General features: G+C 68.8%; 50 protein-coding genes and 3 pseudogenes (2 of these 53 running past the window's edge). 18 read left to right on the top strand and 35 right to left on the bottom strand.

Annotated elements, in window-relative coordinates; translation table 11 throughout:
- From ybgF to aspS, 15 genes are all read right to left on the bottom strand, one after another.
- Positions 1 to 458 carry the 5' portion of a tol-pal system protein YbgF gene (gene ybgF / locus H5368_RS12310; protein WP_182825017.1) on the bottom strand. 376 nt of this gene lie to the left of the window's left edge, so only the first 458 of its 834 coding nucleotides appear in the window; its start codon is at positions 456 to 458; its stop codon lies off the left edge, out of view.
- A gap of 92 nt (positions 459 to 550) precedes the next feature.
- Complete coding sequence (gene pal, locus H5368_RS12305; RefSeq protein WP_182825015.1) at positions 551 to 1,063, bottom strand: peptidoglycan-associated lipoprotein Pal; 513 nt, start codon at positions 1,061 to 1,063, stop codon at positions 551 to 553.
- A gap of 65 nt (positions 1,064 to 1,128) precedes the next feature.
- Positions 1,129 to 2,466 (bottom strand): Tol-Pal system beta propeller repeat protein TolB, encoded by a 1,338-nt coding sequence (gene tolB / locus H5368_RS12300; RefSeq protein WP_182825013.1) that lies wholly within the window; start codon positions 2,464 to 2,466, stop codon positions 1,129 to 1,131.
- Positions 2,467 to 2,565: 99 nt separating this feature from the next.
- Positions 2,566 to 3,540, bottom strand: a complete 975-nt coding sequence (locus tag H5368_RS12295) for a cell envelope integrity protein TolA (protein ID WP_182825011.1) — start codon at positions 3,538 to 3,540, stop codon at positions 2,566 to 2,568.
- On the bottom strand, positions 3,540 to 3,980 hold the full coding sequence (gene tolR / locus H5368_RS12290) for a protein TolR (protein WP_182825009.1): 441 nt from the start codon (positions 3,978 to 3,980) through the stop codon (positions 3,540 to 3,542). Before tolR ends, H5368_RS12295 begins: the two co-directional genes overlap by 1 nt.
- A gap of 3 nt (positions 3,981 to 3,983) precedes the next feature.
- Positions 3,984 to 4,784 carry a protein TolQ gene (tolQ, locus tag H5368_RS12285; RefSeq protein ID WP_182825007.1) on the bottom strand — a complete coding sequence of 267 codons (801 nt, stop codon included), beginning with the start codon at positions 4,782 to 4,784 and terminating at the stop codon, positions 3,984 to 3,986.
- On the bottom strand, positions 4,781 to 5,230 hold the full coding sequence (ybgC, locus tag H5368_RS12280; RefSeq protein WP_182825309.1) for a tol-pal system-associated acyl-CoA thioesterase: 450 nt from the start codon (positions 5,228 to 5,230) through the stop codon (positions 4,781 to 4,783). Before ybgC ends, tolQ begins: the two co-directional genes overlap by 4 nt.
- A complete protein-coding gene (gene ruvB, locus H5368_RS12275) occupies positions 5,218 to 6,240 on the bottom strand; it encodes a Holliday junction branch migration DNA helicase RuvB (RefSeq protein ID WP_182825005.1) in 1,023 nt (340 codons plus the stop codon). Before ruvB ends, ybgC begins: the two co-directional genes overlap by 13 nt.
- A gap of 55 nt (positions 6,241 to 6,295) precedes the next feature.
- Complete coding sequence (locus tag H5368_RS12270) at positions 6,296 to 8,221, bottom strand: potassium transporter Kup (RefSeq protein ID WP_182825003.1); 1,926 nt, start codon at positions 8,219 to 8,221, stop codon at positions 6,296 to 6,298.
- A gap of 20 nt (positions 8,222 to 8,241) precedes the next feature.
- Positions 8,242 to 8,832, bottom strand: coding sequence for a Holliday junction branch migration protein RuvA (ruvA, locus tag H5368_RS12265; RefSeq protein WP_182825001.1), 591 nt, complete (start codon positions 8,830 to 8,832; stop codon positions 8,242 to 8,244).
- Complete coding sequence (gene ruvC, locus H5368_RS12260; RefSeq protein ID WP_182824999.1) at positions 8,829 to 9,365, bottom strand: crossover junction endodeoxyribonuclease RuvC; 537 nt, start codon at positions 9,363 to 9,365, stop codon at positions 8,829 to 8,831. Before ruvC ends, ruvA begins: the two co-directional genes overlap by 4 nt.
- 10 nt (positions 9,366 to 9,375) lie before the next feature.
- Entirely contained in the window at positions 9,376 to 10,107 is a 732-nt protein-coding gene (locus tag H5368_RS12255) for a YebC/PmpR family DNA-binding transcriptional regulator (RefSeq protein ID WP_182824997.1), read from the bottom strand.
- A 74-nt stretch (positions 10,108 to 10,181) separates the two neighbouring features.
- Entirely contained in the window at positions 10,182 to 10,802 is a 621-nt protein-coding gene (locus tag H5368_RS12250; protein ID WP_182824995.1) for an alpha/beta fold hydrolase, read from the bottom strand.
- A gap of 1 nt (position 10,803) precedes the next feature.
- Positions 10,804 to 11,331, bottom strand: coding sequence for a GNAT family N-acetyltransferase (locus H5368_RS12245; protein WP_182824993.1), 528 nt, complete (start codon positions 11,329 to 11,331; stop codon positions 10,804 to 10,806).
- A gap of 25 nt (positions 11,332 to 11,356) precedes the next feature.
- Complete coding sequence (gene aspS / locus H5368_RS12240; RefSeq protein ID WP_182824991.1) at positions 11,357 to 13,123, bottom strand: aspartate--tRNA ligase; 1,767 nt, start codon at positions 13,121 to 13,123, stop codon at positions 11,357 to 11,359.
- A 126-nt stretch (positions 13,124 to 13,249) separates the two neighbouring features.
- Here aspS and H5368_RS12235 point away from each other — a divergent pair.
- Positions 13,250 to 14,479, top strand: a pseudogene (locus H5368_RS12235) (MFS transporter); the annotation flags it as partial.
- A 48-nt stretch (positions 14,480 to 14,527) separates the two neighbouring features.
- Here the strand turns inward: H5368_RS12235 and H5368_RS12230 are convergent.
- The 3 genes from H5368_RS12230 to H5368_RS12220 all read right to left on the bottom strand — a co-directional run bounded on the left by H5368_RS12230 (position 14,528) and on the right by H5368_RS12220 (position 17,592).
- Complete coding sequence (locus H5368_RS12230; RefSeq protein ID WP_182824987.1) at positions 14,528 to 14,881, bottom strand: zinc ribbon domain-containing protein; 354 nt, start codon at positions 14,879 to 14,881, stop codon at positions 14,528 to 14,530.
- Positions 14,882 to 14,985: 104 nt separating this feature from the next.
- Positions 14,986 to 15,660 (bottom strand): hypothetical protein, encoded by a 675-nt coding sequence (locus H5368_RS12225; protein WP_182824985.1) that lies wholly within the window; start codon positions 15,658 to 15,660, stop codon positions 14,986 to 14,988.
- Between the two features lie 63 nt (positions 15,661 to 15,723).
- Entirely contained in the window at positions 15,724 to 17,592 is a 1,869-nt protein-coding gene (locus H5368_RS12220) for an ABC-F family ATP-binding cassette domain-containing protein (protein WP_182824983.1), read from the bottom strand.
- Between the two features lie 80 nt (positions 17,593 to 17,672).
- Here H5368_RS12220 and H5368_RS12215 point away from each other — a divergent pair, with 80 nt between their 5' ends.
- From H5368_RS12215 to ybaL, 3 genes are all read left to right on the top strand, one after another.
- Positions 17,673 to 18,629, top strand: a complete 957-nt coding sequence (locus H5368_RS12215; protein ID WP_182824981.1) for a 2OG-Fe(II) oxygenase — start codon at positions 17,673 to 17,675, stop codon at positions 18,627 to 18,629.
- Between the two features lie 159 nt (positions 18,630 to 18,788).
- A complete protein-coding gene (locus H5368_RS12210) occupies positions 18,789 to 21,191 on the top strand; it encodes a TonB-dependent receptor (RefSeq protein WP_182824979.1) in 2,403 nt (800 codons plus the stop codon).
- Positions 21,192 to 21,284: 93 nt separating this feature from the next.
- Complete coding sequence (gene ybaL, locus H5368_RS12205; RefSeq protein ID WP_182824977.1) at positions 21,285 to 22,997, top strand: YbaL family putative K(+) efflux transporter; 1,713 nt, start codon at positions 21,285 to 21,287, stop codon at positions 22,995 to 22,997.
- A gap of 42 nt (positions 22,998 to 23,039) precedes the next feature.
- On the opposite strand, the gene clpB is transcribed toward ybaL, so the two are convergent.
- Entirely contained in the window at positions 23,040 to 25,625 is a 2,586-nt protein-coding gene (gene clpB / locus H5368_RS12200) for an ATP-dependent chaperone ClpB (RefSeq protein WP_182825307.1), read from the bottom strand.
- A gap of 155 nt (positions 25,626 to 25,780) precedes the next feature.
- Between clpB and otsB the strand changes: the two genes are divergently transcribed.
- The 3 genes from otsB to otsA are packed head-to-tail and all read left to right on the top strand — an operon-like array spanning position 25,781 to position 29,695.
- Complete coding sequence (gene otsB / locus H5368_RS12195) at positions 25,781 to 26,545, top strand: trehalose-phosphatase (RefSeq protein WP_182824975.1); 765 nt, start codon at positions 25,781 to 25,783, stop codon at positions 26,543 to 26,545.
- Positions 26,542 to 28,326 (top strand): glycoside hydrolase family 15 protein, encoded by a 1,785-nt coding sequence (locus H5368_RS12190; protein WP_255486520.1) that lies wholly within the window; start codon positions 26,542 to 26,544, stop codon positions 28,324 to 28,326. Before otsB ends, H5368_RS12190 begins: the two co-directional genes overlap by 4 nt.
- A 1-nt stretch (position 28,327) precedes the next feature.
- A complete protein-coding gene (gene otsA, locus H5368_RS12185; RefSeq protein ID WP_182824971.1) occupies positions 28,328 to 29,695 on the top strand; it encodes an alpha,alpha-trehalose-phosphate synthase (UDP-forming) in 1,368 nt (455 codons plus the stop codon).
- 7 nt (positions 29,696 to 29,702) lie between these two features.
- On the opposite strand, the gene gloA is transcribed toward otsA, so the two are convergent.
- The 3 genes from gloA to rluD all read right to left on the bottom strand — a co-directional run bounded on the left by gloA (position 29,703) and on the right by rluD (position 32,122).
- A complete protein-coding gene (gene gloA, locus H5368_RS12180; RefSeq protein WP_182824969.1) occupies positions 29,703 to 30,233 on the bottom strand; it encodes a lactoylglutathione lyase in 531 nt (176 codons plus the stop codon).
- Between the two features lie 75 nt (positions 30,234 to 30,308).
- The gene (gene pgeF / locus H5368_RS12175; RefSeq protein WP_182824967.1) at positions 30,309 to 31,106 is read right to left on the bottom strand and encodes a peptidoglycan editing factor PgeF; all 798 of its coding nucleotides are present in this window, start codon (positions 31,104 to 31,106) and stop codon (positions 30,309 to 30,311) included.
- Positions 31,103 to 32,122, bottom strand: coding sequence for a 23S rRNA pseudouridine(1911/1915/1917) synthase RluD (rluD, locus tag H5368_RS12170; protein WP_182824964.1), 1,020 nt, complete (start codon positions 32,120 to 32,122; stop codon positions 31,103 to 31,105). Before rluD ends, pgeF begins: the two co-directional genes overlap by 4 nt.
- Before the next feature lie 91 nt (positions 32,123 to 32,213).
- Here rluD and H5368_RS12165 point away from each other — a divergent pair, with 91 nt between their 5' ends.
- Positions 32,214 to 33,068 carry an outer membrane protein assembly factor BamD gene (locus H5368_RS12165; protein WP_182824962.1) on the top strand — a complete coding sequence of 285 codons (855 nt, stop codon included), beginning with the start codon at positions 32,214 to 32,216 and terminating at the stop codon, positions 33,066 to 33,068.
- Positions 33,069 to 33,098: 30 nt separating this feature from the next.
- Here H5368_RS12165 and H5368_RS12160 read toward each other — a convergent pair whose 3' ends face one another.
- The 5 genes from H5368_RS12160 to sucC form a co-directional block, all read right to left on the bottom strand.
- Positions 33,099 to 34,736, bottom strand: coding sequence for an NAD+ synthase (locus H5368_RS12160; RefSeq protein ID WP_182824960.1), 1,638 nt, complete (start codon positions 34,734 to 34,736; stop codon positions 33,099 to 33,101).
- A gap of 1 nt (position 34,737) precedes the next feature.
- Complete coding sequence (locus tag H5368_RS12155) at positions 34,738 to 35,052, bottom strand: CcdB family protein (protein ID WP_182824958.1); 315 nt, start codon at positions 35,050 to 35,052, stop codon at positions 34,738 to 34,740.
- On the bottom strand, positions 35,049 to 35,315 hold the full coding sequence (locus tag H5368_RS12150) for a type II toxin-antitoxin system CcdA family antitoxin (RefSeq protein WP_182824956.1): 267 nt from the start codon (positions 35,313 to 35,315) through the stop codon (positions 35,049 to 35,051). The genes H5368_RS12155 and H5368_RS12150 overlap by 4 nt, the downstream gene beginning before the upstream one ends.
- Positions 35,316 to 35,553: 238 nt before the next feature.
- A complete protein-coding gene (gene sucD / locus H5368_RS12145) occupies positions 35,554 to 36,432 on the bottom strand; it encodes a succinate--CoA ligase subunit alpha (protein ID WP_182824954.1) in 879 nt (292 codons plus the stop codon).
- 50 nt (positions 36,433 to 36,482) lie between these two features.
- On the bottom strand, positions 36,483 to 37,649 hold the full coding sequence (gene sucC / locus H5368_RS12140) for an ADP-forming succinate--CoA ligase subunit beta (protein ID WP_182824952.1): 1,167 nt from the start codon (positions 37,647 to 37,649) through the stop codon (positions 36,483 to 36,485).
- Positions 37,650 to 37,822: 173 nt separating this feature from the next.
- Between sucC and H5368_RS12135 the strand changes: the two genes are divergently transcribed.
- From H5368_RS12135 to H5368_RS12095, 9 genes and pseudogenes are all read left to right on the top strand, one after another.
- Positions 37,823 to 39,403: an ATP-binding protein gene (locus H5368_RS12135; protein WP_182825305.1), complete on the top strand. Its 1,581-nt coding sequence runs from the start codon at positions 37,823 to 37,825 to the stop codon at positions 39,401 to 39,403.
- 76 nt (positions 39,404 to 39,479) lie between these two features.
- Positions 39,480 to 40,880, top strand: coding sequence for a sigma-54 dependent transcriptional regulator (locus H5368_RS12130; RefSeq protein WP_182825303.1), 1,401 nt, complete (start codon positions 39,480 to 39,482; stop codon positions 40,878 to 40,880).
- A 281-nt stretch (positions 40,881 to 41,161) separates the two neighbouring features.
- Positions 41,162 to 41,254 (top strand): annotated as a pseudogene (locus H5368_RS12125) (prepilin-type N-terminal cleavage/methylation domain-containing protein); the annotation flags it as partial.
- Between the two features lie 501 nt (positions 41,255 to 41,755).
- Positions 41,756 to 41,896, top strand: a pseudogene (locus tag H5368_RS13430) (prepilin-type N-terminal cleavage/methylation domain-containing protein); the annotation flags it as partial.
- A gap of 324 nt (positions 41,897 to 42,220) precedes the next feature.
- Positions 42,221 to 43,945, top strand: a complete 1,725-nt coding sequence (gene pilB, locus H5368_RS12115) for a type IV-A pilus assembly ATPase PilB (protein ID WP_182824948.1) — start codon at positions 42,221 to 42,223, stop codon at positions 43,943 to 43,945.
- Positions 43,946 to 44,045: 100 nt separating this feature from the next.
- Entirely contained in the window at positions 44,046 to 45,320 is a 1,275-nt protein-coding gene (locus tag H5368_RS12110; protein ID WP_182824946.1) for a type II secretion system F family protein, read from the top strand.
- Positions 45,321 to 45,327: 7 nt separating this feature from the next.
- On the top strand, positions 45,328 to 46,188 hold the full coding sequence (locus H5368_RS12105) for an A24 family peptidase (protein ID WP_182824944.1): 861 nt from the start codon (positions 45,328 to 45,330) through the stop codon (positions 46,186 to 46,188).
- 1 nt (position 46,189) lies between these two features.
- On the top strand, positions 46,190 to 46,807 hold the full coding sequence (coaE, locus tag H5368_RS12100) for a dephospho-CoA kinase (RefSeq protein ID WP_182824942.1): 618 nt from the start codon (positions 46,190 to 46,192) through the stop codon (positions 46,805 to 46,807).
- Between the two features lie 5 nt (positions 46,808 to 46,812).
- On the top strand, positions 46,813 to 47,079 hold the full coding sequence (locus tag H5368_RS12095; protein ID WP_182824940.1) for a hypothetical protein: 267 nt from the start codon (positions 46,813 to 46,815) through the stop codon (positions 47,077 to 47,079).
- Between the two features lie 11 nt (positions 47,080 to 47,090).
- Here H5368_RS12095 and H5368_RS12090 read toward each other — a convergent pair whose 3' ends face one another.
- The 6 genes from H5368_RS12090 to H5368_RS12065 form a co-directional block, all read right to left on the bottom strand.
- Positions 47,091 to 47,561: a hypothetical protein gene (locus H5368_RS12090; protein ID WP_182824938.1), complete on the bottom strand. Its 471-nt coding sequence runs from the start codon at positions 47,559 to 47,561 to the stop codon at positions 47,091 to 47,093.
- Positions 47,558 to 49,090, bottom strand: coding sequence for a DUF2235 domain-containing protein (locus H5368_RS12085; protein WP_182824936.1), 1,533 nt, complete (start codon positions 49,088 to 49,090; stop codon positions 47,558 to 47,560). Before H5368_RS12085 ends, H5368_RS12090 begins: the two co-directional genes overlap by 4 nt.
- A 30-nt stretch (positions 49,091 to 49,120) precedes the next feature.
- A complete protein-coding gene (locus H5368_RS12080; RefSeq protein ID WP_182824934.1) occupies positions 49,121 to 49,744 on the bottom strand; it encodes a hypothetical protein in 624 nt (207 codons plus the stop codon).
- Positions 49,745 to 49,827: 83 nt separating this feature from the next.
- Entirely contained in the window at positions 49,828 to 50,793 is a 966-nt protein-coding gene (locus H5368_RS12075) for a Nudix family hydrolase (protein ID WP_182824932.1), read from the bottom strand.
- 78 nt (positions 50,794 to 50,871) lie between these two features.
- On the bottom strand, positions 50,872 to 53,598 hold the full coding sequence (gene secA / locus H5368_RS12070) for a preprotein translocase subunit SecA (RefSeq protein WP_182824930.1): 2,727 nt from the start codon (positions 53,596 to 53,598) through the stop codon (positions 50,872 to 50,874).
- A gap of 153 nt (positions 53,599 to 53,751) precedes the next feature.
- Positions 53,752 to 54,564, bottom strand: coding sequence for a M23 family metallopeptidase (locus tag H5368_RS12065; protein WP_182825301.1), 813 nt, complete (start codon positions 54,562 to 54,564; stop codon positions 53,752 to 53,754).
- A 120-nt stretch (positions 54,565 to 54,684) separates the two neighbouring features.
- On the opposite strand from H5368_RS12065, the gene H5368_RS12060 reads away from it, so the two are divergent.
- Complete coding sequence (locus tag H5368_RS12060; protein WP_182824928.1) at positions 54,685 to 55,110, top strand: DciA family protein; 426 nt, start codon at positions 54,685 to 54,687, stop codon at positions 55,108 to 55,110.
- Between the two features lie 104 nt (positions 55,111 to 55,214).
- Here the strand turns inward: H5368_RS12060 and lpxC are convergent, their stop codons facing one another.
- Entirely contained in the window at positions 55,215 to 56,123 is a 909-nt protein-coding gene (lpxC, locus tag H5368_RS12055; RefSeq protein ID WP_182824926.1) for a UDP-3-O-acyl-N-acetylglucosamine deacetylase, read from the bottom strand.
- A gap of 180 nt (positions 56,124 to 56,303) precedes the next feature.
- A protein-coding gene (gene ftsZ / locus H5368_RS12050) for a cell division protein FtsZ (RefSeq protein ID WP_182824924.1) crosses the window boundary here: on the bottom strand, positions 56,304 to 56,587 show its end. It continues 958 nt past the right edge of the window; the window shows 284 of its 1,242 coding nt (coding positions 959–1,242); its start codon lies beyond the right edge, outside the window — the gene reads right to left on this strand; it ends in the stop codon at positions 56,304 to 56,306.

Genomic DNA, 56,587 nt, shown 5'->3' with positions numbered 1-56,587 from the left:
CTGCGCTCGTCGGCGGCATTGGCCAGCAGGCCGGCATCGCCGAACACGGTGGGCGCGCTGTCCACGGGGCCCGCCGCGGGGCGCGCTGCCGGGCCGGCGACGGGCTTCGGCGCTGCCGCAGGTGCCGCCGCGCCGGGGGACGACGCTGCACCGCTGCCGCCTTCCAGGCGGTTCATGCGGTCATCGAGATCGAGATACTGGTTGCGGGCACTGGTCTGCAGCTGGTCGTTCTGCTGCTGCAGCTCCTCGATCTGGCCACGCAGCGCCTGCACTTCATTGCGCAGCGCGGTGAGCTGGTTGAGCAGGTCGATGTTGCCCTGGTTGTTGGCGGCTTGTGTTTCGAGCGCCGAGACGCGCTCGGCGAGGCTGGCACGTTGCGCCGAAGCAGGCGGGGCGAACAGCGCCGCGGCAAGCGCGCTGGCGAGGACAAGGCTGGACAGGACGTGGCTGCGGGTCATGGCATCGGCTGCTGTTGTTCGGACTCTGGAAAGACAATCGGCAGCTGGCGGGGTTCCCCGACAGCTGCCGACGGTGGTCACGCGTGCGCCGCTCAGCGGGCGGTATAGACGATCTCGGCGCGGCGGTTCTTGGCCCAGCAATCCTCGTTCGAGGCGGTGCAGGTCGGACGCTCTTCACCGTAGCTGGTCACCGAGACCTGGCTGCCGTTGCCGCCGTTGGCCTGCAGCGCCGACGACACCGCATTGCCGCGACGCTCGCCGAGGCCCAGGTTGTAGTCGCGGCTGCCGCGCTCGTCGGCATGGCCTTCGAGGGTCAGGCGCGCGGACGGACGGTCACGCAGGTACTTGGCGTGGCAGGCCATGGCGGCCTGGAACTCCGGGCGCAGCGAATCCTGGTCGAGATCGAAGTACACCACGCGCTGGCGCAGGCATGCATCGGTATCAAGGTCTTCGGGACCGTAGGCACCGGCGGTGGTGGCCGGCTGGGTGGTGGTCGGGGTGGACGGGCCGGTGTCGACCGGCGCCTCTTCCTTGACCTTCTTGGTACATGCAACAGCGGCCATGCAGAGCAGGGCGGTGAGCAGAACGCGGGTTGGGGTCTTCATCTCTCGTCGATCCTCTGCAAAGGGGGTTGTGCATTCAGCTTGCAAGCGGGGTTGTGCAGGCAGCGTCAGCGCTGCCGGAACGGTCCCCATGCGGGTTCGCGGACGTTGCCGTCGGCGAGCACCAGTCTTTGCCGGACGCGGCCATCGGCGGAGACGGCGTACAGGACTCCCCTGGTGCCTTCCCTCGCCGCGTACAGGACCATGCTGGCGTTCGGTGCGAAGCTCGGTGATTCATCGAGCGACCCCGGAGACAGCGTGGACCACCGCGGCGAACCGAGGCTGCGATCCAGCAACGCGATACGGTATACGTTTCCTGAACCTTGTGCCACGGCGATCTTCTTGTCGTCGAACGACACCGTCGGGCTGGCGTTGTAATTGCCCTGGAATGTCACGCGCGTGGCGCTGCCGCCGGACGCCGGCACCTGGTAGACCTGCGGCGGGCCGCCGCGGTCGGACGTGAAGTACACGCTCCTGCCATCGCTGCTCCAGGTGGGCTCGGTATCGATGCCGATCTGGCTGGTCAGCTGGGTCAGCGCCTTGCTGCCGAGGTCCATCACGTAGATCTCGGGGCTGCCGCTGCGCGACAGCGTGAGCGCCAGGCGGTTGCCGTCGGGCGAGAACGCGGGCGAGCTGTTGATGCCGCGGAAGCTGGCCACGCGCTCGCGCGCGCCGGTGCCGAGGTCCTGGATGTAGATTGCCGAGTTGTTGTTGTGCTCGAACGACACATAGGCCAGGCGGCGGCCATCCGGGCTCCAGCTGGGCGACATCAGCGGCTCGGTCGAGCGCACCACCACCTGCGGGGCGTGTCCATCGGCGTCGGCCACCATCAGCGCGTAGCGCGTGTTGGTGCCGGTGCCGGTGGCGGTGACGTAGGCGATGCGCGTCCAGAACGCGCCACGCACGCCGAGGATCTTCTCGTAGATGGCGTCGGCCATCTGGTGGGCGACGTCGCGCATGGCGTTGGCGCGCCCGGTCATCGCCATGCCGAGCAGCCGCTCCTGCTTGGCGACGTCGAACAGTTCGTATTCCACCCGGAACGCGCCGCCGCCGGCATCGACCACGCGGCCGACGACCAGGAAGTCCTGCTTCAGCAGGCGCCAGGTCGGGTAGTTGACCTCGCTGCCACGCGTCGGGCGCTCGGTGACGTCCTGTTCGGGCAGGCCGCGGAACTGGCCCGACCGCGCCAGGTCCTCGCGGACCACGCGGGCGACGTCGGTGTCGGGTGCGCTGCCTGCGCCCTGGTAGGGCATGGGCACCACGGCGATCGGCAGCGCCTGGGCGTTGCCGCCGACGATGTCGATCTCGAGCGCCTGCTGCGCCGCGGCGGCAAACGGCAGCAGCAGGGCGAGGCAGGCGGCAAGCCACGCGCTGGGCGTGGCCAGGCGGCGTTGGGTTCGGGTCATTCCAGGCTCCGGGGGGGCGATGCGGTGAGCGTGACAGGGTGGCGGTGAAAGCATGCTCAAGGATGAACGCGGGCGGACCCGACGGCCAGCGCGGCGCGATCAGCGGTCCGCTGCGGTGAAATTGAGGTTGATCGTACGGTTGAACACAGACTCGAATCCGGCATACGGCAGCGGCTGCGCCTTCAGCACGGCGGCTTCCACCGACCGGCGGCCGAGTTCGTCGAACGGGCACGACGGCGCCACCTCGGCCTTGATGACGGTGCCGCCGCGCACCTGGGTGATGTGGATGACGCACTTCTGCCCCTGCGGCACGTTTTCCGGCCGGGTCCAGTTGCGCAGGATCGCTTCCTGGATCGCCGCGGCATAGCGCGCGCTCAGGCCGGCATCCACGCCGTCGTTGCCCGGCGGCGGCGTACCCGCGGTGGCGGCTTGCGCGGACGCCTGCTGCGCGCGCTGGTCGGCGATCTGCTTGAGCTTCTGCTCGGCGAGCTCGGCTTCGCGGCGCGCCTGCGCCTGCTGCTTGCGCAGCTCGGCGAGCTTCTCCTCGCGCTCGCGCTGCTGCGCGGCCAGGCGGCGCTGCTTCTCGGCCTCCTCCTGGCGCTGGCGCTCGGTGAGGTCGATCTGTTCCTGGCGACGCCGCGCTTCCTGCTCGCGCTCGGCGGTCTCGCGCGAGATCGCATCGCGGCGCGCGGCATCCTGGTCGACCGTGTCCGGCTCCGGCACCTGCTCCTGGGCCTGCGGCTGCGGCGTGACCGGGGAATCTTCCGGGCGCGGCTCGGGCAGCGGCTGTGGTGGCGGCACCGCGGCTTCTTCCACGGGCTCGGGCAGCGGCTCCGGATCGGGTTCGGGCTCCGGTTCCGGCACCGGCTCGGGGCGGTCGCGCAGCGTGCGCTGCATGGCCGGCGACAGGTCGCCGGCGTCCATCATCTCGGCGCTGATCGGCGAGCCGGCGGCCGATTGCGGCGCGGCCGTGCGCGTCCACCACAGGCCGGCGAACATCAGGGCAAACAGGGCGACGTGGAGCAGCAGCGCCAGCCCGAACGCCCGCGCGGTATCGGCACGGCTTTCACGCATCAGCGCGGACCGTCCTGCCTGGGATTGCTCATCAGCCCGACCCGCTCGACGCCGGCGTTCTGCAGCAGCGCCATCGCGTCCATCACGTTCTGGTAGCTGCCGTTGCCGTCGGCGGCGATGAACACCGCGACCTGCGGGTTGCTGGCCACGATGGCGCGCACGCGCGCGTTGAGCGAGGCGGCATCGACCGCTTCATTGCTGCCCGCCTCCACCGCCAGGAAATAGTGGCCGTCGGCGTCCACGCTGACCACCACCGGGTCCTTCTTCTCCTGGATCGACTTCGCGTTGGATTCCGGCAGCTGCACGTCGACGCCGAGGTTCATCAGCGGCGCGGTCACCATGAAGATGATCAGCAGCACCAGCATCACGTCGATGTACGGCACGACGTTGATCTCGTTCTTGAGCTTGCGGCGGCGCGCGCGCCGGCTTCGGACGGACATGGGTCAGGCCTCCCCGGTGGTCGCCTGCCGTTCCAGGATCGAGGAGAACTCGTCGGAGAATGCATCGTAGCGGCCGGCGATGCGCTCGACCCGGGTCGCGAAGCGGTTGTACGCCCACACCGCCGGGATCGCGGCGAACAGGCCCATGGCGGTGGCGATCAGCGCTTCGGAAATGCCCGGTGCAACGCTGGCGATGGTGGCTTCCTTGACGTTGGCCAGGCCCTGGAAGGCGATCATGATCCCCCACACCGTGCCCAGCAGCCCCACGTACGGCGCGATGGAGCCGACGTTGGCGAGGAACTCGAGGTTGTGTTCCAGACCATCCAGTTCGCGCGAGCTGGCCACGCGCATGCCGCGCTGCGCGCCCTCGAGCTGCGCGCGGCCGTCGCCACCCACGCGCTGGCGACCGCGCGAGTATTCACGGAAGCCGGCCTCGAAGATCGACTCCAGGCCTTCCACCTCGCGGTTGCGCTCGCTGGCCGAGCTGTAGAGCTTGCCGAGGTCGACGCCGGACCAGAACTTCTCTTCGAAGCGGTCGGCCTCCTTGGCGGCGCGGTCGAGCATGCGCTTCTTGCGGAAGATGATCACCCACGACGCGATCGACGCGAACAGCAGCACCAGCATCACCAGCTGCACCGGGATGGAGGCATGCAGCACCAGGTGCAGCAGGTCGAGGTTGGCGCCGGCGGCCGGTGCCGCGGCGGCCTGCGCGGCGTCGGCCGCGAGCTCGACGGACTGCGCCGCGGCTTCGTCGGGCAACGGTTCCGCCGTGGTCGCCTGCAGCAGGGTGGCCAGTACTGTCATCTGTGTTGCTCCGCGTTCGATTCGAGGGGTTTGAGTTGCAGGTACAGCTGGTCCGGGATGGCGCGCGGCCGGAAGCCGCCGGCGTCGAGCGCCGCGACCCGCACCCGCGCCGCCACCAGCAGTTCGCCGTCGCGCCGCACGTCCTGTGCGAACACAACGCTGGCGCGGCGCAGGGAAGCGAGCGCCACGGTGACCTGCAGCGCGTCGTCCAGGCGTGCAGGCCGATGGAAGTCGAGCTGCATGTCGCGGACGGCGAACACCAGGTCGTGCTGCTCGCGCAGTACCCGTTGCCCGTGCCCGAGCGCGCGCATCCAGTCGCTGCGTGCGCGTTCGAGGTAGGCGACGTACCGCGCGTGGTACACCACGCCGCCGGCGTCGGTATCTTCCCAATACACCCTTGTCGCCAAGCTGAACGGGTGGCAAACCGTGTGCGTCACGGCAGCAATTCCCTGCCCGTGCCGCGTGGAAGCAGGCCGAGGTGGCGGTAGGCCTTGTCGGTGGCCATGCGCCCGCGCGCGCTGCGCACCAGGAAACCCTGCTGGATCAGGAACGGTTCGATCACGTCCTCCAGCGTTCCGCGCTCCTCGCTGAGCGCCGCGGCCAGCGACTCCACGCCCACCGGGCCGCCATCGAAGCTGCCGATGATCAAGTTGAGCAGGCGCCGGTCGAGGTCGTCGAAGCCTTCCGGGTCGACCTTCAGCAGCAGCATCGCGGCGTTGGCGACCTCGTGGTCGATATGCCCCCCGGCGCGCACCTGCGCGAAGTCGCGCACGCGGCGCAGCAGGCGGTTGGCGATGCGCGGCGTGCCGCGCGCGCGGCGCGCGATCTCGTCGGCACCCTCCGGCGCGCAGTCGATGCCGAGGATCCGCGCCGAGCGGCGCACGATCCGCGTCAGCTCCTCCACGTTGTAGAACTCGAGCCGCTGGACGATGCCGAAGCGGTCACGCAGTGGCGCGGTCAGCAGGCCCGCGCGGGTGGTGGCGCCGATCAGCGTGAACGGCGGCAGGTCGAGCTTGATCGAGCGCGCGGCGGGGCCCTCGCCGATCATGATGTCGATCTGGAAATCCTCCATCGCCGGGTACAGTACTTCCTCGACGACGGGCGACAGGCGATGGATCTCGTCGATGAACAGCACGTCGTGCGGCTGCAGGTTGGTCAGCAGCGCCGCCAGGTCGCCGGCCTTCTCGATCACCGGGCCGGACGTCACCCGCAGGTTCACCCCCAGCTCGTTGGCGATCACGTGGCTGAGGGTGGTCTTGCCCAGCCCGGGCGGGCCGAAGATCAGCACGTGGTCGAGCGCTTCGCTGCGGCCCTTGGCCGCCTCGATGTAGATCGACAGCTGCTCGCGCACGGGCTGCTGGCCGAGGTATTCGTCCAGCCGCTGCGGGCGGATCGACGCCTCGAGGGCGGCGTCCTCGCGCGAGGCGGAGGGGGCAATGATGCGGTCTTCGCTCATGCCGACATGTTCGCATGGGCGCCGCGGCCCTGGCGCACCGACCCCCCTGCCCTGCTCAGATCTCGACCTGCGCGCCCAGCTCCACCAGGCGGTTGCCCGGAATGCGGAAGAAGTTGTTGGCCGGCGCCGCGTTGCGGTGCATGTACGCGAACAGCTTGTCGCGCCACACCGGCATGCCGACGTGGCGGCTGGCGACGATGGTCTCGCGGCTGACGAAGTACGTGGTGTCCATCGGATCGAAGTCCATGCCTTCGACGTCGCAGGAGCGCATCAGCGCCAGCGGCAGGTCGGGCGTCTCCATGAAGCCGAAGCGCGCGGTGACCCGGTAGAAGTCGTCGCCGATTTCCTTCACTTCCAGGCGCCGCTCGCGGGGCGCATGCGGCACCTTCAGCGTCTCCGCGGTCAGGAACACGTTGCGCTCGTGCAGCACCTTGTTGTGCTTGAGGTTGTGCATCAGTGCGTGCGGCACCACGCCCGGATCGCTCGTCAGGAAGATCGCCGTCCCCGGCACGCGCACGGGCGGCGCCAGCATCAGCCCGGGGATGAAGGTGTCCAGGCGGATGCCCTCCTTCTGCACCGCTGAACGCAGCAGCTCGCGGCCATGGCGCCACGTGCGCAGCATGGTGAACAGCACGGTGCCCAGCACCAGCGGGAACCAGGCGCCCTGCAGGACCTTGGCGCCGTTGGCGACCACGAACGCCAGGTCGATCACCACGAAGCCAAGGCAACACGCCAACACCCAGCGCCGCGCCTTCGGCCACAGCGCGCGGGCCACGATCGCCAGCAGCAGCGTGTCGATCAGCATCGTCATCGACACCGAGATGCCGTAGGCCGCGGCCAGCGCGGACGAGGTGCGGAAGCTCAGCACCAGGGCGATCACGATCACTGCCATCGACCAGTTGATCGCCGGGATGTAGATCTGGCCGATGGTCTCGCTGGAGGTGTGCTTGATGCGCATGCGCGGGATGTAGCCCAGCTGCATGGCCTGGCGCGCCACCGAGAATCCGCCGGTGATCACCGCCTGCGAAGCGATCACGGTGGCCGCGGTGGCCAGCACGATCATCGGCCAGCGGCCCCACTCTGGCACGCCGATGTAGAACGGGTTGCGGATCGCCTCCGGGTCCTGGAGCACCAGCGCGCCCTGGCCCAGGTAGTTGAGCATCAAGGCCGGCAGCACGAACCAGTACCAGCCGAAACGGATCGGCCGCGGGCCGAAGTGGCCCATGTCGGTGTAGATCGCCTCGCCGCCGGTCACCGCCAGCACCACCGCGCCGAGGATGAACACCCCGCCCCAGCTGTGCTCCATGAAGAACTTCGCCCCCCACCAGGGATTGATGGCGTGCAGTACTTCTGGTTCGCCGACGATGTTCAACACGCCCAGCGCGGCGAGCGCCAGGAACCACATGATGGTGATCGGGCCGAACACCCGGCCCACCTTGTCCGTGCCGAAGCGCTGGGTGGCGAACAGCCCCGCCAGCACCAGTACCGTGATCGGCACGATCCAGTCGTGCATGCCGGGCGCCACCACCTCCAGGCCCTCGACCGCCGACAGCACCGAGATCGCCGGGGTGATCACGCCGTCGCCAAAGAACAGCGAGGCACCGAACACCCCGAGCAGCCCGACCAGGTAAACCGATTTGGAGCCGGGCTTCAGGCTTCGCTGTGCCAGCGCCATCAGCGCCATGATCCCGCCTTCGCCCTCGTTGTCGGCGCGCATGATGATGGTGACGTACTTCAGCGTCACCACGACAGTCAGCGCCCAGAACACCAGCGACAGGATGCCGAGCACGGTGTCATGGTTGGCGACCAGGCCGTAGTGCGGCGAGAACGCCTCGCGCAGGGTGTACAGCGGACTGGTGCCGATGTCGCCGAACACCACGCCGACGGCGCCGACCACCAGCGCGGGAAGGCCGGTCCTGGGCTTGGCCTTGCCTGGCGCGCCGTGGGTCGCGGCGGCGCGCCGTGGAGTACCTGCGAACATTGGTTTCCGGGTGCCTGCGGTCAACGAAGCGCGGACTGTAGCGCCTTTCGGATGATGGTTTCCGCAGGATCGCCATCCACGTGCGCCTGGCGCGCCATGCGCTGCGCCTCGGCCGGCTTGTAGCCCAGCTGCTGCAGGGCCTCGGTCGCCTCCGACAGCGGGTCGGCCGGCGTGCCCGTCATCGGCATCGCCGTCGCGCCGCCCATGATCGCCTCGGCGCGGTCGCGCAGTTCCACCACGATGCGCTCGGCGGTCTTCTTGCCGATGCCAGGGATGCGCGTCAGCGCGGCCACGTCGCCGCCCGACACCAGGCGTGCGAACTCCTGGACGCTGGCGCCGGACAGGATCGCCAGCGCGATCTTCGCGCCGATGCCGGTGACCCGCTGCACGTCGCGGAACAGGCGCCGCTCCGCCTCGCTGGCAAAGCCGTACAGCGACACCGAGTCTTCCTTCTGCGCGTAGTGCGTGAACAGCGAGACTTCGGTCCCCAGCACCGGCAGGTCGTAGAACGTGCTCATCGGTGCTTCCAGCTCGTAGCCGACGCCGTTGACGTCGATCACCAGCCACGGCGGGGATTTGTGCGCGAGCTTGCCGCGCAGGCGTCCGATCATTTGCGGCTCCAGGCCAGGCGTTCGTCGATGCCCAGGCGCCGCGCGCTGGCGCTGACGTGGGCGTGGGTGATGGCGATGGCCAGGGCATCGGCGGCGTCGGCCTGCAGGCGGCCGGTGAGGCCGAGCATCGCGCCGACCATGTGCTGCACCTGGGCCTTGTCGGCCGCGCCCTTGCCGACCAGGGCCAGCTTGACCTGGCGCGCGCCGTACTCGTGCACCGGCAGGTCGTGCATGACCACCGCGCAGATCGCCGCGCCGCGCGCCTGGCCGAGCTTGAGCGCAGAGTCGGCGTTCTTCGCCATGAACACCTGCTCGATGGCGACCTCGTCCGGGCGGTGCTCCTCGACGATCGCGCGCAGGCCGTCCAGCAGGCGCCGGAGGCGCTGCGGCAGGTCGCCCTTGCACGCGGCCACGCCGGCCATCAGGTTGAGCGGCGCGTGGAACACGTGTTTCACGCGCCCGGTGGCATCGACGTCGATGATGCCGACGCCGGTACGCTGCGAGCCCGGGTCGATGCCGAGGATCCTGGTCACGTCGTGCTTCTTACGCGTACGCGTCGTCGCCGAGTTCGGCGTTGGAATACACGGCCTGGACGTCGTCGATGTCCTCCAGCCAGCGCAGCAGCTTGACCACCTGCTGCGCGGTGTCGCCTTCGACGGCAATGTCGTTGTCGGCGCGCATGGTGATTTCGGCATGGTCGGCGGGGAGCCCCACGGCAGCCATCGCGTCGCGCACAGCGCCGAAATCCTCGGGCGAGGTGACCACGTCGATCGCGCCATCCTCCGGGTACACCACCACGTCGTCGGCGCCGGCCTCGATGGCGGCGTTGGTCACCGCGTCCTCGCTGGCACCCGGCGCGTAACGCAGTACGCCCTGTTTGTGGAACATGAAGGCCACCGAGCCGTCGGTGCCCAGGTTGCCGCCGAACTTGCCGAACGCATGGCGCACGTCGGCCACGGTGCGCACCTTGTTCTCGGTCAGGCAGTCGACGATCACCGCCACGCCGCCGGGGGCGTAGCCCTCGTAGCGGATCTCTTCATAGTCCACGCCCTCGAGCTCGCCGGTCGCCTTCTTGATGGCGCGCTCGATCACGTCCTTGGTCATGTTCGCCGCGAGCGCCTTGTCCACGCCGCTGCGCAGGCGCGGATTGCTGCCGAGGTCTCCCCCGCCGGCGCGTGCGGCGACCGAGATCTCGCGGATCAGCTTGGTGAAGATCTTGCCGCGACGCGCGTCTTCGGCGTTCTTGCGGCCTTCGATGGAGGGGCCTCTGCCCATGCGTATTCCCGTCAACCCTGGTGGCGATAGGGGATGGTAACCGCTCCGGCAAATGCACTCCCGCAAGCGGACGGTCAGCGCGCGAAACGCCCGTCGCGCAGGAACCCGACCGCCAGGCGCGCGGCCTCGGCCGACACCAGCAGCCCGCTGTGCGAGGCGTCGATGACCACGTGGTCGGCCAGGCCCGGCAGGCGGGTCTCGGCGACCGCCACGGTGCCGTCGTGCGGCTCGTCGAAACGCGCCACCAGCGCACCCAGGCCGCGTGGCCGGGAGCCGGCGACCATGCCGACCTCCACGCCTTCCGGCAGGGCGACGCAGCCCTGCCGCAGCAGGGCCGCGCTGCGCCCCAGGTACAGCGCGGTCAGTGCCCGGCGCGACAGCACGCGGGCCGCGCCGCTGCCGCACAGCGGCGTGCCGAGGCAGACCACGCGCGCCACCGGCAGCGCGGGCTCGGCCTGCAGCGCCTGCAGGGCCATCAGCCCCCCGAGGCTGTGGCCGACCAGATGCGTCGGCTCGCCGCCGCGCAGCCGCGCGCGCAGCGCGTCGACTGCGGCATCGGTACTGCCGAAGATGCTCCGGTAGCCGATGATCCCGGTGGTGAAGCCCGCTGTCCGCAGGCGCGCCGCGAAGCGCCGCATCGCCAGCGGCGGCATCCACAGCCCGTGCAGCAGCAGTGCGCGGCGCGCGGCGGCCATGTCAGCCCGCGCCGGGTGCTGGGCGGCGCAGGATGAACTCCAGGTCCTGCACGCGCCCCACCGGGAACAGGTATTCGCCCACCGGCTTGTAACCGCGCCGCGCATAGAAGCGCTGCGCGCCGGCATTGCCCGACCACACGCCGATCCACAGCGTGCGCGGGCCATCGCGCTCCAGCCAGCCCATCGCCGTGTCGAACAGCCGGCCGCCCCAGCCGCCGCGCTGGTGCGACGCCATCAGGTACAGGCGCTTGAGTTCGCCATCGCCGGGGGCGACCTCCGGATGCGGCAGGCCGCAGGGGCCGACCGCGGCGTGGCCGACGGCTTCACCGTCGTCCTCCAGCAGCCAGACCGCGTAGTCGGGATGGGACAGGATCAGGTGTTGCTTTGCGACCGCGTAGGCGTCGGCGAGGAACGCCTCGAGATCTTCGGGCGGATACAGGTGGCCGAAGGTCTCGGTGAACGTGCGCGCCGCGAGCCGCGACAGGGTCGCGGCATCGTCGGGCGTCGCGCGACGGATGGTGACGGTCACGCAGCCGCTCCCAGGCGCGCCGCGATCAGGCCGCAGGCCTCGGCCGCACGGCCACGTGCACCTCGGCCAGCTGCGCGTCCGGGATCGGCGAAGGCGCGCCGGTCATCAGGCACTGCGCGCCGGTGGTCTTGGGGAACGCGATCACGTCGCGGATCGATTCGCTGCCGGCCATCAGCGCGGCGATACGGTCGATGCCGAAGGCGATGCCACCGTGCGGCGGCGCGCCGTACTTCAGTGCGTCCAGCAGGAAGCCGAACTTGGCCTCGGCCTCCTCGGCGCCGATGCCGAGCAGTTCGAACACCGCCGACTGCATGCCCGAGCGGTGGATTCGGATGGAACCACCGCCGATCTCGTTGCCGTTGAGCACCATGTCGTAGCCGCGGCTGGTCGCGCTGCGCGCATTGGCGCGCAGCGCGGCCTCGTCATCGACCGCGGGGGCGGTGAACGGGTGGTGCAGCGCCACGTAGCGCTGCGCCTCGTCGTCGAACTCGAACATCGGGAAGTCGGTGACCCACAGCGGCGCCCAGCCCGCGGCGACCAGGTTGAAATCCTTGCCTGCCTTGAGCCGCACCGCGCCCATGAAGTCGCTGACCGTGTTGTATGCACCCGCGCCGAAGAACACCAGGTCGCCATTGCCGGCGCCCACGTGCTGCAGCAACGCGGCGAACCCCGCTTCATCGAAGAACTTCGCCACAGGCGAGTTGACCGCGCCGTCGTCGGCGATCTTGGCGTAGGCCAGGCCCTTGGCGCCGTACTTGGCGGCGTGCGCCGCGTAGTCGTCGATCTGCTTGCGCGACACCGCCGCGCCGCCCGGAATGCGCAGCGCGCAGACGCGGCCGCCCTCGACACCGGCGAAATCGGTGAACACCTTGAACTGCGAGTCCTTCACCTGCGCGTCCACGTCCACCAGCTCCAGCGCGATGCGCAGGTCGGGCTTGTCGGAGCCGTAGCGGCGCATGGCCTCGGCCCAGGTCATGCGCGGGAATTCGCCCAGCTCCACGCCGATCACCTCACGGAACACGTCGCGCATCATCGCCTCGACCGTGTCCTGCACGATCGCCTCGTCCACCCAGGCGAACTCCATGTCGAGCTGGGTGAATTCCAGCTGGCGGTCGGCGCGCAGCGCCTCGTCACGGAAGCAGCGCGCGATCTGGTAGTAGCGGTCGAAGCCGGCCATCATCAGCAGCTGCTTGAACAGCTGCGGCGACTGCGGCAGCGCGTAGAACTCGCCGGCATGCATGCGCGCCGGCACCAGGAAATCGCGCGCGCCCTCGGGCGTGGCCTTGGTGAGGATCGGCGTCTCGATGTCCTGGAAATCGCGCGCGTCCAGCCAGCGGCGCAGCGCGGCCACAAGCTTCGAGCGCGTGCGCATCTTGCGCTGCATCTCCGGCGTGCGCAGGTCCAGGTAACGGTATTTGAGGCGGATGTCCTCGCCCGGGTTCTCGTGCGCATGGAACGGCAGCGGCTCGGCCTTGTTCAGCACCTCGATCGTGGTCGCGACCACTTCGAGCTCACCAGTGGCGATCTTGGCGTTGACGCTCTCGCGGCGGCGCACGGTGCCGGTGACGCGCAGGCAGTCCTCGTAGCCCACCTTGGCCGCGGTGGCGATGACCTCGGCGTTGCCCGCGGTGGCGGCGTCGGGCTCGGCCACCACCTGCACGATGCCTTCGTGGTCGCGCAAGTCGATGAAGCACAGGCCGCCGAGGTCGCGGGCCACATCGGCCCAGCCGCAGAGGGTGACGGTCTGGCCGACCAGGGAGGCGTCGATCAGGCCGCAGAAATGGGTACGCATGGAAACTCCGGACAGGCCCGCGCAAGCGCGCGGGAAGCCTGGCATTTTAGCGGGTTTGTCCGCGGGGTTTAGAATGACGCCATCGATACGCCGCACGCCCCACCCTCTCCCACCCATCCCCGGAGCATGATCGCCACCGTCCGCCCGCTGGCCGCCCTGCTCGTAGGCGTGGCCCTGTTGCTGGTGGGCAGCGGCCTGCTGGGGACCCTGCTGGCGGTGCGCGGGCGGATCGAAGGCTACGACGACCAGACCCTCGGGCTGGTGATGTCGGCCTACTTCGCCGGTTTCTTTCTCGGCACCTACGCCGCGCCCGGGCTGATCCAGCGGATCGGGCACATCCGCGCGTTCGCCTTCTATGCCGCACTGTGCGCGGCGACCGTGCTCCTGCACCCGATCCTCGTGTCGCCCTGGGCCTGGGCCCTGCTGCGGCTTGCGACCGGCGTGGCGCTGGTCGGCCTGTACACGGTGATCGAAAGCTGGCTCAACGTGCAGGCACCGCCGGAACAGCGCAGCCGGGTGTTCGCGATCTACATGGTGGTGAACCTGGTCGCGCTGGCGGCGGGGCAGTGGCTGATCGGGCTGTGGTCGGCAACGGGCTTCGTGCTGTTCAACGTGGTCGCGATCCTCGTCTGCCTGGCGGCGCTGCCGGTGACCGCCAGCCGGATGGTCCAGCCCGAATTGCCGCCGATGCCCCGGCTCGCCCTGAGGGCGCTGTTCCATGCGGCTCCGGCGGCGGCCCTGGGCGCGCTGCTCTCGGGCATGGCCGTGGGCAGTTTCTGGGGGCTGGGCGCGGTGTTCGCGAGCCGTCTCGGGCTGGGGCTGACCGGCGTGGCCCTGCTGGTCAGCGCCACCATCATCGGCGGCGCCGCACTGCAGTGGCCCATCGGGCGCCTGTCCGACGGCACCGACCGGCGCAGCGCACTGGTCGTTGTCTGCGTGCTGGCCGCGGCCATCGCACTCGGCATGATGCTGCCCCGCGGCCAGTCGGGGCTGCCCTTGTACGCCCTGTGGTTCACCTTCGGCGGCCTGGCGTTCGCGATCTATCCGATCTGCATGGCCCACCTGCTCGACCACCTGCCTCCGGAAGAAACCCTGTCGGCGGGAAGCAGCCTGCTGCTGCTCAACGGCGTCGGCTCGGCGTTCGGCCCGGCCCTGGCAGGCGTGGCCATGACCCGCTACGGGCCCCAGGCGCTGCCGGCGTTCTTCGCCACGACGCTGGTGCTGGCCGCGCTGGTGGCCGGCGGCCGGCGCCTGCTGCGTCCGCGCGAGAACGACACGCCATCGGTGTTCCACCTGATGCTGCGCACCACGCCGACCGCCTTCGAACTGCTGCCGGAAGTCGATCCGTCGGAATCCGCGGGCGACGACAGCCACGCGGACGTCAGGCGACGCGCAGCCCCCGCGTCATCCCGTCGCGGGCTTGGCGGCGGGCGCCGCAGCCTCCGGCTTCGCCGCGGGCGCCGCCGGTAGCGCGGGACCGTCGGCCTTGGCCGGCACCCCACCGCCTGTGCTGCCGCCATCGGCCTTGCCGGCACCCTCGCCGCCTTCGGCCAGGTTGCGCTTCTTGTCGCCGTCCTTCTTGAAGTCGGTCTCGTACCAGCCGCTGCCCGCAAGGCGGAACGAGGGCGCCGTCAGCTGCCGGCGCACCTCGCCCACCGCCCCGCACTCCGGGCAGGCATCGGGATCGGGATCGGAGAGCTTCTGCAGGCGGTCGAAATCGTGTTCGCACTGGGCGCAGCGGTAAGCGTAGATCGGCATGGCGGTGGCATTGGCTCGGAGACGTGGGCTGCGCGCATTCTGGGGCCGCGGGCGCGCAATTCAAGGCGGCATCGCCGCCGTGACGCCCCCCGACCCTGCGGCCCTCAGTCCGCCGTGCCCCACGGCGCGGGCGGCTCCGCCACCGGCGTGGCGAGGTCGAACTCGACCTGGAACATGCGCCCGCCCGGGCGCGAAAGCTCGTACAGGAAGCGCGAGCCCGGCTCCACTTCCATCGCCCAGGTGTTGGTGGTGGAGACATCTGCGCCGGTGCGGCCGAACAGCGCGATCGACTCCGCGTCCACCGGGAACTCCTGGCGGACGGCGGTGCCCGCGGTGGTGCTTTCGCCGCCGTACATGGTCTGCACGTCGGAGCTGCCGTCTTCGTGGCGATGGTCGTGCTTCAGGCGCAGGCCGGTGCCGGTTCGGGTGAGCACCCAGGTACGCGAATGGTCGTCGCCGACGTGGAACGGCACGCGCAGCTCGCGGGTCGGGTCGTCGCAGCCACGCACGTGCATCACCAGGGCCTTGCCTTCGAACGCATCAGGTTCCGGCGACGCCGGCTCGTTGACGACGATGCGCCCCGCGAACGCCTGGCCGCAGTGGCTGGCGAGGGCGGCGAGGAAGGCGTCGGCGGGTGCGGCATCGGTGGCGGTCGCAGCGGGCACCGGGGTGGATGTGTTGCCCGCGGCGACGTCGGCCGTCGCCTGCGGAGTGGACGGAGTGCAGGCGGCAACGGCCACCAGCGCGGCGGAAAGTGCGGAGAGTCGGATGATCGTCATGCCCTCACCGTACCGCCGCGCCCCACCCACGGCAAACGCCGCGGTGCGTCCTGACGGTCCTGCTCAGGCGGCTTCGTACAGGGCGAGCAGGGCGGCCTCGGCATCCGCCAGCCGGCCGGCCAGCAAGGCGCGGCGCTGCGCGGCGTCGGCAACACGGCCGGAAGCGTCGACACCGGCGTGGAAGCCGGGATCGGCCAGGCTTGCGTCGATCGCGGCGATGTCGGCCTCCAGCGACGCCACCTGCGCTTCGGCCTGCGCCAGCTTGTGCGGGTTGACCTTGGCCTTCGCAGGCGCGGGTGCGGTCGGCGGCGGCGGTGCCACGGTCGTTTCAGCGGCGGCACCGATGCCGGGCCGCACATCCTGCGGCCGCGAGCGCAGCCATGCCGCGTATTCGTCGAGGTCGCCGTCGAACGGCGTGACCACGCCTTCGGCCACGCGCCAGAAGGTGTCGCTGACCAGGCCGATCAGGTGGCGGTCATGCGAAACCAGCACGATCGCGCCGGGGAAGTCGCTCAGCGCCTCGGCCAGCGCCTCGCGCATCTCGAGGTCGAGGTGGTTGGTGGGTTCGTCGAGCAGCAGCACGTTGGGCTGGCGCCAGGCGATCAGCGACAGCGCCAGCCGCGCGCGCTCGCCGCCCGAGAAGCCGTCGATCGATTCGAACGCGCGGTCGCCGGGGAAGCTCCACTTGCCGAGGAAGTTGCGGAAATCCTGGATGGACGCTTCCGGCGAGATCTCGCGAAGGTGGTCGATCGGCGAGGTGCCGGCGACCAGCGCCTCCACCGTGTGCTGGGCGAAGTAGCCGATGCGCAGGTCCGGGTGTGCGTAGCGCTCGCCGGTGAGCAGCGGCAGCTCGCCGACCAGGGTCTTGACCAGCGTCGACTTGCCGGCGCCGTTCGGGCCGAGCAGGCCGATGCGGTCGCCGGCCTCGAGGCCGAAGTTGGCGTCGTGGAGGATGGTCGCGGTGTCGTAGCCGCAATCGGCGTGGTTCAACCGCAACAAGGCGTGCGGCAGCTTCAGCGGCGCCGGAAAGTCGATGCGCACCTCGCGCTCGGCGCGCACCGCCTCGGTGTTGGCCATCTTGGCCAGGCGCTTGACCCGCGACTGCGCCTGCTTGGCCTTGGCGGCGCTGGCGCTGAAACGGTCGATGAAGCTCTGCAGGTGGGCGCGCTCGGCCTGGGCCTTTTCGTGGGTGATCTGCTGCAGGCGCAGCTGTTCGGAGCGCTGGCGTTCGAAGGCGGTGTAGTTGCCGGTGTACAGCTTGGCCTTGCCGCCGTGCAGGTGCAGGGTGTGGGTGTTGACGTTGTCGAGGAACTCGCGGTCATGCGAGATCAGCAGCAGCGTGCCGGGGTACTTCAGCAGCCACTGCTCCAGCCACAGCACGGCGTCGAGGTCGAGGTGGTTGGTGGGCTCGTCGAGCAGCAGCACGTCGGACGGCGTCATCAGCGCGCGCGCCAGGTTCAGGCGCACGCGCCAGCCGCCGGAGAACGTGGCCACCGGGCGCTGCTGGGTCTCGGCCGGAAACCCCAGCCCGTGCAGCAGCTTGGCCGCGCGTGCGGCGCCGTCGTAGCCGCCCACTTCTTCCAGGCGGTGGTGGGCCATGGCCACCGCTTCCCAGTCCTCGTTGGCGAAGGCATTGGCCTCGGCCTGCAGGGCATCGTGCACCGCGGCGTCGCCGGCGAGCACGAAGTCGACCGCCGGATCCGGCAGCGAAGGCATTTCCTGGGCGATGCTGGCGATGCGCAGGCGCGACGGCAGGTCAAGGTCGCCACGGTCGGGTTCGACTTCGCCGCGCACGGCGGCGAACAGCGAGGATTTGCCGGTGCCGTTGCGGCCCACCACGCCCACCCGCCAGCCGGCATGCAGGGACAGGTCGAGGTCGGACAACAGCAGGCGTTCGCCGCGGCGGAGGGCGAAATTGCGGAATGAAATCATCCGCCATTGTAGCGGCCCGCGCCGCTGCAGCCGCGATGCGGTAGTGTCTGCAGCCGGGAAATTGACGGCGCAGGGCGGTGATGGCGATCTCGATCAATCTCGAAACGGCCGCCTGGGTGCACGCGCGGGTGGTGGCGCAGGCGCCGTTCAGCGAGATCCACGCGGCACTCGGCCTCCGCGGCTACGACGAATTCCAGATCCGGCGCATCTACGATGCCGCGCTGCGCGACCCGGACGGGTTCAAAGCGGGATTCTCGCGGCTCAGCCCGAACCAGCCGAAGGTCGCGCACACCCTGCCCAAGGCCGCCGACGCCCGCGCCCAGCGCGCGCAGGCTCTGGCGGAGGTGGGGGCCGGTGCACGCGCGGGCGGCGGCTTTTCGCCGGTGGCGCCGATCGCGCTCGCCGCCGGCCACGCGATCCGCTGCGAGCACGGCGACGTGCGCGTGGCCTTCCACAACGTGCGCCCCTACGTGGTGCTGTTCAACAACGTGCTTACCCACGCCGAATGCGACCAGCTCATCGCCGAGGCCACGCCGACGCTGGAGCGCGCCAAGGTAGTCGACTCCGACCGCGGCGGCGCCAAGGTCGACGACCGCCGCACCAGCGAACTGACCATGCTCCTGCGCGGCACCACGCCGCTGCTGGCGAAGGTCGACGCGCGCATCACCCGCATCACCGGCGTGCCGGTGGCGCAGGGCGAGGACCTGCAAGTGATGCGCTACGGCGTGGGTGCCGAGTACACGCCCCACTTCGACTATTTCGACCTCGAGCGCCCCGGTCAGGCCCTGCACCTTGCCAACGGCGGACAGCGCATCGCCAGCCTGGTGATCTACCTCAACGACGTGGAGGCCGGTGGCGAGACCGTGTTCCCGGACGTCGGCCTGTCGGTGGCGCCAGCCAAGGGCAGCGCGGTCTATTTCGCCTATACCGATGCGCAGTCGCGCTGCGACCCGCTCTCGTTCCATGCCGGCGCACCGGTGCTGCGCGGCGAGAAATGGATCGCCACGCGCTGGATGCGCGAGCGCGAGTTCACCTGAGCCGGTGTGGGGGCTGCCCGGCAAGTGCCTGCATCGTTCCACGCCTGGAATGCCCAGGTGACGGATTCGTGAGCATTGACGCGGTCGTTCAGCGGATGTTAAAGCGGAGTTGCAGCTGAACACGCGTGCCCGCCGCCCATCGCCACGAGGTCGCCCGTCATGACGCCACACCCGCTCGCTGTCGCACTGATCGCCACCCTGGCCGCCACGGCCCTCCCCGCACACGCCCAGACCGCCACGCCGGCCGAGCGCAAGGCCACCAGCCTCGACACGGTGATCGTCACCGGCACGCGGGCCAGCGACCGCACCGCGGCCGAATCCACGGCACCCATCGACCTCATCACACCCGAGGCGCTGCAGTCGTCGGGCACCACCGAACTCGCCACCGCGTTGTCACGGCTGCTGCCGTCGCTCAACTTCCCGCGGCCCGCGGTCTCCGACGGCACCGATGCCGTGCGCCCTGCGCAGCTGCGTGGACTCTCCCCGGACCACACCCTGGTGCTGGTCAACGGCAAGCGCTACCACACCGGCGCACTGGTCAACGTCAACGGAACCCAGGGCCGCAGCTCGTCGCCGGTCGACCTCAACACCATCCCGATCGCCGCGATCGCGCGCGTGGAAGTGCTGCGTGACGGCGCCTCGGCGCAGTACGGCTCCGACGCCATCGCCGGCGTCATCAACATCGTGCTCAAGGGCAGCCCCGATGGCGGCAGCGTCAGCCTGCGCCACGGCCAGACCAGTGCGGGCGATGGCGCGCAGACCAACCTGCTGGCCGATGCCGGTTTCCCGCTGGGGGCGGAAGGCGGCTTCGTGCATCTGGCCGTCCAGGCCGACCGCCAGGACCAGACCGATCGCGCACGTCCCTTCCTTGGCCCCGCAACGCCGACCTCCGCGCCGCTTGGCCGCGTGGTGCAGCGGCAGGGCGATCCCGAGGTCGACAGCTATTCGGGCAGCTACAACGCCGAACTCGCCGCCAGCGACAGCCTGACGCTCTATTCCCATGGCCTGCATACCAAGCGCGACATTTTGTCCAACGGCTTCTTCCGGCCGGCGGGCGATTCGCGCAACATCCCGTCGATCTACCCCGACGGCTTCCTGCCGCAGATCAACAACAATTCGACCGACTACAGTTTCGTCGGCGGACTGCGCAAGCTGTTCAGCGGCGGCACCGCGCTCGACGCCAGCTACACCTACGGCTCCAACGAGCTGACGTTCGACATCAAGAACACGCTCAACCGCAGCCTCGGGCCGACGTCGCCCACCCGTTTCTACGCCGGTGCGCTGGAGGTCAGGCAGCACATCCTGAACCTCGACATGAGCACGCCGCTCGACCTTGGACTGTCGTCGCCCCTGGTCCTGGCGTACGGCGCGGAGTACCGCGAAGACGAGTTCGAGCAATCGCCGGGCGAGCCGGATTCGTACGCGCTGGGCCCGTTCGCGAACATCCCGGGCTCGCAGGTGTTCGCCGGCTTCAAGCCCAGCGACGGCGGGCAGTTCAAGCGCGACAACATCTCGCTCTACGTGTCGCTGGAAGGCGACGTGACGGACAAGCTGTCGGCGGGTATCGCGGCACGCTACGAGGATTACAGCGACTTCGGCGACACCTCCACCGGCAAGCTGACCGCGCGCTACGACTTCACGCCGACGGTGGCCCTGCGCGGCACGCTGTCGACCGGCTTCCACGCGCCATCGCTGCAGCAGCAGTACTTCCAGTCGACGGCCACCAACTTCATCGTGCTGCCACCACCGCAGGGCAACACCCCGTTCGACATCGTCACCTTCCGCGTCACCAACCCGGCCGGCATCGCGCTGGGCGCGGAGCCGCTGCGGGCGGAAGAGTCCACCAACTTCAGCCTCGGACTGGTGCTGCAGCCGATCGACCGCCTGTACATCACCATCGATGCCTACCGGATCAAGCTCGAGGACCGCATCACCCTGTCGGAGAACCTGACGAGTGCCGCGGTGCGCAACTACCTCAATGCCAACGGCTTCCCGGGCGTCGGCGGCGGGCGCTACTTCACCAACGCCATCGATACCACCACCGACGGCATCGACGTGATCGGCACCTACGGCTGGCAGCTCGGCAACGGCAACCTGGACCTGACGGTCGGCTACAACCACAACAAGACCAGCATCGACCGCATCGCGCCCAATCCGGCGTCGCTCAATGCCATCGACCCCACCGCGCTGCGTTTCGGCAGGGTCGAGATCGGCCGCTTCGAGGTCGGCGCGCCACGTGACAAGTTCCTGCTCGGCGGCGAGTGGAGCTCGGACCTCTGGAACTTTTCCGCCAACGCGGTGCGTTATGGTGAGATCACCGTGCGCAACGCCAACCCGGCCCAGGACCAGACCTTCGACCCCAAGTGGACGCTCGCGCTGGCCGCGACGCTCAAGCTGGACCGGTGGAGCTTCACCCTGGGCGGCGACAACGTGCTGAACGAGTATCCGGACGAGAACGTGTTCGCCAACTCCACCGGCGGCCAGTTCCCGTATGCCAGTTCCGCGGCGCCCTTCGGGTTCAACGGTGCCTTCGTGTACGGCAAGATCGGCTACCAGTGGTGAGAATGCCGCGCAGCTGACGGCCGCGGCTGGCAAGGACGAAGCCGCGGCCCCCGGGGCGTCCACTATGCTGTCGTGACTCCAGTGGATCTCCCGATGCCCCACCACACCGAACTCATCGCCATCCTCACCATGGGGTTCGTGCTGGCGTACGTGCTCGGACTGGCGGCGCATCGCCTGCGGCTGTCGCCGCTGGTGGGCTACCTGGTCGCCGGCATCATCGCCGGGCCGTTCACGCCCGGCTTCGTCGGCGACCAGTCGCTCGCCCCGCAGCTCGCCGAGATCGGCGTGATCCTGCTGATGTTCGGCGTCGGCCTGCATTTCTCGCTGAAGGACCTGATGGCGGTGAAGGCCATCGCCATCCCGGGCGCGGTGGTGCAGATCACGGTCGCCACCCTGCTGGGCTGGGGGCTTGCGACCATGCTGGGCTGGCCCACCCTGCACGGCGTGGTGTTCGGCTTCGCGCTGGCCACGGCCAGCACGGTGGTGCTGCTGCGCGCCATGGAACAGCGCCGCCTGCTGGAGAGCCAGCGCGGCCGGATCGCCGTGGGCTGGCTGATCGTGGAGGACCTGGCCTGCGTGCTGGCGCTGGTGCTGATGCCGGTGCTGGCGAAGTTGATGGCCAGCGCCGGCGACGACCCCATCAGCCTCGGCGCGGTGGTGTTGGCGATCGGCAAGACCCTGCTCCAGGTGGGCCTGTTCGTGGCGGTGATGCTGCTGGTCGGGCGGCGGGTGATCCCGTGGATGCTCGAGCGCACCGCCGGCACCGGATCGCGCGAGCTGTTCACGCTCGCGGTGCTGTCGATCGCGCTCGGCATCGCGCTGGGCTCTGCGGAACTGTTCGGAGTGTCGTTCGCGCTCGGCGCGTTTTTCGCCGGCATGCTGCTCAACGAATCCGAGCTCAGCCAGAAGGCCGCGCAGGATTCACTGCCGATGCGCGATGCGTTCGCCGTGCTGTTCTTCGTGTCGGTGGGCATGCTGTTCGACCCCGCGATCCTGGTCGAGCAGCCGCAGCTGGTGCTGGCCACCACGCTCATCGTCATGTTCGGCAAGTCCGCCGCGGCCTACCTGATCGTGCGCGCGTTCGGGCGGCCCAAGGCCACCGCGCTGACCATTTCCGCCAGCCTGGCGCAGATCGGCGAGTTCGCCTTCATCATCGCCGCGCTCGGCGTGACGCTGGGCATCCTGCCCGAGCAGGGCCAGGACCTGGTGCTGGCCGCGGCGCTGCTGTCGATCATGCTCAACCCGCTCGTGTTCGGCCTGGTCGACCGCTGGCAGGCGCGCCAGGACGCGAACCAGGCCGCCGAAAGCGCGAGCCACGCCGCGCGCGTGTCGGCGGAAGACGCCGCCAGCCACCACCTGCCCGAATCGGTCAACGACCACACCATCGTCGTCGGCTACGGCCGCGTGGGCCGCCAGCTCGCCACGCTGCTGCACCAGCGCGGCGTGCCGGTGGTGGTGATCGAGGACGATGCCGACCTGGTCGCACTGGCACGCGAGGCCGGCGTGCACGCGGTGCGCGGCAATGCCGCCTCCGAACCGGTGATGCTGGAAGCCGCACCCGGGCGCGCCAAGCTCGCCGTATTCGCCATTCCCAACGCGCTTGAAGCCGGCGAGACCATCGCCCGGCTCAAGGCACTCAGCCCGGCCATCACCGTGCTCGCGCGCGCGCACAGCGACGCCGAGGTGAAGCACCTGCTGGACCATGGCGCCGATGGCGCGGTGCTCGCCGAGCGCGAACTGGCCTACTCGCTTGCGGAGATGGTGATGTCCACGCCGCCGTACAGGCCGGTACGCGTCGACACCTGAGGCCCGGCGCGCCGCCCAACCGGGCGGGCCGGGCCGGCGATGTCAGTCCTTCGCGAACACCAGGTGCCCGCCCTCGGCATCCACGCGCACCGTGTCGCCGCCGGCGAAGCCGCCGGAGAGGATCCGCGTCGCCAGCGGGTTCTCCAGCTGCTGCTGGATCGCGCGCTTCAGCGGTCGCGCGCCGTAGACCGGATCGAAGCCCACGTTGGCCAGCAGGTCGAAGGCCTTGTCGCTCACCTCGATGCGCATGCCGCGCTCTGCCAGCCGCTTCTCCAGCCCGCGCATCTGGATGCGCGCGATCTCCTTGATCTGCACCTTGTCGAGGGCGTGGAACACCACGATGTCGTCGAGCCGGTTGATGAACTCCGGCCGGAAGTGCGCCTGCACCACCGCCATCACGCCCGCCTTCATCTGCGTGTAGGCCTCGGCCGAATCGTCGCCGCCGAGTTCCTGGATCTGGTGCGAGCCGAGGTTGGAGGTCATCACGATCACCGCGTTGCGGAAATCCACCGTGCGCCCCTGGCCGTCGGTCAGGCGGCCGTCGTCGAGCACCTGCAGCAGGATGTTGAACACGTCCGGATGCGCCTTCTCCACCTCGTCGAGCAGGATCACGCTGTACGGCCGGCGGCGCACGGCTTCGGTCAGGTAACCGCCCTCCTCGTAGCCGACATAGCCCGGGGGCGCGCCGATCAGCCGGGCCACCGAATGCTTCTCCATGAACTCGCTCATGTCGATGCGCACCATGGCGTCGCTGGAGTCGAACAGGAATTCCGCCAGTGCCTTGCACAGCTCGGTCTTGCCGACGCCGGTGGGGCCGAGGAACAGGAACGATCCGGTCGGCCGGCCGGGATCCGACAGACCCGCGCGCGACCGGCGGATGGAATCCGACACCACCTTGATCGCTTCGTGCTGGCCGACCACGCGCGTATGCAGCTGCGATTCCATCGCCAGCAGTTTCTCGCGCTCGCCTTCCAGCATCTTGCTCACCGGGATGCCGGTCCAGCGCGCGACCACCTGCGCGATCTCCTCCGCGGTGACCTTGTCCTGCAGCAGGGTGAAGCCCTGCGTCTCCACTTCCTGCGCCGCCTTGAGCTGCTTCTCGAGTTCGGGCAGCTGGCCGTACTGGATCTCGCTCATGCGCGCGTAGTCCTGCCTGCGCTGCGCCGCCTCCAGGTCCAGGCGCGCCTGCTCGATCTGCTCCTTGACCCTGGTCGCGCCCTGCAGCATTGCCTTCTCGGCCTTCCACACTTCCTCGAGGTCGTTGTACTCGCGCTCGAGCGTGCCGATTTCGGCTTCCAGGTCCGCCAGGCGCTTCTTCGATTCGGCGTCCTTCTCCTTCTTCAACGCCTCGCGCTGGATCTTGAGCTGGATCAGCCGGCGTTCCTTGCGGTCGAGTTCCTCGGGCTTGGAGTCGATCTCCATGCGGATCCGGCTCGCCGCCTCGTCCATCAGGTCGATCGCCTTGTCGGGCAGCTGGCGGTCGGCGATGTAGCGGTGCGACAGCGTGGCCGCGGCGACGATGGCCGGGTCGGTGATCTCGACGCCGTGGTGCACGGCGTAGCGCTCCTTCAGCCCGCGCAGGATGGCGATGGTGTCCTCGACGCTGGGTTCGCCGACGAACACCTTCTGGAAGCGGCGCTCCAGCGCGGCATCCTTCTCCACGTACTTGCGGTATTCGTCGAGCGTGGTCGCGCCGATGCAGTGCAGCTCGCCGCGCGCGAGCGCGGGCTTGAGCATGTTGCCTGCATCCATCGAGCCCTCGGCCTTGCCGGCGCCGACCATGGTGTGCAATTCGTCGATGAACAGGATGACGTTGCCTTCCTGCTTGGCGAGGTCGTTGAGCACGGCCTTCAGCCGCTCCTCGAACTCGCCGCGGAACTTGGCGCCGGCGATCAGCGCGCCCATGTCCAGCGACAGCACGCGGCGGCCGCGCAGGCCCTCGGGCACCTCGTTGTTGATGATGCGCTGCGCCAGGCCTTCGACGATCGCGGTCTTGCCGACGCCCGGCTCGCCGATCAGCACCGGGTTGTTCTTGGTGCGCCGCTGCAGCACCTGGATGGTGCGGCGGATCTCCTCGTCGCGGCCGATCACCGGGTCGAGCTTGCCGCGCTCGGCGCGCTCGGTGAGGTCGACGGTGTACTTCTCCAGGGCCTGCCGCGCTTCCTCCGCACTGGCGTCGGAGACCGTCTCGCCACCGCGCATCGCGTCGATCGCGGCTTCCAGGCGCGCCTTGTCGGCGCCTGCGGCCTTCAGCGCGCGCCCGGTGTCGCCGCGGTCGTCGAGCGCGGCGAGCACGAACAGCTCGGAGGCGATGAAGCCGTCGCCGCGCTGCTGCGCGAGCTTGTCGGTGACGTTGAGCAGGCGCGCGAGATCGTTGCCGATCGACACCGCGCCGTCCTGGCCGGACACGGCGGGCAGCTTGCCCAGCGCCTCGGCCAGCGCCTCACGCAGCACCGGCACGTTCACGCCGGCCTGCGCCAGCAGCGGACGGGTGCCGCCGCCCTGCTGGTCGATGAGCGCCAGCAGCAGGTGCGCGGGTTCGATCAGGTTGTGGTCGCGGCCCACGGCCAGCGACTGCGCGTCCGCCAGCGCTTGCTGGAAACGCGAGGTGAGCTTGTCTTGACGCATGGCGTCGGTCTCCATCAGGTGTGGCCGGCCCTGGCCGGCAATGTAGATGCACATGCGGTCGGCGCGCCCGGAAACAAGCGCCGATGCGACGTCGCCAGCGTCCGTGCCCCCGCCTTACACCCCCTCCTAACGGCCGGATGGCCACACTGCCGGACATGCTTCAGCCACGTTCCTTCGGCAGGCCGCAGCCCCCGCCGCCTGCCGACAACTGGGCCCTGTTCCTCGATGTGGACGGTTGCCTGCTCGAAATCGCCGAAACGCCGGACGCCGTCCGTGTCCCGCCATCGCTCCGCCCAGGCCTTGCGGCGCTGGCCGCGCAACTGGACGGCGCCCTCGCGCTGGTCAGTGGCCGCAGCCTGGCGGCGGTGGATGCGCTCCTCGACCTGCCGCAATTGCCCGCCGCCGGGCTGCACGGCCTGGAGCGTCGCCACGCTGGCGGACGTGGCCACGGGCCGCCGTCCGCACCGGCTGCACTGGCTTCAGTGACAACGGCGGCCGAAGCACTGGTAGCGCGCCATCCGGGCACCCTGGTGGAATACAAGGGCCCGGCGCTGGCGCTGCACTGGCGCGCCGCCCCTGCGTCAGGCCCGGCGCTCGCCGCATTCGCCACGGCGGTGCTGCCGCGGCTCCCCGGCTATCGCCTGCAGCACGGCAGCCAGGTCGTGGAGATCCGCCCCGCCGCCCACGGCCAGCACCGCGCCGACAAGGGCGCGTCGATCATCGACTTCATGGACGAACCGCCGTTCACCGGACGGGTGCCCGTGTTCGCCGGCGACGACCTCACCGATGAAGCGGGATTTGCCGCGGTCAATGCGCGCGGCGGCATCAGCGTGCTGGTTGGACGGCCACGCGACTCCGCCGCACATTTCGCCCTGCCCGGCCCGGCTGAGGTGCTGGCATGGCTGGGGATGGCGGCTTGAACAGCAGGCAGGCAAGCCTGGACCTGGGCCTGGTTGGCAACGGCGGCTCGGCCGCGCTGATCGATGCGCATGCGCGCGTGGTCTGGGGCTGCGTGCCGGCGATCGATGGCGATCCCACGTTCTGCGCACTGCTGTCGCCGAAGATCGGCGGCGGCGATTTCGCCATCGAGCTCGAGGACATGGTGAGCGCCGAGCAGCACTACGTGCAGAACACCGCCGTGCTGCGCACCGTGCTGCGCGACCGCCACGGCGGCGCGGTGGAGATCACCGATTTCGCCCCGCGCTGGCGCCAGCACGGGCGCTTCTACCGGCCGGTGATGCTGGTACGCAGGCTGCGTCCGCTGGCCGGCAAACCGCGCGTGCGCATCGTGCTGCGGCCGCTCGGCGACTACGGCGCCACCGTCCCCGACACCACCTGGGGCAGCAATCACGTGCGTTACCTGGTGCCGGGCTTCACGCTGCGCCTGACCAGCGACGTGCCGGTGCGCATGGTGCGCGAGTCGCTGCCGTTCGTGCTCGACGGCGAACGCAACCTGGTGCTCGGCCCCGATGAAACGCTGACCGAGCCGGTCGACGATTTCGCCCGCCAGGCCGAGGAGCGCACCATCCATTACTGGCGCGAGTGGGTGCGCTACCTGTCGATCCCGCTGGAATGGCAGGACGCGGTGATCCGCAGCGCGATCACGCTCAAGCTGTGCCAGTACGAGGAAACCGGCGCCATCGTGGCCGCGCTCACCACGTCCATCCCCGAAGCCCCGGACACGGTGCGCAACTGGGACTACCGCTACTGCTGGCTGCGCGACTCGGCGTTCGTGGTGCGTGCGCTGAACCGCCTGGGCGCCACGCGCACCATGGAGGGCTACCTCTCGTACGTGTTCAATCTCGCCACCGGCGACGACGACCTGCAGCCGCTCTACGGCGTGGGCTTCGAGTCCGAGCTCACCGAGGAGGAGGTGCCGGCGCTCGCCGGCTACCGCGGCATGGGCCCGGTGCGGCGCGGCAACCTGGCGTGGAAGCAGGTGCAGCACGACGTCTACGGCAGCGTGGTGCTGGCGTCCACGCAGCTGTTCTTCGACCAGCGCCTCGACCATCCGGGCGACGAGGATGCCTTCCACCGCCTCGAGGCCCTCGGTGAGCGCGCGCATGCGATGTACGACCAGCCCGATGCCGGCATCTGGGAATTCCGCGGCCGCGCCGAGGTGCACACCTATTCGAGCGTGATGTGCTGGGCGGCGTGCGACCGGCTGGCGCGCATCGCCGCGCATATCGGCCTGGTGCCACGCGCGGAGTACTGGCGCACGCGTGCGGACACCATGCACGCCGCGATCATCGAGCGCGCCTGGGATGCCGAGCTCGGTCACTTCGTCGAATCCGCGGAAGGCCGGCGCCTGGACGCCAGCCTGCTGCTGCTTGCCGAACTCGGCTTCGTCGCCGCCGACGATCCGCGCTTCGTCGCCACGGTGGATGCCATCGGCGTGCACCTGCGCCGCGGCGACGGCCTGTACCGCTACATCGCGCCGGATGATTTCGGGCACCCGGAAACCAGCTTCACGATCTGCAGCTTCTGGTACATCGAGGCGCTGGCCGCGATCGGCCGCACCGACGAGGCGCGCCGCCAGTTCGAGCAGCTGCTGGCGCGGCGCAACCCGCTGGGCCTGCTGTCGGAGGACATGGCGTTCGAGGACGGCGAGGCCTGGGGCAATTTCCCGCAGACGTATTCGCACGTGGGCGTGGTGATGGCGGCGATGTGCCTGTCGAAGCCCTGGTCCTCGGCGGTCTGACATGGCGCGCCTGGTGGTGGTCTCCAATCGCGTCTCGCTCCCCGGGGAAACCCGGGCCGGCGGGCTGGCGGTGGCGCTGCGCGCGGCGCTCGCCGAACGCGGCGGGCTGTGGTTCGGCTGGAGCGGGCGCACGGTGGCCGGAGCGTCCGGCGAGATGCACGAAGAGCGCGAAGGCGACACCAGCTACCTGTTGATGGACCTGTCGAAGCGAGATTTCGACGACTACTACAACGGCTTCGCCAACCGCACGCTGTGGCCGCTGCTGCACTTCCGCATGGACCTGGTGGATTACACGCGCCAGACCTACGCCGGCTACCGCCGCGTCAACGAGCTGTTCGCCGACCGGCTGGTGCCGGAACTGCGCGAAGACGACCTGATCTGGATCCACGACTACCACCTGATCCCGCTGGCCCAGCGCCTGCGCGAACGCGGCGTGGGCAACCGCATCGGCTTCTTCCTGCATGTGCCGATGCCGTCGTCGGACCTGCTGGCGGCGCTGCCCGAGCATCGCGAAGTGTTCGCCGCGCTGTCGTCGTACGACCTGGTCGGATTCCAGACCGGACGCGACCTCGAACGCTTCCAGGACTACGTGCGCCTGTACGGCGGCGGCGGCGTGATGGGCAGCGGCGTGCTGGCTTCGCCCGACGGCCGCCAGTTCCACGGCGGCGCGTTCCCGATCGGCATCGACGTGGCCACCATCGCCAGCCAGGCCGCGCGCGCCATGAAGCGCCTGCCGGTGAAGCGCCTGCGCGAAAGCCTCAGCGGGCGCCGGCTGGCGATCGGCGTCGACCGCCTGGATTATTCAAAGGGGCTTCCGGAGCGCTTCCGCGCGTTCGAGCGCCATCTCGAACGGCACCCCGAACAGAGCGGCCAGCTCACCTTCCTGCAGATCGCGCCGCCGTCGCGCAGCGACGTGCCCGAGTACCGGCAGCTGCGCCGCGAACTTGAAACACTGGCCGGCCACATCAACAGCGGCCACGCCACGCCCGACTGGACGCCGGTGCGCTACGTCAACCGCAACTTCGCGCACGAAGTGCTGACCGGCTTCTACCGCACCGCCGACGTCGGCGTGGTCACGCCAATGCGCGACGGCATGAACCTGGTGGCCAAGGAGTACGTGGCCGCGCAGGACCCCGAAGACCCCGGCGTGCTGGTGCTGTCGCGTTTCGCCGGTGCCGCGCGCGAGCTCGAGACCGCGCTGCAGGTCAATCCCTACGACCTGGACGGCGTGGCCGACGCGCTCGCGCAGGCGGTCGCCATGCCGCTGCCGGAACGGCGCGAACGCTGGCGCGCGATGATGGACACCATCGAGGGCTACGACATCCACGCCTGGCGGCGCGATTTCCTGGCCAGGCTCGCCGCGCGCTGAGCGGACGCTATGCCAGCGCCGACTGCTGGATCAGCTCGATCCAGTAGCCGTCCGGATCCTTGACGAAGGCGAGGTGCTTCATGCGCCCGTCCTCCAGCCGCTTCTGGAACGGCACGCCCAGCGCCTCCAGGCGCGCGCAGGTGGCGCGCAGGTCGGGCACGCTCAGGCAGATGTGGCCGAAACCGCGCGGCTCGCTGTTGCCGTCGTGGTACACGGGCCCGTCCTGGTCCTCGGTGCCGTGGTTGTGGGTCAGCTCCAGCACGCCCTGCAGGCCGGCGATCCAGTGCTGGCGTGCCTGGGCGTCCTCGGGCATCGCCGACAGGTCATCGACCAGCGCCAGGAAGTACAGCGAAAACGCGGCCTCCGGGAACTCGTTGCTGCGCAGCAGGCTGAAGCCGAGCACGCGCGTGTAGAAGTCCAGCGAGGCGCGTGCATCCTTGATGCGCAGCATGGTGTGGTTGAAGACGAAGCCGGCGGTCGCGGCGTCGCGCGCGGCGGCGACGCCAGGCGCGGTAGGGGTGTCGGTCATGGTCGGCATCCTGTGGGGGAAGTGCCGGCCATTATCGCGCGTCGGCGGCCCTGCCCCCGGCGCGGCGCAGAAAACGGCCGGGCTTCAGCGTTCCAGCCACGCCAGCGTGGCCATGCGCCCGGTGCGCGCATCGCGGCGATGCGAATAGAAGCGCGCCGGCTCGCTGATGGTGCACAAGTCGCCGCCGTGGATGTCGTGCGCGGCAAGCCCGGCAGCCTGAAGCCGGCGGCGCGCGAGCGCGTAAAGATCGACACGCCAGTGCCCGGCGCGGGTGGCCGCGAATGCCGCGTCGGCACCCGCATCGATCGACACGAAGGCATCGCGGACTTCGGCACCGACTTCATACGCCTGCGGTCCCGCCGCGGGGCCCAGCCAGGCGACGAGATCGCAAGGCGCCGCCTGCATCGCCGCGACCGTGCGCTCCAGCACGCCGGCCGCCAGTCCGCGCCAGCCGGCATGCACGGCGCCAATCTCTCCGCCAGTGCGCGCCGCCAGCACCACCGGCAGGCAGTCGGCGGTGAGGATGGCAAGCACGGTGCCCGCGCTGGCGGTCACCGCGGCGTCCGCTTCCGGCTCCGCGGCCATGCGCGCGCGCTCCGCGGTCGCGTCGCCGGGTGGCAGGGCCGCGTCCACGCGCAGCACGCCCGTGCCGTGCACCTGGCGCAACCAGCGCGGCGCCGAGGGCAGGTCCGCGACCGCCGCGAGTCCGGCGCGATTGGTCGCCACGATGGCGGGATCGTCGCCGGTGTCAGCGCGCGCGTTGCCGAGGTTGAAGCTGTCGAACGGCGCGCTCGACGCGCCCGCGCCGTGGCGCAAGGTCACCAGCGCACGCACGCCGGGTGGCGCGGGCCAGTCGGCGTGCAGCCATGGCGCCCTGCTCATCGCCGCGACTGAGGCTGCGCCTGCGCGTAGGCGCGGCTGTCGTCGCGCAGCGCGCGCAGCAGGGCCTGCATGTCCGCGGGCAGCGGCGCTTCGCAGCGGATGGATTCGCCGGTCGTCGGATGCACGAACTCCAGCACCTGCGCATGCAATGCCTGGCGGCGGAATCCGCGCAACACCGTGACCAGTTCGTCGGACGCACCGCGCGGCAGCTTCAGCGGACCGCCGTACATCGGGTCGCCGAGGATCGGATGCTTCATGTGCGTCATGTGCACGCGGATCTGGTGGGTGCGCCCTGTTTCCAGGCGGCAATCGAGCGCGGTGTGCGCGCGGAAGCGCTCCTGCAGGCGGTAATGCGTGGTCGCCTCGCGGCCGTCCTCGCGCACCGCCATGCGGATGCGATCGCGCGGGTGGCGGTCGATCGCCGCGTTGACCGTGCCGCCCGACACCAGCGCGCCGACCACCACGGCCAGGTACTGGCGGTGCACTTCGCGCGCCGACAGCTGCGCCACCAGGGCGGTCTGCGCCTGCACGGTGCGTGCGATCACCATGACGCCGGACGTGTCCTTGTCGAGGCGGTGCACGATGCCGGCGCGCGGCACCAGCGCCAGCGCCGGGTCGCGGAACAGCAGCGCGTTGACCAGGGTGCCGTCGGGATTGCCGGCGCCGGGGTGGACGACGAGGCCCGCGGGCTTGTCGACCACCAGCACGTCGGCGTCCTCGTACAGCACCGACAGCGGGATGTCCTGCGGCTCGGCGGTCACCTGGGTGTCGAGCGTGGCGGCCAGCACCACCTCCTCGCCGCCGCGCACCGGGTCGCGCGGGCGCACCACGGCACCATCCAGCAGCGCGTCGCCGGACTTGATCCAGGTGGTCAGCTTGGAGCGCGAGAATTCGGGGAACAGCTCGGCCAGCACCGCGTCGAAGCGGCGCCCGGACAGCGCGTCGGGGACGCGCGCGGTGAGCGGGGCTTCGGCGGCGCCGTCGGCGGCGCCTGCATCGGGTTCGTGGTCGGACATGGGGGCGGGGCTCGGGTTCAGGCGCGCCCGGCGGCAGGCCGGGACTGGCTGCTATTATCCCCGGTTCACGCCTCCGCTGCCCCAGATGCCCATGACCGCTCGCCCGACCCTGTTCCGCCGTGCCCTGCTGCTCGTGCTGCTGGCGGTGCTCGCCACCTCCGGATGTGCCCGGATGAAGGGCATGTTCAAGGACGAGGATGCCAACGAAGGCATCCCGGCCGAGACCCTCTACGACAAGGGCCACCTGCAGCTGCGCCGCGGCAACTGGAGCGGAGCGACCACCACCTACAGGCGGCTGGTGGCGCAATACCCCTACGGCGCGCACACCGAGCAGGCGCTGATGGAAACCGCCTACGCGCAGTACAAGATGGGCAACAACGAGGAAGCCATCTCGTCCATCGACCGCTTCATCCGCACCTACCCCACGCACCGCAACGTGGCGTACATGTACTACCTGCGCGGCCTGGTGAACTCCAACCGCGACACCGTCTTCCTGCAGCGCGTCTGGTCGCTCGATGCCAGCCGTCGCGACCTGGCCACGCCGACCCAGGGCTTCAACGACTTCTCCATCGTCGCCGACCGCTATCCCAACAGCCGCTACGCCGCCGACGCGCGCCAGCGCATGGTGGCGCTGCGCAACCTGTTCGCCCGCCACGAGATCGAGACGGCGCTGTATTACATGCGCCGCCAAGCCTGGGTGGGCGCCAGCGAGCGCGCCACCTACCTGCTGGAAACCTACCCGCAGAGCGAATACCAGAACGACGCCGTCGCCGTGCTGGCGGCTGCGTACACCGAGCTCGGCAACACCACCCTGGCCGCCGACGCCCGGCGCGTGCTGGAGCTCAACGAGCCGGCACATCCCTACCTGACCGGCAAGTGGCCCACGTATCCGTGGACCATCCGCAAGCTCAACCCGTTTGCTTCGGAAAAATCCGCGCTGGAGTGACGGCGCTCCGTGGTGGCCGTGAGGATTCGGCTAGTGGGTGTACTTGTTGCTGATCGGGTAGCGGCGCTCGCGGCCGAAGGCGCGGCGCGAGATCTTCGGGCCTGGCGCCGACTGCTGGCGCTTCCACTCGCTGGTGCGCACCAGCTTCACCACGCGGTCCACGACCGCCACGTCGAAGCCGGCGGCGGTGATCTCCTCGCGTGACTGTTCCAGGTCGACGAAGCGGCGCAGGATCGCATCCAGCACGTCGTAGGGCGGCAGCGAGTCCTGGTCGAGCTGGTTGTCGCGCAGCTCCGCCGACGGCGCCCGCGCGATCACCGCGGGCGGGATGACCGGCGCGCCGCCCACCGTGTTGCGCCACTTCGACAGGCCGTAGACCTCGGTCTTGTAGAGATCCTTGATGGGCGCGTAGGCGCCGCACATGTCGCCGTAGATGGTGGCGTAGCCGACCGCGTACTCGCTCTTGTTGCCGGTGGTCAGCACCAGCCCGCCGAGCTTGTTGGACAGCGCCATCAGGATCGCGCCGCGCGCGCGTGACTGCAGGTTCTCCTCGGCGGTATCGACCTCGTGGCCGTCGAAGGCCTCGCGCAGTGCCGACAGGTAGCCCTCGAAGGGCGCCTCGATCGGCACCGTCATCAGCTCCACGCCCAGCGCCCTGCACTGTTCCTCGGCCAGGTCGTTGCTGAGGTTGGCGGTGTAGCGCGACGGCATGCGCACCGCGGTCACGTTGGCCGCACCCAACGCATCCACCGCCATCGCCAGCACGATCGACGAGTCGATCCCGCCCGACAGCCCCAGCCACGCGCGCGTGAACCCGTTCTTGGCGAAGTAGTCGCGGATGCCGCGCACCACCGCGCGCCAGGCCAGCGCATCCATGCTCTCGTCGCCGTCGTCCATCCACAGCATGGGCGTGAACGCGCGGCGCGCGGCGTCGTAATCGACCACAAGCCATTGGTCGGTGAACGCCGCCGCGGCCGGGTGCACCGTGCCGTCGCCGTCGGCCACCACCGAAGCGCCGTCGAACACCAGCGCGTCCTGCCCGCCCACCAGGTTGAGGTAGGCGATGGCCGCGCCGTTGGCGCGCGTGAGCTCGGCCAGCATGGCGTCGCGCTGCGCGTGCTTGCCGCGCTCGAACGGCGAGGCGTTGGGCACCAGCACCAGCTCGGCGCCCTGCGCCACGGTGTCGGCGATCGGCTCGGGGAACCACAGGTCCTCGCAGACCAGCACGCCCACCGGCACGCCCTTGACCTCGAACACGCAGGAGCCGCCGTCGGGATCGACGTGGAAGTAGCGGCGCTCGTCGAACACGTTGTAGTTGGGCAGCTCGCGCTTGCGGTAGGTGCGCTCGACGCGGCCGTCGCGCAGCACACTGGCCGCGTTGTAGAGGATGCTGCCGGCGGACTCCGGCCAGCCGACGACCGCCACGATGCCGGTCGCCGCCGCAGCCACCTGCTGCAGCGCGCGCGCGCAGTGGGCCAGGAACGACGGCCGCAGCAGCAGGTCCTCCGGCGGATAGCCGCTGATGGCGAGTTCCGGGAATACCACGATGTCGGCGGCGTATTCGTCGCGCGCCTCGGCGATCATCGCGGCGATGCGCGTGGCGTTGCCTTCGACGTCGCCGACGGGGAAGTCGAACTGGGCGAGTGCAATGCGGAGCGTTGGGGTCATGTCAGATTCCATGCGTCAGGAAGTCCAGTGCACCGATGATGATCTGACGATCGGCGGACAGGTCTGCCAGCCGCCTGCCGAGCATCTGCATCGGCACGTTCGTGATCTGTGCGGTGTCCATCACGAGCGGCCTGCCGGCGACGGTCAGGGTTGGCATCAGGCTGGCGACCGACGGCCGCCCGCGCTCGGGCGCGATCAAAGGCACGACCACGCGTGATTCGGCAGTGTCGATCAAATCGCTCTGGACGTTCAGCCAGCAGGGTATGGAACGCCGCCACGCGACGTCGGCATTCAAATAGACGCAGAACTGGCTCATGCCTTGAGCGATGCCTTGAATGCCCGGACATGATCTCCGGCAAGGCCATCGCGCGCGACGCGCTCGTTGTATGCGGCGATCGCCTCCCGGTTTTCCTCCAGCCACTTCTCGCGCTTGCGTGCCCCGACCTCGACCTCCAGCGCGCGCTCGAGCGTTGCGGACAGATTGATGTCCAGGGCCTTGGCGTCTGCCAGGAGCCCCTGGTTGATGCTGACGTTGGTGGCACGCTTGCCGAAGCCGGCATAGTCCTCGCGAATGCGCATGATGGCTCTCCATGAGTGTGCGCATTGATGATGCGCACTAAAGACGCGCACAGTCAATCAGTCAGTCGAGGGACCCTGTGATCGCCGGGAGGCCTTCGCGGCTCTGCGCTGACTGCGGCCCAAAGAAAAACCCCGCACGAATGCGGGGTCCTCATCAAGCAGAGTGCGGCGCAACCAGCCCCCACCTGCCCTTTACCCGTCTTCCAGGCTTCGCGAGAAAAAAGCCCTTGCTTCTGCCTTACCCAGCCAGACGCTTGGCAATCGCCGCACCCAGGTCACCCGGCGACTTCACCGTGGTCACGCCGGCCTTCTCCATCGCCGCGAACTTGCCTTCCGCCGTACCCGAACCACCGGACGCGATCGCACCCGCGTGGCCCATGCGCTTGCCCTTCGGGGCGCTGGCACCGGCGATGAAGCCCACCACCGGCTTGGTCACGTACTCGGCGATGAACTCCGCCGCTTCTTCCTCGGCCGAACCGCCGATCTCGCCGACCATGATGATGCCCTCGGTCTGCGCATCGTCCTGGAACAGCTTCAGGCAGTCGATGAAGTTGAGCCCGTTGATCGGGTCGCCGCCGATGCCGATCACCGTCGACTGGCCGAGGCCGGCGTCGGTGGTCTGCTTGACCGCCTCATAGGTGAGCGTGCCCGAGCGCGAGACGATCGCGATCTTGCCCGGCATGTGGATATGGCCCGGCATGATGCCGATCTTGCACTCGCCCGGGGTGATCACGCCGGGGCAGTTGGGGCCCACCAGCACGGTCTCCGGATAGGTGGTGACCAGGGTCTTCTTGACGCGCAGCATGTCCAGCACCGGGATGCCCTCGGTGATGCACACGATCACCGCGATGCCGGCATCTGCGGCCTCGAGGATCGCGTCGGCCGCGAACGGTGGCGGCACGTAGATCACCGACGCGTTGGCGCCGGTCTCGGCGACGGCATCGGCCACGGTGTTGAACACCGGAAGGCCCAGGTGCTCGCTGCCGCCCTTGCCGGGGGTCACGCCGCCCACGACCTTGGTGCCGTAGTCGAGCATCTGCTCGGCGTGGAAGGTGCCCTGCGTGCCGGTGAAGCCCTGCACGATGACCTTGGTGTCCTTGTTGATCAGAACGCTCATTCGAATTGGATCCTGGAAAGTTGGAAGTGGGGGCTGCCGCGCGCTGCGCGTCAGGCGGCCTTGGCGGCTTGGACGGCCTTGCGCGCGCCGTCGTTGATGTTGTCGGCCGCGGTGATGGCCAGGCCGCTCGACTTCAGCAGTGCCTTGCCTTCTTCCACGTTGGTGCCTTCCAGGCGCACGATCACCGGCACCTTGACGTCCACTTCCTTGACCGCGGCGATGATGCCCTCGGCGATCATGTCGCAGCGCACGATGCCGCCGAAGATGTTGACGAAGATCGCCTTCACGTCGTCCGACGACAGGATCAGCTTGAACGCCTCGGTCACGCGCGCCTTGGTGGCGCCGCCGCCCACGTCCAGGAAGTTGGCCGGCGAGCCGCCTTCGAGCTGGATGACGTCCATGGTGGCCATGGCTAGGCCCGCGCCGTTGACCATGCAGCCGATGTTGCCGTCCATGGTCACGTAGTTGAGGTCATGCTGGCTGGCCTTGACCTCGGTCTCGTCTTCCTGGCGGATGTCGCGCATGGCGACCAGCTCGGGATGGCGGAAGCCGGCGTTGTCGTCGGAGTCGACCTTGCCGTCGAGCACCGCGAGGTTGCCGTCGGTGAGGATGGCCAGCGGATTGAGCTCCACCAGTGCCAGGTCCTTCTCGTTGAACAGCTTGTAGAGGCCCATCATGATCTTGGTGAGCTGGTTGACCTGCTTGGCGTTCAGGCCAAGGCCAAAGCCCATGTCGCGGCACTGGTAGGGCTGCAGGCCCTGGATGAAGTTGACGTTGAGCGACTGGATCTTCTCAGGGGTCTCGGCCGCCACCTGCTCGATGTCCACGCCGCCTTCGCTGGAGGCGATGAAGGTCACCGACTGCGTGCTGCGGTCGACCAGCACGGAGAGGTAGAGCTCCTTGGCGATGTCGGTGGCCTGGGTGACCAGCACCGCGTCGATCGGCAGCTTGATGCCGGCCGTCTGGTAGGTCTCCATCTTCGTGCCGAGCATCGCCGAGGCGTACTCCTTCACCTGCTCGAGCGTCTTGGCGAGTTTCACGCCGCCGGCCTTGCCGCGGCCGCCCGCGTGGATCTGGGCCTTGACCACCCAGAAGTCGCCGCCGATGGCCTTGGCCGCGTCGACGGCCTCCTCGGCGGTATGCGCGACGCGCCCGGCCGGGACTGCAATGCCGTAATCGGCAAACAACTGCTTCGCCTGGTACTCGTGGAAGTTCATGTGGGGATCCGTGGGTGGGAAAGTGGGACAGCGCCCGGCATTCTCGCCGATCCGGCCGCCCCACGCCAAAAAACCCCAGCCCCGCCACGGCGGACAGCGCGCCCCGGCCCTATATAGTGCCTCGACCCCCGAGGGAGCCACGGTCCTTGCCCAGTCCCGCCGCCGACCGCGCCATGCGCCGCGAGCTCTACCTGCTTGCCCTCTACCGGGTGCTCGAGGCCACGCTGCTGGCGGCCATGGTGTTCAGCCCTGCCGGCGCGCTGTTCGGCGAACCGCGCGACCCCGCGCTTGCCGCCACGGTGGCCGTGGCCTACCTGCTGATGTCGCTGGTGCTGCTGCTGTTCTCGCGGCGCGAGGACTACCCGATGCTGCCGCACCTGCTGGTGGGCATCGTCTGCGACGTGGGCGCCGCCACGCTGGCCACGCACGCCATGCCCAGTGCCGGGCCCGGCATCGCGATGATGCTGCTGTTCAATGTGGGCGCGGCCTCGCTGCTGCTGCCGCTGCGCCTGGGCCTGGTGGCCGCGGCGCTGGCCTCCGGCGCGCTGGTGCTGCAGTTCATGGTGGTGTCCACGAGCGGCGGCCTGATGCGCGACCGGCCGCTGGCCGAAGTGCTGATGTTCTCCGTCAGCTACTTCGCCATGGCCACGCTGACCAACCTCCTGGGCCTGCAGACGCGCGAGAGTCGCACCATCGCGCAGCAGCGCGGCGCCGAGGCGGCCAACCTTGCCGAGATCAACGAACTGATCATCCGCCGCATGCGCGTGGGCGTGATGATGGTCGACGGCGCCGGCCACATCCGCATGTCCAACGAAGCCGCCATGGTGCTGCTGGGCAACACCGCCAGCGGTGCCGACGGCCAGCCGCGTACCCTGCCGCAGATTTCCCCGGCGCTGGCCATGCGCGTGGCCGAATGGCGGCGCAGCGGCGAGAGCGACGACACCCCGCTGAAGATCGGCGACGACGGCCTGGACATCCTGCCGCGCTTCGCGCGCCTGCTGGCCACCGACGACACCACCCTGATCTTCCTCGACGACACCTCGCTGGTGTCGCGCCGCGCCGAAACCCTCACCCTCGCCGCGATGGGCCGCTTCTCGGCAAGCCTCGCGCACGAGATCCGCAACCCGCTGGCCGCGATCAGCTACGCCACGCAGCTGCTGGAGGAGTCACGCGACATCGGTGACGCCGACCGCCGCCTGCTGCAGATCGTCCACCAGCAGTGCATGCGCACCAACGGCATCGTCGAAAGCGTGCTGGGTCTCGCCCGCCGCGAACGTGCCCAGCCGGAGCACGTCGACCTGGTCGCGCTGGTGCGCAACTTCATCGACGACTACCGCGAGACCACCCCGGAAGAGAACGCCAGCCTCAAGGCTGCCGGCAGCCTGGCGCGGCTCCCGGCCATGGTCGACCCGCGCCACCTGCACCAGGCGCTGACCGCGCTGGTCAACAACGCCGTGCGCCACGGCCACCAGCCCGGTGAGCCCGCGCGCATCACCCTCCATGTCGGCGTGCACCACGAGCACCCGGTGATCGAGGTCAGCGACCGCGGCCCCGGCATCCCCGATGCCGTCACCGCACAGCTGTTCCGGCCGTTCTTCACCACCTCCGAGCACGGCACGGGCCTCGGCCTCTACATCGCCCACGAACTGTGCCGCGCCAACGAGGCCACGCTGGATTACGTGCCCGTTCCGGGGGGCGGCGCCTGCTTCCGGATCGTGCTGCGTGGCCGGAATGCGATGCTCGCCACAGCTTGAAACCTTTGACACTCGTCACAGTCTGAAAAAAAGTGCCAAAATTGGTCACCTATCGCCAGACACCCCCATGACCACCATGAGTGAAGCCCGCAGCGCCCTCATCGTCGATGACGAGCACGACATCCGCGAGCTGCTGGTGCTCACCCTGGGCCGCATGGGCCTGCGCACCGACACCGCCGCCAACCTGGCGGTCGCCCGCGAGATGCTGGCCGTCGCCAGCTACGACCTCTGCCTGACCGACATGCGCCTGCCCGACGGCTCGGGCCTTGAGCTGGTGAGCGACATCTCCACGCGCTTCCCCAATACGCCAGTGGCGGTGATCACCGCCTACGGCAACGTCGAAGCCGCGGTGGAAGCGCTGAAGGCCGGCGCCTTCGACTTCGTCAACAAGCCGGTGGACATCAACGTGCTGCGCGGCCTGGTGCGCCAGGCGCTGGAGCTCAACACCAAGCGCACCACGCGCCCCGAAGAGGCCAGCCGCCTGCTCGGCACCTCGCCGGCGATGGTCGGCCTGCGCGACACCATCGCCAAGGTCTCGCGCAGCCAGGCGCCGGTGCACATCAGCGGCGAGTCCGGCACCGGCAAGGAACTGGTGGCGCGCACCATCCACGCCCAGGGCGCGCGCGCCGGCGGTCCGTTCGTGCCGGTCAACTGCGGCGCCATCCCCACCGAGCTGATGGAGAGCGAGTTCTTCGGCCACAAGAAGGGCAGCTTCACCGGCGCGCATGCCGACAAGCCCGGCCTGTTCCAGACCGCCGACGGCGGCACCCTGTTCCTGGACGAGGTGGCCGAGCTGCCGCTGTCCATGCAGGTCAAGCTGCTGCGCGCCATCCAGGAAAAGAAGATCCGGCCGGTGGGTGCGTCGACTGAAATCGATGTCGACGTGCGCATCCTGTCGGCGACGCACAAGGACCTCAACGCCCTGGTCAACGCCGGCAGCTTCCGCCACGACCTGTACTACCGCATCAACGTGATCGAGCTCAACGTGCCGGCGCTGCGCGAGCGCGATGGCGACCTGCCGCTGCTGTCCAACGCGATCTTCGCGCGGCTGGCGCAGGCGATGCACCGCCCCGCCCCCGTGCTGGGCGCGGACGCCCTGGCCGCGCTTGCGGGCTATGCGTTCCCGGGCAACGTGCGCGAACTGGAGAACGTGCTGGAACGCGCCATGGCCCTGGCGGACAGCGACAACATCACGGCCGCGGACCTGCGGCTGCCGACCGGCGCCGGATCCAGCTTCGCCTCGCAGGGCCGCGGCACGCCCGCGGCGGCAACGCCACAGATCGGCCCGGCACCCGGCGCGCTCAACCCGCGCGAGACCGCATCCAGCGCCCTGCCCTCGTATATCGAGGAGATCGAACGTGCCGCGATCCAACAGGCGCTGACCGAGAGCCGCTACAACAAGACCAAGGCGGCGGCGGCGCTGGGGATCACGTTCCGCGCGCTGCGGTACAAGTTGAAGAAGCTCGGGATCGACTGAAGCCCGCTTCACGCGACCTTCATCACATCGAAGCGGAAAACAGTGACCTTAATTGTCACTCCGCGCGCCATAAGTGACGCTGCGCGACGAATCCTCTCCGTCAGCGACAGCCCGGATCGTGATTGCGGTTGCACATCCGTTCATCGGCGATGTCGGCCATGGCATTGGCACGGGTTATGCATACACTCTCCGGGCACGTGCGACGTCGCACGGCTGCCACGGACCGGACCCACCGGTGACGCGCGGCACGTGAAGTTGATTCCACTCCTAGGGGATACACCATGAAGAAGATGCAGAAGGGCTTCACCCTGATCGAACTGATGATCGTCGTTGCGATCATCGCCATCCTGGCCGCCATCGCGCTGCCGGCGTACAACAACTACCGCATCCGTTCGCATGAGGGTGCCTGCCAAGCTGAAGCCAAGGCCTATATCAACTCGGCCGTGGCCGCTGCCCAGTCGCAGATGACACAGCCGGTGTGGGCGGGTACTGCTTGCGGGGCGCCGGCTCCGGCGGTTATCGACGAGGCAGCCGTGCAGGGCAATACTCCGATCATCTTTACCCCCGCTGCCGCAGCTGGCCCCGGCACCGCGCCGACGACTTGCAACGCCGGGACCGCCACTTGCACGATGACGCCGTCGGTCTAATCGGAAGACTGTGTTAGGAGGCACGCTGACCTACCTGACATCGTATGCGTCAGCTTGAAGAAACCCCGCTTCGGCGGGGTTTTTTCATTTCCCCCCAGATCGGGCGGCGGCGCAATAGACACTCCAGTCACACTATGCGCATCCTGCCGCTCCAAGTGCGCGCTCCAACGCAAAACTGGCGCGCTTCTTGCGACCAATTGAGTGAAGCACTCAGGCAGGCACACACCCATGTCCAGCGCAACGCGCGGCTTCACCTTGATCGAACTGATGATTGTAGTAGCGATCATTGCCATCCTCACCGCGATTGCTCTGCCGGCCTACGAGAATTACCGGATCCGCGCTCGCGAGGGTGCGTGTCAGGCAGAGATGAAGAGCTACGCAAACTTCTCGCTGGCTACGCTACAGATGCAACGAACCCCCGCCCCGCCCTCAGCGCAGGCGTGTCTCTCGGCCGACACGGCCACGACAATCGGCGTGGACATCACCGGTACGCCACAGTTGCCAGGTACGCGACAAACGATATGCGACATGAACACCGGCAACTGCACGCTGGAACCGTGAAAGTTTCGGCATGAGGCAGGGCTCATGCGACATGCGCCTCAGACATTCGACGTGCTCTCAATAAGTCGAGAGTGGCTCCACGATTAGGGTTCATGCGCTAAAGTCCGTGATTGTCGAGGGAAACCACGCGCAATGAACACAGCCTCCACCTCTCATCTCGTTGGCATTACCGGCATCGCCCGCCGCCTCGTCCTGGATGGGGCGATGGACGAGGCAACCGCACGAGACGCGCTCGACAAAGCCACCGCTGGACGCAAGCAGATCGCGTTGTACCTGCGCGAGCAGAAGCTGATTACCGCGGGACAAATGGCCGCGGCCAACTCCGCGGAGTTCGGCATGCCGCTGTTCGACCCCTCCACAATGGACGGTTCACAAAGTGCGGTGAAGCTTGTCAAGGAAGACTTGCTGCAGAAGCACAGCGTGCTGCCACTGTTCAAGCGCGGCAACAAGCTGTACGTGGGTATTGCCGACCCCACCAACACACACGCGCTCGACGAGATCAAGTTCCACACCAACCTGATGGTGGAACCGATTCTGGTCGCCGAAGATGCTATTCGCCAGACCATGGAACTGTGGCTGCAAGCGGCGGACAGTTTCTCCGAAGCGCTGGAAGACAGCGACGGCCTGGAGAACCTTGAGGTCGAGGCTGGCGATGACGACGCGCGCGACAGCGGCGTCGAGGGCAAGCAGGACGACACGCCGGTCGTGAAGTTCGTCAACAAGGTGCTGATCGATGCGATCAAGCGCGGCGCCTCGGACATCCATTTCGAGCCCTACGAAGACGACTACCGCGTGCGCCTGCGCATCGACGGCATCCTCAAGCAGACCGCGAAGATGCCGGTCAAGCTGAACTCGCGCATCAGCGCGCGCCTGAAGGTCATGGCCCAGCTCGACATCGCCGAGAAACGGGTGCCACAGGACGGCCGCATCAAGCTCAACATCAGCAAGACCAAGCAGATAGACTTTCGCGTGAGCACCCTGCCCACGCTGTTCGGCGAGAAGGTGGTGCTGCGTATCCTGGACGCAGCTGCGGCACGACTCGGCATCGAGAAGCTGGGTTACGAGCCCGACCAGCGGGCGCTGTTCGAAGAGGCCATCCACAAGCCCTACGGCATGGTGCTGGTCACCGGCCCCACCGGCTCGGGCAAGACGGTGAGTCTCTACACGGCGCTCGGCATCCTCAACGATGAAGTACGCAACATCTCGACTGTGGAGGATCCGGTCGAGATTCGATTGACAGGCGTGAACCAGGTGCAGCAGAACGAGCGCCGCGGCATGACCTTCGCCGCAGCGCTGCGCAGTTTCCTGCGCCAGGACCCGGACATCATCATGGTCGGCGAGATCCGCGACCTGGAGACCGCCGAGATCGCCATCAAGGCCGCACAGACCGGCCACATGGTGCTCTCCACCCTGCACACCAACGACGCCCCGCAGACCATTGCCCGCCTGCTGAACATGGGCATCGCGCCCTACAACATCACAAGCTCCGTCACCCTCGTGATCGCGCAGCGCCTGGCGCGCCGGCTTTGCGAGCGCTGCAAGCAGCCGGTAGAGCTGCCGGTCAACGCCCTGCTGGCCGCCGGTTTCACCGCTGACGACGTGCACGAGGGATTCACCGTGTACGAGGCGGTGGGCTGCGACCAGTGCACCAGCGGCTACAAGGGCCGCAGCGGCATCTACCAGGTCATGCCGATGACCGACGAGATCGCCGCCATCGTGCTGGAGGGTGGCAATGCCATCCAGATTGCCGCCGCCGCGCAGAAATCGGGCGTGCGCGACCTGCGCCAGTCGGCGCTGCTGAAGGTCAAGGCGGGCGTGACCAGCCTGGCCGAAATCAGCCGCGTCACCACCGACTGACCGATCGGACGCCGGAAACCGGCCCCACGTCACAGGCCGGCGCTTCACTTGGGGCCGCAACCGGCTACCATCGTCAGTTGGGGCTCCAAGGGGACTACGAATGGCCGTGACACGTTCCGCCGCCAAGACCGCTGCGCGACAGGCTGCCAAGCCGGTGCGAGACGGCGTGACCCTGCCGATGTTCGTCTGGGAGGGCATCGACAAGCGCGGCAAGAAGATGAAGGGCGAGCAGCAGGCGAGAAACGCCAACCTGCTGCGCGCCGAACTGCGCCGCCAGGGCATACAGCCGGGCAAGGTGAAGCCCAAGGGCAAGCCGCTGTTTGGCTCAGCCGGCAAGCCGGTCAATCCTCGCGACATCGCGGTGTTCAGCCGCCAGATCGCCACCATGATGAAATCCGGCGTGCCCATCGTGATGGCGCTGGAGATCATCGGCAACGGCCAGAAGAACCCGCGGATGAAGAAGCTGATCGACGATGTCCGCATGGACATCGAAGGCGGCTCATCCATCTACGAGGCCATGTGCAAGCACCCGGTGCAGTTCGACGAGCTGTACCGCAACCTGGTGCGCGCCGGCGAGTCCTCGGGTGCGCTGGAAACGGTGCTGGCCACCGTGGCCGACTACAAGGAAAACATCGAGTCCATCAAGGGCAAGATCAAGAAGGCGCTGTTCTACCCGGCCGCCGTGATTGCGGTGGCGATCCTGGTCTGCGCCGTGCTGATGGTCTACGTGGTGCCGATCTTCAGCGAGCAGTTCGAGAGCTACGGCGCCGAGCTGCCGGCGTTCACCGCGCTGGTCTTCGGCATCTCTGGGATGATGGTGAAATGGTGGTGGGCGGTGGTGCTCATCGCTGTCGGCAGCGCCGCGACGTTCCTTTACTTCTACAAGCGCTCGCTGCCGCTCCAGCACTGGGTAGACCGCATGCTGCTCAAGATCCCGGTGATCGGCCAGGTGCTGCACAACTCCGCCATCGCGCGTTTTTCGCGCACGCTGGGCGTGACCTTCGCTGCGGGTGTACCGCTGGTGGAAGCCATGGAGAGCGTGGCCGGCGCCACCGGCAGCACGGTGTACCAGAAGGCCGTGGACGCCATGCGTGAGGACGTCTCGGTGGGCTATCCGCTGAACGTGGCGATGAAGCAGGTCAACCTGTTCCCGCACATGGTGGTGCAGATGACCGCCATTGGCGAAGAGGCCGGCGCGCTCGACACCATGCTGTTCAAGGTAGCCGAGTTCTACGAGGAAGAGGTCGACAATGCAGTGGACACGATCTCCAGCCTGATCGAGCCGTTCGTGATGGTGGTGATCGGCGGCATGGTGGGCTCGATCGTGGTGGCCATGTACCTGCCGATCTTCAAGCTCGCCATGACGGTGATGTAAGCACCGCATGTCCTTCCTCGGCGACAACCCCGAACTGGGCTACCCGGTGGTCGCAGGCCTCGGCCTGCTGGTCGGCAGCTTCCTCAACGTGGTGATCCTGCGCCTGCCCAGGCGCATGGAGTGGGAGTGGAAGCGCGACAGCCGCGAGATGCTCGGCGAGCCGGAGATGTACGACCCGCCGCCGCCGGGCATCGTGGTGGAGCGCTCGCACTGCCCGCACTGCGGCCACCAGCTCAGCTGGTTCGAGAACATCCCGGTGTTCAGCTGGCTGGCGCTGCGCGGCAAGTGCCGCTCATGCCACGCGCCCATTTCCGCGCAGTACCCGGCGGTCGAACTGCTGACGATGCTGCTGATGGTGCTGTGCGTGTGGCGCTTCGGCTTCGGCTGGCAGGGCTTCGGCGCCGCCCTGCTCACCTGTTTCCTGATCGCACTGTCGGGCATCGACCTGCGCACGCAGCTGCTGCCTGATTCGCTGACCTTGCCGCTGATGTGGCTTGGGCTGATCGCGGCGGTGGAGAACCTGTATGTCACGCCCAAGGCGGCGCTGCTCGGCGCCATTGCCGGCTACGTGAGCCTGTGGTCGGTGTGGTGGGTGTTCAAGCAGGTCACCGGCAAGGAAGGCATGGGTCACGGCGACTTCAAGCTGCTGGCCGCACTGGGCGCGTGGTGCGGCCTGGCCGGCGTGCTGCCGACCATCCTGATGTCGTCGCTGGTGGGCGCCATCGTTGGCGGCGCGTGGCTGGCCATGAAGGGCCGCGACCGCGCCACGCCGATTCCGTTTGGCCCGTTCCTGGCCATCGCCGGCTGGATCGTGTTCATGTGGGGCGATTACATCATCGGCAGCTACCGGGCGTACGCCGGCTTTTGAGATGGCCGACTACACCATCGCCCTGACTGGCGGCATCGCTTCCGGCAAATCGGAAGTGGAGCGCCGCTTCGGCGCCTTGGGCATCACCGTCGCCGACGCCGACCAGGCGTCCCGCGACGTCGTCGCCCGTGACACCGACGGTCTTGCTGAGATCGTGGCGGCGTTCGGCGTGAACGCCTTGGATGCCGGTGGTGACCTCGACCGCCCCGCCATGCGCCGCCTGGTCTTCAACGACGATGCCGCGCGCCAGCGCCTGGAAGCCATCATCCATCCGCGCGTGCGCCTGGCACTGCGCGCTGCATGCGCGGCCGCGCCCGGCCCCTACGCCATCGCCGCCATCCCGCTGCTCGCCGAGGGCGGCCGCGGCGCGTACCCCTGGCTGCATCGCGTGCTGGTGGTCGACGTGCCGGTGGACGTGCAGCTGGCGCGCCTGCTGCGCCGCGATGGCATCGACGAGGCGCTGGCTTGGAAGATGATCCGCGCACAGGCCAGCCGCGTGGAGCGCCTGGCGATTGCCGACGATGTCATCGTCAATGACGGGCCGTTGGAGGCGCTGGACGGGGCAGTGGCTGCGCTCCACGGGCGCTATCTGGAACTGGCACGCGTACCGGCGCCGTGAGGCGGATGCGGCTGCCCGCCGGGCTGGCGAGCCTGGGCGTGATGCTTGGCTATGCCGCCCTGATCCCCCTGTACCCGGGATTCGGCCTGCTGCAGCCGCGTGGCGGCCTGGTCATGCTCACCATCTCGCTCGCCATCGCCAATACCCTGGTCTGGCTGGCCGGGAATCCGGCGTTCAGCGCCCACGCGCGCTTCCAGCTGGGCGTGGCGGGTTGGATCTGGATCCTGGTGCAGGCGGGCGCGCAGGTGTATCTGCACGCGGTGGCTGGCTGAGGAGGCCTTCGCTACGGGCTGGTCCCGCGTCGCAGGGCGACTGCCTGGTACCCGCGGTGGTCATCGCGACCCTGCGGACGCTCCACGCGGGCGCACAGGCGCTCGCCGCACAGCGTGAGGTCTGCGGCGTTGACCGCTTCGAGGAGGACAAGGTCGCGCCCCATGGCGTCGATCTCGCGCCTGGCTGAAGACAGGGCCAGCGTTGCGCCGGCAACGGCGACCAGTGCGCCGAACAGCAGCGCGGCCGACGCGATCCAGAGAAGCCGGTAGCCCGATACGCCTGCGGCAGCCTGCGCAGCCGCTGCCTGCCTGCGCTCGGCTCCGAGCATGCTGGCCGCGGCGGTGACCTCGCGTCGGAATTCGGCGCTCGTGCGTTCCAGGTGCTCGACCGCGCGCGTGCTCCGCTCGTCGAGACGCCCGGCCACGACGGCCAGTTGCAGCGCGAACTCGCGCTGATCGGGATCGGCCTGCAACCGGGTCATGGGTGCAGCATCGCCGGCGCGCCCTGCCCTGGCGCGGCGGGCAGATGCGGTTGAAGCGCCCGCTCCTGCTCCCGTTCTGCCCGCAGGCCCAGGCTGGCGTGGTCGTTGTCGCCCCCGTATGTGGCCGACCAGGCTTGACCGAGCCGCAGGCCCGACCTGAACGCCTGGCCCGCCGGTGTCTGCAGATAGGCGTCGGCCACCGCGGACATGCTGGCCGTCCCCTGGCGCTTCGCGGCGTCGGCAAGCCGGTCGAACAGGACCTCCACGGTGTTGCGCGCCACCAGCACCTCCGCCCGCATGGGCAGGGTGGAACGCGCCGCGACGTGGTCGAGGAGGGTCGGCTCGCGCGCGTGCATCCGGTCGAGGGCGGCCAGCGCGGCATCCATCTTGGGATCGGTGCCGCCCGGTGTACGCCCGCGCTCCACGTAGCGCCACGGCAGGCTGGCAGCGAGCGCGTGGTCGACCGGATCCCTCGCGCAGGGATCGCGGGCCGGCACGGTGCACCCGGGCGACAGGTCGTCGTGGATGCGACGCTCGCCGTTGCGGCGGTAGTGGCCGGTATCGATGACGCCGAGCTGGTGCTGGTCGGAGCTGTGGATGACGTACATGCGCGGGTCGAGCGGCACAGGCACCTTTTGCAGCAGCGGCGCACCGAACAGGGCGTTGAGGTAGTCCACGTCCATGTTCCGCACGCGCCGGGACGCGCCGTCGATCAGGTACCCGCCGCCGACGTCGGCGTGCGCGCCGGGCACGAAGAAGTTGGCGACGCGGCCGCGCTCCGACAGTCCGTCTGGCAGGTGGCGGGTGGCATCGAACAACCCGCGCGCTTCGTGCAGGGCGGTGAACCCCAATGCGCTGATATTCGAACTCGGGAATGCCCGCGGTTGGTCCTTGATGGAGGCGGCGACGGGGTCGTGGATGATCGCGACCTGCACCGTGCGGCCGGGTGGCACCAGCGCCGGGCGATCGGCGTACTTGATGCTGGTGAGCAGGCCTTCGGAGTCAAGGACAACCTGGGCGCCCTTCGTGCTGAGAATGCCTCGTTCGTGAATCAATCGCTGCAACGCGGGTACCTGTTCCGCTCCGCGACTGAAACCGATCCCTACGATGTGAATCCGCACATCGGGATCTTCTTCGATCCACTTGGTCGCCTGTGCGCAGAACTGGTAATACGCGTGCTCGACCCGCCGCTCGAAGGTGACACCGCTGATGCCATCGGTTGCCTTGGTCACCCCGTGCTCTTGAGTGCCGATTCCTTCAACGTAGTGGACCGCGATTTGCCGGTGCTCCAACGATTCAATGTCAACTTTTAGGCGGCCAACGATGGTGTGCTGTGCTGGGGTGTCTTTGTAGATGCTGTTGCCAGTGCCATCCATCGCAGCCACGAACACACGATCAAAGGGTGTCCCCAGCAGGAATGGTGCACGCAGCTGCGACAGTCGGTCTTCTGCCATTCGCAAGTGCGCCAACTCGCTCTTCGTCGCCCGTCTGGCTTGGATGCCGTCAGGTGTCAGCCTGTAGTCAGTCATGCAATCCTCCTTGATTGCAGTCGGTCGCTATCAGTAGGTCTGCGTGTGGACGAGCACCACCCCGGAGTGCTGGTCACTGTGGAGATTCCCCGGATCTTTCAGCTCCTTCAGTGCCATCCACGTGCTCATGTACACACTGATAGTCCGATCATTCACCACGAGGATGATGCCGGGATATGGAATGTGACTGTCTTCGAGAATGTCCTCGCGCGCCACCGTATGTCGCACCATGCGATCTGCAAAGATCTCCGCCATGTCCACGCTGGCTGTCAGTGACGTTCCATCCTCGGACACCCACGTCACTTCAGCAGGTGGCGGGAAGTTCCTGATCGGCCCGCGCCCTGCGCGCAGGACTTTCTCGAGCGGTCTGCCCAAGGATTCGAATGACGGACCTGGCCGCTCGACTCCATGAGGCCGACCCGCATAGAAGATCATGCAGCTCTGGACGCTGAAGCAATGCGTCCCGAACTGATGCCAAACAAACCACAACGGCCAATCCGCCACGGTTCCGGTGAACGGACCATGCCCCGGGGGCGGCGTCATCGGATCGAATTCGGGCTCCACCGCATTGCATCCCTGCAGCAGCGTGGCGCCGGTCAGTACGGCGGTAAGCAAGGCCGCCAGGCCTGCGCGCCGGTGGTGGCATCTGCGCATGCGTCCATGTCCTTATGGTCTGCGCCCGAAGCTAGAGAGGCCCGGCGGGGGCGTCAAGTCGGGATTGTCCGCGCGTCACAGTTTCAGCGCGGTGGCTGCGCCCAGAGCCCGCGGATAGCCGCGATACCCTGCCCCCCGTGGCGCCTGGCGACCTCGATGTCCCCCGATCCCATGCCACCAATGGCATACATGGGCAACGCCACGCCCTCGCGAAGTTCGGCGAACCGCGCCCAGCCGATGCCCTTCTGGCCGGGGTGGCTCTCAGTCGCCATCACCGGGCCTGCGACGCAAAAATCACAGCCCAGGCGCGCGGCGTGCAGCAACTCGCCCGCGTCGTGGCAGGAGGCGGCCAGCGCCGCACCGTCCGCCAGTTGCGGGCGCTCGCCGAGCGCAGCCAACTGCGCGGCGCGCAGGTGCAGGCCGGTACCCAGCTCACGCGCAAGCTCGGCATCGCCGTTGACGAGCAGTTCGGCGCCCGCCCGCTGGCAACGTTCAAGGGCGGCGGCAGCCAGCGTGCGCACGCGCGCCGGCTCCAGCCCGGGCAGGCGCAGCTGCACGCGTGCAATGCCGGTCGCGAGCGAAGCGTCCAGGGCCTCCAGCCAGGGGCCGTCGACAAGGGCGGCGACGCCCGCGGCGGGCGGCGGGGTGACCAGATAGCGATCCGGCTGGTGCAACGCCGCCACTACCGGAATATCCGCGGGCGGCATGGCATAGGTGTGCAGCTTTTCCAGCGGCACCCAGGCCAGCGCCTGGCCTTCGCGGCCGCGCGGCACGCCCTGCCAGCGCGCAATGCGGCGCACGTCGAGGCGCAGGCGCTTGCCGGGATACGCCTGCGGCACGGTGATCAGCGGCGCGCCGACGGTGGCGTTGATGCCGAGTTCTTCGTGCAATTCGCGCGCGAGCGCGGCGTCGGCTTCCTCGCCGGGTTCGCGCTTGCCGCCAGGGAATTCCCACAGGCCGGCGAAGTCGCGGTTCACGGTGCGGCGGGTGAGCAGCACCCGGCCCCGCGCGTCGCTCAGCACGCCGGCAACCACGTCGGTCACCTTCATGCCGCGGCCCTCGTCCCCCGCATCAGCGGAGGTAGATGCCCGGCGTGCGGACGGGGGTGCTCCCGCGGTGACATCCCGTCAGGCGAGCTGCCCATGGCAATGCTTGTACTTCTTGCCGCTGCCACAGGGACAGGCTTCGTTGCGTCCAACGCGCGGCACGTCGGGCGGGCCGTCGAGCTGGTAGTCGGGGGTGGCGGCTTCTTCGTCGGCGCCGTAGCCGCCAACATCGGCGTGCTGGAACTGCAGGTTGCGCGCTTGCGCTTCGGCCTGCTGGCGCTCCATCGCTTCCATTGCGGCCACTTCTTCCTCGCTGCGCACGCGCACGCGGGCGAGCATGGTGATGACTTCGCGCTTCACCTTGTCGAGCAGCTCGGAGAACAGCTCGAAGGCTTCCTTCTTGTACTCCTGCTTGGGCTGCTTCTGGGCGTAGCCGCGCAGGTGGATGCCCTGGCGCAGGTAGTCCATGCGCGCGAGGTGCTGCTTCCAGTTGTCGTCGAGCACGCTGAGCATGATGTGCTTCTCCAGCATGCGCATGGTCTCGGCGCCGACCGAGGCTTCCTTGTCGGCGAACACCTTGGCCATCACGTCCTGGACATGGTTCTGGATGCCCTCGGCGTCGAGTTCCGACTGCGCATTGGCCCACTGCACCAGGTCCAGCTGCTGGCCGAAGTCGGCGTCGAGCGCGGCCTGCAGGCCCGGGAGGTCCCACTGCTCGTCGATCGAATCCGGCGGCACGAAGCGGTCCACCAGTTCGCCCACCACGTCGCCGCGGATGCCGGCGACGTTGTCGCGGATGCTCTCGGCGTCCAGCAGCTCGTCGCGCTGGGCGTAGATCACCTTGCGCTGGTCGTTGTTGACGTCGTCGAAGTCGAGCAGGTTCTTGCGGATGTCGAAGTTGTGCGCCTCGACCTTGCGCTGCGCGTTGGCGATCTGCTTCGAGACCAGCGGGCTCTCGATGATGTCGTCTTCCTTCAGCCCCATGCGCGCCATGACCTTCTGCACCCAGTCGGCGGCGAAGATGCGCATCAGGTTGTCTTCGAGCGACAGGTAGAAGCGGCTGGAGCCCGGGTCGCCCTGGCGGCCGGAGCGGCCACGCAGCTGGTTGTCGATGCGGCGCGATTCGTGGCGCTCGGTGCCGACGATGTGCAGCCCGCCGGCTGCCTTCACCGCGTCGTGGCGCTGCTGCCAGGCCGCCTTGAGCCGCGCGCGGGTGGCGTCGTCGATCTCGCCCTGCTCGGCCTCGAGCGCGGCGATCTCGGCTTCCAGCGAGCCGCCGAGCACGATGTCGGTGCCGCGGCCGGCCATGTTGGTGGCGATGGTGACCGCGCCCGGCGCACCGGCGTTGGCCACGATCTGCGCCTCGCGCTCGTGCTGCTTGGCGTTCAGCACCTCATGGTGGATGCCGGCCTCGGTGAGCTGCTGGCTGAGCATCTCGGAGACTTCGATCGACGTGGTGCCGACCAGCACCGGCTGCTGGCGCGCGTGCGCGTCCTTCAGCTCATTGATCACCGCGCGGTACTTGCCCACCCGGTTGAGGAACACCGCATCCGGGTGGTCCTTGCGCACCATTTCGCGGTTGGTGGGGATGACCACCACTTCCAGGTTGTAGATGGACTGGAATTCGAACGCTTCGGTATCGGCGGTGCCGGTCATGCCGGCGAGCTTGCCGTACATGCGGAACAGGTTCTGGAAGGTGATGCTGGCGAGCGTCTGGTTCTCGCGCTGCACCGGCACGCCTTCCTTGGCCTCGACCGCCTGGTGCAGGCCGTCGGACCAGCGGCGCCCGGTGAGGGTGCGGCCGGTGAACTCGTCCACGATCACCACTTCGCCGTCGCGCACGATGTAATCGACGTCGCGCTGGTAGATGGCGTGCGCGCGCAGCGCGGCATTGAGGTGGTGCACCACGTGGATGTTCTGCGGCGCGTACAGGCCGTCGTCCTCACCGAGGATCCCGGCGACGCGCAGCAGGTTTTCGGCGTGTTCCTGGCCGGACTCGGACAGGTGCACCTGCTTGCCCTTTTCATCCACCCAGTAGTCGCCCTCGCTCTCTTCCTTCTCCTGGCGGCTGAGCGAAGGCACGATGCGGTTGACCTTGATGTACAGCTCGGGCGAGTCGTCGGACGGGCCGGAGATGATCAGCGGCGTGCGCGCCTCGTCGATCAGAATCGAGTCGACCTCGTCGATGATGGCGTAGTGCAGGCCGCGCTGGTGGCGCTGGTCCTTCGACAACGCCATGTTGTCGCGCAGGTAGTCGAAGCCGAATTCGTTGTTGGTGCCGTAGGTGATGTCGGCGGCATAGGCGGCGGCCTTGTCGCCGTGCGGCATGCCCGGGTACACCACGCCGACCGACAGGCCCAGCCAGTTGTACAGCCGGCCCATCCACGCCGAGTCGCGGCGCGCCAGGTAGTCGTTGACGGTGACCACGTGCACGCCCTTGCCCTCGAGCGCGTTGAGGTAGGTGGGCAGCGTGCCGACCAGGGTCTTGCCCTCGCCGGTGCGCATCTCGGCGATCTTGCCGGTGTGCAGCACCATGCCGCCGACCAGCTGCACGTCGTAGTGGCGCATGCCGAGCACCCGGACCGAGGCCTCGCGGCAGACGGCGAAGGCTTCCGGCAGCAGCTTGTCGAGCGACTCGCCCTTGGCGATGCGCTCGCGGAATTCGGGGGTCTTGGCCTGCAACTCGGCGTCGGAGAGCGCCTGCATCTGCGCTTCGAACGCATTGACCTTGGCGACAACCTTGTTGAACTGTCCGACGACGCGTTCGTTGCGGCTGCCGAAGACGCTGGTGAGCAGGCGATTGAGCATGGATTGACCGTTGCTGTGAAGAGTGGCCCGGGGAGTACACCGGGATGTCATGGTTCCGGAAACAGGAAAAGGGCGCGGGGCGCCCTTCTCTGCTGGCGGCGACATTGTACCGTGGGGGTCTGCAGGCCGCCTATCAAGCCCCCCGGGGCAGGATCAGCCGCGCTTGGCAACCATCTGCTGGTCGCCGAGGAACTGGCGCGGGTTGGCGACGCGGCCGTTTTCCCAGACCTCGAAATGCACGTGCGCGCCGGTGCTGCGGCCGGTGGAACCGGCACGCGCGATCTGCTGGCCCACGCGCACCAGGTCGCCCACCCGCACCACGTTGCGCGAGTTGTGCGCGTAGCGGGTCACGTAGCCGTTGCCGTGGTCCACCTCGACCACGTTGCCGTAGCCCGAGCGCACGCCGGAATAGCTGACCACGCCATCGGCCACCGACATCACCGCGTCGCCGGTGTTGGCGTCGAAATCGATGCCCTTGTGGTACGCGGCGCCACCGCCGAACGGATCGGCACGGCGGCCGAAGCCGGAGGTGATGTAGCTGGCGGCCACCGGCGAACGCGAAGGCACGGCGTTGCGGTCGAGTTCGCGGTTGAACAGGAGCGATTCCAGCACCGAGAGCTGGCTGCCGGCGCCGGCGAGGTCGGAATCCGCCTGCGCGATGCCCTCGCGCAGCTCGGTCGCCGGCATGTCGCCGACCGGGCCGTAGCCGCCCACGCCCACCGGGCGATTGAAATCGAATTCACCGTCGCCGAGCTGGGCCACGCGGGTCAGGCGGTCGCCAAGCGCGTTGAGGCGGTTGGCCTGCGCCTGCAGCTCGCCCAGTCGCGCGGCCAGTGCATTCACCTCGCGCTGCGCGGCGCGGCGGGTGTCGTCGAGACGGGCGTCCTGCGCCTGCACCTGCGCCTGCAGGGTGTTCACGTGCCCGGCCTGCAGCCCCGCACCGAGGGTGGCGCCGACCACCAGCATGGCGGCGGCGGCGGCGAGCGGCTTGCGTCCGGCCACGCGCGCGACCCGCAGGGCGCTGCGGCGGGCGTACTGCAGGAGCCAGTCCTGCGAATGTTGAAGTGAGCGGTGTAGAGTCATCAGATGTCCAGGTCCAGGTCCAAACAGGCAATCCCCCGAGGTCCACGCGCTGCCCTCGACGCGCTTCTGGCCGATACCGCCGGCCGTCCGATCCAGCGCGCCTTGTGGCTCGACGCTCTGGATCGCCTGCTCCGTCCCCACTTGCCACCTTCACTGGCCGCGCACGCGCGGCTTGCAAATGTGGATGGCGCGAAGCTGGTCTATCTGGTGGATTCGCCGATCTGGAACGCCAAGCTGAGGCTTGCCGCTCCGGCGCTCCTCGATGCCGCCCGATCAAACGGACTCGACGTCGACGAGCTCAAGGTCAGGACCACCACCCAGCCGCTCCTCCCGCCTGCGCGGGTCGAAACAACCGTACTTCCCCTGTCGGCGACCGCCCCGGAATCGCTGCGAGCCGCCTTGGCATCCTTGCGCGACGGGACATCCTAAACGTCGAGGCAGCGTGAAAAGTTAACGAAACCGGTGTTTCCGGTCTCATTTCGTTAATTTTTCGTGAAATTGTGACCCGGGTTGCCCGGTTCAGCTGCGCAGGTTCAGGCCGGTTGCAGGGCGCCGTAGACCACCGGGCCGGTGCCGGTTTCGGGAAACGTCACTTCTTCCCAGGCCGAACGGTCGGCCAGCAGCGCACGCACCAGAGTGTTGTTCAGCGCATGCCCGGACTTGAAACCCTCGAAGGCGCCGATCACCGGATGCCCGGCGAGGTACAGGTCGCCCACCGCGTCGAGGATCTTGTGGCGCACGAATTCATCGGCGTAGCGCAGGCCGTCGTCGTTGAGCACCCGGAAGTCGTCGAGCACGATCGCGTTGTCCATCGAGCCACCCAGGCCGAGGTTGCGGTCGCGCATGTATTCAAGGTCGTGCATGAAGCCGAAGGTCCGCGCGCGGCTGACCTCGCGGATGTAGTTCTCGGTGGAAAATTCCACCTCGGCGCGCGACTGGCTGGTCGGGATGGCCGGGTGGTTGAACTCGATGGTGAAGCCCAGGCGGAAGCCGTCATAGGGCTCGAAGCGCGCGATCTTGTCGCCGTCGCGCACCTCCACCGGGCGCTTGATGCGGATGAAGCGCTTGGGCGCGTCCTGCTCCACGATGCCCGCCGACTGCAGCAGGAACACGAACGGGCCGGACGAGCCGTCCATGATCGGCACCTCGGCCGCGGACAGCTCGATCATGATGTTGTCGATGCCGAGGCCGGCGAGCGCCGACATCAGGTGCTCGACCGTCTGCACCTTGGCCCCGCCCTGCGCCAGGCCGGTGCACAGCGTGGTCTCGCTGACCAGCACGGCGTCGGCCGGGATCTCGACAGGCGGCTCCATGTCCACGCGGCGGAACACGATGCCGGCGTCGGGCGCGGCCGGACGCATGGTCAGGTACACCTTTTCGCCGCTGTGCAGCCCCACGCCGGTGGCGCGGGTGACATTCTTGATGGTGCGCTGCTGGACCATGGGGGCTCGGTGGGAACGCCGGCGTCGCAACGCGGCAAATGAAAGCGGCTCGCAATCTAGCATGCGCGCCGCTCGACCTGAACGGAAGCAGCCCCTCCCCCGCAAACGGGGAGGCGGCCCAACCCACCAGACCACCCCCCCGTCCTTCGCGCCTTCGCGAGAAAAACCGCTCCAGCCCCCTCAATCCGCCTGGCGCCGCAGGAACGCCGGAATATCCAGGTAGCTGTCGCTGCCGAAGTCCGCCACCGCCGGGGTCGCCGCCGCCGGCTCCGCCGAGCCGCGGCGCAGGCCGAAGCCGCCCACCGCGGACGCCGGTGCCACCGCATGGCCGTCATCCTCTTCGATGAACATGCCGGTGGTGCCGTCGCGACGGCCCTGGGTGTTGATCAGCTGCACGTGCGGACGCTGGCGCGGGGATTCGCCGAAGGCGGCGTCGCGGCCGCCGGCCTGGCGCACGTGGCCGC

This window comes from Luteimonas sp. MC1782, assembly GCF_014164605.1.
GTDB lineage: Bacteria > Pseudomonadota > Gammaproteobacteria > Xanthomonadales > Xanthomonadaceae > Luteimonas.
This window is presented reverse-complemented; position numbering and strand designations above follow the sequence as displayed.

Bases quoted from the DNA above. Each gene is read 5' to 3' on its own strand.
- H5368_RS12135 (WP_182825305.1), top strand. From the start codon at position 37,823: ATGCGCCGCGAGCTCTACCTGCTTGCCCTCTACCGGGTGCTCGAGGCC.
- H5368_RS12095 (WP_182824940.1), top strand. From the start codon at position 46,813: ATGCGGCTGCCCGCCGGGCTGGCGAGCCTGGGCGTGATGCTTGGCTAT.
- sucD (WP_182824954.1), bottom strand. From the start codon at position 36,432: ATGAGCGTTCTGATCAACAAGGACACCAAGGTCATCGTGCAGGGCTTC.
- ruvA (WP_182825001.1), bottom strand. From the start codon at position 8,832: ATGATCGGACGCCTGCGCGGCAAGCTCGCGCACAAATCCCCGCCGTGG.
- H5368_RS12250 (WP_182824995.1), bottom strand. From the start codon at position 10,802: ATGGCCGCCGCGCGCCGCGCACTGCTGCTGCACGGGCTGTGGATGCCG.
- rluD (WP_182824964.1), bottom strand. From the start codon at position 32,122: ATGTCCGACCACGAACCCGATGCAGGCGCCGCCGACGGCGCCGCCGAA.
- tolR (WP_182825009.1), bottom strand. From the start codon at position 3,980: ATGTCCGTCCGAAGCCGGCGCGCGCGCCGCCGCAAGCTCAAGAACGAG.
- H5368_RS12225 (WP_182824985.1), bottom strand. From the start codon at position 15,660: ATGACGATCATCCGACTCTCCGCACTTTCCGCCGCGCTGGTGGCCGTT.
- H5368_RS12160 (WP_182824960.1), bottom strand. From the start codon at position 34,736: ATGACCCCAACGCTCCGCATTGCACTCGCCCAGTTCGACTTCCCCGTC.
- ybaL (WP_182824977.1), top strand. From the start codon at position 21,285: ATGCCCCACCACACCGAACTCATCGCCATCCTCACCATGGGGTTCGTG.
- pilB (WP_182824948.1), top strand. From the start codon at position 42,221: ATGAACACAGCCTCCACCTCTCATCTCGTTGGCATTACCGGCATCGCC.
- otsA (WP_182824971.1), top strand. From the start codon at position 28,328: ATGGCGCGCCTGGTGGTGGTCTCCAATCGCGTCTCGCTCCCCGGGGAA.
- pgeF (WP_182824967.1), bottom strand. From the start codon at position 31,106: ATGAGCAGGGCGCCATGGCTGCACGCCGACTGGCCCGCGCCACCCGGC.
- H5368_RS12155 (WP_182824958.1), bottom strand. From the start codon at position 35,052: ATGAGCCAGTTCTGCGTCTATTTGAATGCCGACGTCGCGTGGCGGCGT.
- clpB (WP_182825307.1), bottom strand. From the start codon at position 25,625: ATGCGTCAAGACAAGCTCACCTCGCGTTTCCAGCAAGCGCTGGCGGAC.
- H5368_RS12065 (WP_182825301.1), bottom strand. From the start codon at position 54,564: ATGCTGGTGGTCGGCGCCACCCTCGGTGCGGGGCTGCAGGCCGGGCAC.
- H5368_RS12295 (WP_182825011.1), bottom strand. From the start codon at position 3,540: ATGCGTGAAAGCCGTGCCGATACCGCGCGGGCGTTCGGGCTGGCGCTG.
- H5368_RS12255 (WP_182824997.1), bottom strand. From the start codon at position 10,107: ATGGGCAGAGGCCCCTCCATCGAAGGCCGCAAGAACGCCGAAGACGCG.
- pal (WP_182825015.1), bottom strand. From the start codon at position 1,063: ATGAAGACCCCAACCCGCGTTCTGCTCACCGCCCTGCTCTGCATGGCC.
- H5368_RS12230 (WP_182824987.1), bottom strand. From the start codon at position 14,881: ATGCCGATCTACGCTTACCGCTGCGCCCAGTGCGAACACGATTTCGAC.
- H5368_RS12080 (WP_182824934.1), bottom strand. From the start codon at position 49,744: ATGCGCAGATGCCACCACCGGCGCGCAGGCCTGGCGGCCTTGCTTACC.
- H5368_RS12105 (WP_182824944.1), top strand. From the start codon at position 45,328: ATGTCCTTCCTCGGCGACAACCCCGAACTGGGCTACCCGGTGGTCGCA.
- sucC (WP_182824952.1), bottom strand. From the start codon at position 37,649: ATGAACTTCCACGAGTACCAGGCGAAGCAGTTGTTTGCCGATTACGGC.
- H5368_RS12150 (WP_182824956.1), bottom strand. From the start codon at position 35,315: ATGCGCATTCGCGAGGACTATGCCGGCTTCGGCAAGCGTGCCACCAAC.
- H5368_RS12210 (WP_182824979.1), top strand. From the start codon at position 18,789: ATGACGCCACACCCGCTCGCTGTCGCACTGATCGCCACCCTGGCCGCC.
- H5368_RS12085 (WP_182824936.1), bottom strand. From the start codon at position 49,090: ATGACTGACTACAGGCTGACACCTGACGGCATCCAAGCCAGACGGGCG.
- H5368_RS12110 (WP_182824946.1), top strand. From the start codon at position 44,046: ATGGCCGTGACACGTTCCGCCGCCAAGACCGCTGCGCGACAGGCTGCC.
- secA (WP_182824930.1), bottom strand. From the start codon at position 53,598: ATGCTCAATCGCCTGCTCACCAGCGTCTTCGGCAGCCGCAACGAACGC.
- aspS (WP_182824991.1), bottom strand. From the start codon at position 13,123: ATGCGTACCCATTTCTGCGGCCTGATCGACGCCTCCCTGGTCGGCCAG.
- H5368_RS12165 (WP_182824962.1), top strand. From the start codon at position 32,214: ATGACCGCTCGCCCGACCCTGTTCCGCCGTGCCCTGCTGCTCGTGCTG.
- gloA (WP_182824969.1), bottom strand. From the start codon at position 30,233: ATGCCGACCATGACCGACACCCCTACCGCGCCTGGCGTCGCCGCCGCG.
- otsB (WP_182824975.1), top strand. From the start codon at position 25,781: ATGCTTCAGCCACGTTCCTTCGGCAGGCCGCAGCCCCCGCCGCCTGCC.
- lpxC (WP_182824926.1), bottom strand. From the start codon at position 56,123: ATGGTCCAGCAGCGCACCATCAAGAATGTCACCCGCGCCACCGGCGTG.
- H5368_RS12215 (WP_182824981.1), top strand. From the start codon at position 17,673: ATGGCGATCTCGATCAATCTCGAAACGGCCGCCTGGGTGCACGCGCGG.
- H5368_RS12075 (WP_182824932.1), bottom strand. From the start codon at position 50,793: ATGAAGGTGACCGACGTGGTTGCCGGCGTGCTGAGCGACGCGCGGGGC.
- H5368_RS12090 (WP_182824938.1), bottom strand. From the start codon at position 47,561: ATGACCCGGTTGCAGGCCGATCCCGATCAGCGCGAGTTCGCGCTGCAA.
- H5368_RS12220 (WP_182824983.1), bottom strand. From the start codon at position 17,592: ATGATTTCATTCCGCAATTTCGCCCTCCGCCGCGGCGAACGCCTGCTG.
- tolQ (WP_182825007.1), bottom strand. From the start codon at position 4,784: ATGACAGTACTGGCCACCCTGCTGCAGGCGACCACGGCGGAACCGTTG.
- tolB (WP_182825013.1), bottom strand. From the start codon at position 2,466: ATGACCCGAACCCAACGCCGCCTGGCCACGCCCAGCGCGTGGCTTGCC.
- H5368_RS12130 (WP_182825303.1), top strand. From the start codon at position 39,480: ATGAGTGAAGCCCGCAGCGCCCTCATCGTCGATGACGAGCACGACATC.
- ruvB (WP_182825005.1), bottom strand. From the start codon at position 6,240: ATGAGCGAAGACCGCATCATTGCCCCCTCCGCCTCGCGCGAGGACGCC.
- H5368_RS12270 (WP_182825003.1), bottom strand. From the start codon at position 8,221: ATGTTCGCAGGTACTCCACGGCGCGCCGCCGCGACCCACGGCGCGCCA.
- H5368_RS12060 (WP_182824928.1), top strand. From the start codon at position 54,685: ATGTCCAGGTCCAGGTCCAAACAGGCAATCCCCCGAGGTCCACGCGCT.
- coaE (WP_182824942.1), top strand. From the start codon at position 46,190: ATGGCCGACTACACCATCGCCCTGACTGGCGGCATCGCTTCCGGCAAA.